The sequence below is a fragment of the Aureibaculum marinum genome (assembly GCF_003813905.1).
Taxonomy (GTDB): Bacteria; Bacteroidota; Bacteroidia; order Flavobacteriales; family Flavobacteriaceae; genus Aureibaculum; species Aureibaculum marinum.
This window is the reverse complement of record NZ_RPFJ01000001.1, coordinates 1-57,671: the sequence shown is the minus strand read 5'-3', so window position 1 is coordinate 57,671 and position 57,671 is coordinate 1. Positions and strand designations below refer to the sequence as shown.

Sequence of the window (57,671 nt, the reverse complement as noted above, 5' to 3'; positions counted from 1 at the left end):
ACATAACATCAAATCTTCAAAACACGACTTTACAATCTTTACAAACTGGTAATACAGAAATATCCAGTTACGATACTGGTGATAAAAGTTATTTGCAAGGAGGCATTGGAATAGCAACTAAAATTGATATTCCTAATATTAAATCTATTTACGATATAAAAGGTACGGGAGTTATACTATCTGCTAATTTACAAATAGCATTAAAAAAAGACATTAATGCTGATATTTTAACTACGAGAGATTCTTTACAGCTTTATATTATTGATGATGATTATAATGTTGTAGATCTGTTGTATGCTTATGATGGTTCTGATGGTGTGGCTTATGGAGAAATTGAAAGTGAAGATGATGAGTTTAATATTACTACATATTCAATACCCATCAATTATTTTTTAACGCAAAAACTTAGTTCAATAAATGGTGACGAACTTTATTTAGCAATATATCCACAAGAATACACTCAATCTGTTGATAGGTATGTTTTTTACAATGAGAATGCTTCAAATGATGTCAAATTAAAAGTTGAAATAATTTATACCGTATATGATGAATAATAAAAATAGAATTTTAACAATTATATATTTGATTTTATTGGGCTATGGTCAGCTTAATGCCCAGTCAGAGTCATTGACCAGTTCGCCTTATTCTCTATATGGTTTAGGTCTCTCTAATAAAATGAGTACAGGAAAAGCCAATGCTTTAGGGCATTCAGGTATTGCAAGATTTTCTACTGTAGACCTTAATAGTTTAAACCCTGCATCGTATGCTACGATACATTCAAATTCTTTTTTTTACGATATAGGTTTAAAAGGTCAGTATGCATCTTATAATGAGAATAATTATAAAAAAAATGAGTTAACTGGTAACTTTTCAAGTTTAGCATTTGGGTTTTCTGTTACTAAAAATTCAGGTATTGGCTTAACTTTATTACCCTACACCAGTATTGGCTATTCTATTACTGGAATTGAATCTGATGTGGAAGGATATGATGCTAAATTTCTAAGTGATTTTAATGGTTCTGGAGGTCTTAATAATTTAAAACTTAATTATGGGTATTCTATTGGTAAAGCATTGAGGTTAGGAGTATTTGGATCTTTTCTTTTCGGAAATATAGAACAAACAGAATCTAGTACTATATTAGGTAGTGAAATGCTAATTGATGAAACTAATAGTTATTCAGGATTTAGAGGTGGAGTAGGACTACAATATGATTTGACTAAAAATGTTTCTTTTGGAGGTATAGTCAGTTTTCCATCAAATTTGAATGGAAAACAATCTAGTGAAGTTACCATATCAGAAACTGTAATAAGTTCTGATGATGGTAAACTTAAAGATTATAAATTACCTTTAGAAATTGGATTTGGTACTTATTTTAAGGTAAAAGAAAGATTTTTGGTTTCTTTAGATTATAGGAAAAATTTCTGGACTACCACAAATCAATCTGATAATATAGGTGATTTTGTAAATCAACAAATTTATAATGTAGGTTTAGAATATATTCCATTAAAAAAGACTTTAAGTTATTTTAGTAAAATAAATTATAGAGCAGGATTTAGTTATGATGATGGAAATTTAAGAATTGGTGATACTAGAATTTCAAACTATGAATTTAATTTAGGTCTAGGATTACCACTCAGTGAAATGAATAATTCTGTATTAAATATTACCTATTCTTACGGAAAGTTAGGACAAGTTTCTAATAATTTAATAAAAGAAAATTACCATTCAATTGGGGTAAATTTAAGTTTAGAAGATATCTGGTTTGTAAAAAGAAAAATCAATTAATACAACATGTTTTTTTAGTTAAACTAAAAAATTATCATCTAAAAATTTTTGAAATTTTTCTTTGTGTTGTTCACTAATTGGAATATATGTTTTTTCGTCAAAAACAATTCTATTACGTTCTACCATTGTTATTTTATCAAGATTTACCAAAAACGAACGGTGAACTCTCATAAAATTAGTATCTGGAAGAAATTTTTCCATTTTTTTCATGCTCATTAAAGCCATTATGGGTTTGTCATTTGATAAATGAATTCGTACATATTCACGCATTCCTTCAATATATTTTATATCGACTAGGTTTATTCGAACAATTTTATATTCAGATTTAATAAATAAAAATTTATCATTACTATGAATTTCAGTTTTATCAATTTCTTTTGGTTTTAATCGATTTTTGGCTTTTTCGGTAGCTTTTAAAAACTGAATATAACCAATAGGTTTTAATAGATAATCGATAGCATCTACCTTAAATCCGTCAAGGGCATATTCACTATATGCAGTAGTAAAAATTACTTTTGGAGGGTTGTTCAAAGATTTTACAAAATCCATCCCGTTTAAATCAGGCATATTAATATCAACAAACATTAAGTCAACTTCATTTTCTTGAATAAAAGAAATTGCTTGGAAAGCACTTTCAAATTGATAAATTAGGGTTAAAAATGGAGTTTTATCAATATAACTAGCTATTTGCTTAAGAGCAAGAGGTTCATCATCAATGGCTATACAACGTATCATAATGGAATATTTAAATTTGCGACATATTTTTCTTTACTTTCTGAAATGTTAAGAATATAGCTGTTTCCATACAATAGATACAATCTTTTTTTAGTATTTTTAATTCCTATACCAGAGGAAGTATCTTTTTCTTTTTTATGATTGCTATTTTCTATTGTAAAATTTAAAGCATTATCAGAAAAGGACATCACTATTTTTATATAAGAGGGATGATTATAACTAATACCATGTTTAAAAGCATTTTCTAATAAAGAAGTAAATAATAGTGGAGGTATTGATTTATCAGGAATACTACTAGGAATATCAACCTCAATTTTTACTTTGTTAGTAAAGCGAAGTCGCATAAGTTCAATATAACTTTGTATAAATTTTACTTCTTTTTTTATGGAAGTAAAATGATCATCAGAGTCGTATAATAAATGACGCATTAAACTTGATAGTTTAATAATAGAGGTTTTCGCTTCTTCAGAGTCAATATCTACTAAAGCATGAATATTATTTAATGTATTCATAAAAAAATGTGGACTGACTTGATTTCTTAAAAAAGCCATTTGATTTTCAACATTTTCTTTCTGTAAATTCGATTTCTCTTGTTCTAATTTAGCCCAACGCATAGAAATTTGTAAACCTGCGTCAAAACCAACCAATAATACAGCAAGTATTATAAAGTTAGCATAATTAGGAATTGGTCTAGGAATATCTTTTAAGGGCTGAATTTGAAAAGGAGATTTTTCTAGATTGTTACCACGAGGAAATGGACTACCTGTGTTTTCTAATCTTTGAGGTGGATTTATTTTTTGTATTGGCCTGTTGCGGGTAAAATAAATTCCTATAGCTAATAGAAGTATTAAAATAATGGTACTTGAAAAATAGCTAATTTTTTTACCTTTAAAGAAAAGTTTTGGTAATAAAATTAATCGATTGATAAAAAACAAACCCAAGAGGGGTAAGTAACTTACCCAAACGTTTAGGATATGCCCCCAGTCTATCTCCGATTCATAACGTCCAAATAACAAAGGGGATGCAAATAGTAATGCCCAAAAAGCAATTATTATTAATGTTTCAAAATAATTAAATTTATTATTTTTAAGTTTCATTAGTTAGGTATTACGTTCTAATTTATGATTTTAGAATCATAATTTTATATTAGTTTCAGTAGTTATATATTTAAATGTAAAACTTTTAATTACATAATAAATATAGATTTATAATTTTGTTTCATAGTTGGTATTATAACTTTATGCTCAATAGAAATAGAGGCTTTTAAATTAGTAAATTTATACTTCTTTTTTTAACGCTTTAATATCTATTATTAATTGAGCCATAGAGGCTCTATCTAAGCCGTTATAAATACCTCTAATGTGTTTATTTTTATCTATTAATAAGAAATTTTCTGAGTGTAAAAAATCATTACTATTTTTTGGTACACCTAAATCATTTTCAACAAAGTATTCATTTCTACCTAGGTTATAGATTGTAGTTTTATTTCCTGTAACTAAATGCCATTTGTTAGCTATTACCCCATGGGTTTCAGCATATTTCTTTAATTCAGCTACAGAATCAATAGTTGGAGTTACTGAATGAGATAAAAATAAAACTTCAGAATCTTGTTTAAATTCTTGTTGAAGTTTAACCATATTGCTAGTCATTTTTGGGCAAATACCAGGACAACTTGTAAAAAAGAAGTCAGTAACATAAATTTTATTTTCAAATGTTTTTTGAGAAATAGTATCTCCTAACTGATTAATTAATTTAAAATCAGGTATTTTATGAAAATTTTTCTCTTCTTTTGTTTCTGGCATTAACCAATGTGGTGTAAAAGACTCTTCACTATAATAAGGTAAATAGTCAACTCTACTAGTTTCAACAGAGTTTACATCTTTTTTATTAACCTCTTTTTTACAACTAACAGTTAAAGCAAGTAATAAAATTAGTACATATCTCATGTTATTATTTTTGTAAGGTTTTTATGTTAGGTATATTTTTTTTCTTTTCACCAAATATGGATATTGTTCTTTCGTCTTCAATAACTACTTCATCTTCTAATTGGTAACATAAATTGGCTTTTTTCATGCCAAAAATTCGTCCATTTTTAGCTTCGTAATTGACATATAATTTTCCGTTTTTGAGCCAAGCTTTTTGCATACCTTCTTCTTTTCCATTTGTGTATGTCATTTGTTTTGCAATTTGTCCAGAGGCATACCATCTTTTTTCTACACCTTGTAATTTGCCATTTTTATAGTTAGCTTCAGAAGCTAAAACTCCATTGGGCCACCATGATTTATAACTACCAATAAGTTTATTTTGCTGGTAATGAGATTTCACTTTTAATTGCCCATTTGGGAACCAAATTTTAGCAATTCCTTGTTTTTTCCCATTATAAAAACCAACTTTCTGTTCTAGTTTGCCATTATCGGTATAGGTTACCATATATCCATTAAAAAGTTTGTTATTATAATACCAATTGCCTTCATTTCCATTAAGTTTTATTTCACTTTTATTTACTTCAATATTTTGAATATTTATTTCTTTTTTAATAGAGGCAATTTCTTTTTCTTTAGATGTATTCTTACAATTAATAAAAAATAGAGAGCACAATAAGAGTAGTAAACTTAACTTTTTCATATTAAAAACCTTGATATGGACCTGCGAATAAAATATAAGAGTCAGTATTTGAATACAATTCATTAATTATATGATAATGATATTGTTCAACACCATCTGTATATTGTGTGGTTGTTGTATGTCCGCCAGAACTATCTAAATCTGTTGGGTAAGTACCAGTTGAATAGCACTTTCTGCCATAAATAAAAACACCATCTAATAAAATACCAATAAGTTTGTCGTCATCATCACTAAAAGCTACAGGTTCTAAATGATAGTGATATACACCAGGTCCAATATGTGCACCAGTCCAATCTAAACTGGCAGCGGCTTGACTTAACGGTCCATTACCTTCTGAGTCATTAAAAATTGAGGCTCCACTTACAGCAATACCAATAGTGTTTAATTGTGTTGATACGGTTTTACCATCTAAATTAGGTACAGCATCAACTGTTATTGTTACGGCATTATTATTACTAGACATAATTGATGGAGTAACTTCTACATTAGGCTCGTCCATATATAGTTTATTTCCTTCTCCCCAGTAGACTGTTTTATGATTTGGTAACCCTGTAGTTTCAATTGTTATAGTTGTACCTCCATCGGATAAATATGCACTTACAGCATCCGAATTAAAGGCTTCAAATTCTGATGGTAATATGGTTAATGCTTCATCAGAAGACTCTCCGTTTACCTCGTCATTATTAGTACATGCCATAAATATTATCAATATTAATGTAGTTATAATTGTTAGGGATATTTTTAAAATGTTTTTCATATTTAGTTATTATTTAAATGCTTTTTATTTTATAAATTAGAGGTGTATATTAGATTAATTTCTAATTGTTTTACCTTTTCTTTTTTTTTAGTTTTTTTGTGTCTGATTTTTTTAAGAAAGCTTTTAATTCTTCTAAGTCAATTTCGTTGTCATCATTCGTGTCAATTTCATCAAAATTATTGGTTAGTAAGAGCTTCTCTTTTGCAGCTATTTCTAAGGTATTTAGCTTTCCATCTGCATTATCATCAACTTCTTTTATGATTTGCTCAGCAGAATTTTCTTTAGGTCTATTTTTTCTGTTTAGCGACGCTTCTAATTCTGCTAAATCAATATATTGATCATCATTAGTGTCTATGGTGTCAAAATCTTGAGAGATTTTACTTCTTTGATCTTTAGAGGCTTCATCAATATCAATTTTATTATCACTATTTGTGTCCAATTTTGATAAAATTTGAGAAGCATCAGGTTTTCCTCCTTGTCCATTTGATCTTCTACCTTGCTCTCCAGGACGTTGAGCAAAAACTCCAAAACATAAGAGAAATAAGAATATGGAAATTGCTAATTTTTGGTTTTTATTTTTCATTTATTGTTGTTTTTAATGGTGGTTTATTTAAACTTTTTAAAGGAAAATAAAAGCTTCGCAATCACCTACAAAGCTTTTATGATATATAACTTAAAATGAATATTCAATTAATTGTTTAAATAATTACTTACAGCATTGGCTCTACTAGTAGCATGTGATTTTAAAGTTGAAATTGCTCGTTGAAAATCATTACTAGTATTTAAAAAGGTGTATCCAGGAACCTCTGCTACAGCTGAAGACTCAATTAAACTAGCATAAGAATCATAAGTGCTTTGCATTGTTGTTGGATTAAAAGGACCATTAATAGTTTCTTCAACATAGTTATCATATTTAGCTTTGTAAACCTCGTCGGCATACAAGTAAGATATTAATGGCCAGTCTTCAGAAAGGTTTGAAAAATCTAGATTCAAAGCTCCTTGCATTTTTCCGCTTTCTAGAGCTTCATTATGATCCCAAGGTATCCAAGTTAATAAATTGTTGTCAGGGTTATTGTATAAATAATAATTATGAGGCATTATTCCATAAGTATCCCAATTTTGAATAACGGTGTTTACAGCTAAGTAATGTAAAAACACATCAGTGTCTAATACGGCATCTAAGCCTGCTCTCCAAGCAGTTGGATCTGTTGTTCTTGTATCTGCATGTAAGGCACTAAATAAGGCTTGAATATCAGACCAATCAGCTTCGTCTTCATTTGTTTTTTTATCAAATCCTTCTTCGTTAAAAGTACCTTCTGCAAAACTAGCTCCATAATCTTCAGGTTTATATAAATTTCCATCATCACTTGAAAATTGAGTATCAATTAACGTGTCGTCTACCTCTTCTACAAGTGTGTATAATCCAAAATACTCTGGACCATCACCATGATCTACATAAAGAGTGTAAAAAGCAGTATGAGAAACAGCAAGACCAGCATTTTTAAAAACATCTGCGGCAACTTTTTCTCTTAAAAAAGATTGATCGTTATAATTATTTTTTAAGCTCAATTTTTTAAATCCATAAAAACGTTGATTTTTTATTTGAGGATAATCATCTTCAAACTCATCAAAATCAAGTTTAAAAGCTAATTTTAAAATTCCTTGTTGCCAACTTGTTTGTAAACTAGAATTTCCTTTAAAACGTAATCCTACTTTGTACCATTGTTTGCCATTATAAAAAACATCTCCAGGAACAAAAATTGGATCTTCATCAATATCACTTAATCCATTACCTCCATGACCATTTACTCCAAAAGAACCATAAAGGTTTGTCATATCAGCTAGCATGGCGTTCCAGTTGTTTTCTGAGATTACAAAATCTAATCTTTTTACTTGTGAATCATCAAATACTTCATCAAAATTTGGTTCTGCATCGTTACTATGCGTTTCGGTAGTCCAATCTGTAGGTTCAAAATCCAGATCATCAAGTTCTACTTCTGTATCTGTTATTATTTCAGATGTTTTATCATCGTCTGAACAGCTCACAAGAAATAAAGAAGTGAAGAATAATAGATAGATAAATGGTTTAATTTTTAAATTTGTTGTATTCATGATTTTTTATTTTACTTCAGTTGATATTTTTAAAAAAAAGATATAATACAACCGCTATAAAGAACAAAAAACTTGCTTATTAATGTCGGTTTGTTCATACAAATTAAGGTGATGTTATTAATGTTTAAAATTATAATCTATGTTTATTGAATTATAATCTACGAAAAGGATGATTTTCTAAATAAAGAGGTTATAATGGATATAGAAAAGCTGTGGAAATCAGTATTTAAAGTAAAAGGATTGATCTAAATAAAGACCAATCCTTATACAACTAACTAACTAAACTCAAATGAAAACTTATTTATAAAATGTAATAATTTATCAACTTAATTCTTGATTAAGATTGATAGATATAACTAATGTTTTTTTTCTCAAATTATTTGCAATATCTAATAACTTTTCAGATTGAACCAACCTATCAATAATGCTATTTTGGTATTCTCTACTTTTTAATAATTTCTGATAATTAGATTTTTCTCCTACGGTCTTTATTTTATTGTATTTTGTGTTTTGCATAACTAGAATATCGGTTAATGATAGGTGTTTTTCTAGCACGGGCTGAATCCTATTAGTTACAATATTTTTTATAATAGATTCTTGTATTTTAAATGATTCTATATCGTTAGGATAAGCAATAAGTAAATTTTTAAGTAAATCACTTTCTAGCAAATCAAATTTTGTATTCACTACAGAACTTATAGCTCCGTCTAAAAAATTAGTGGTTCTAAAGTGGGTATTTATAATGGTGTCTTTAGCACCTTGTGATAATTTATTTGAGGATATACTGATATAATTCAGCGTTCTTTGCATTTTTTCAATATCTTCTGTGTATTTAGCAATGGCAGTATCAATAACTTTGAGATTGGTATCTAATTCTTCATTTAAGGTTGTATAGATTTTTAATTCTACAGCTTTGCTTTTATAAATTTCATTTATATTATTTATTTTCCATGCAATTAAAACACCAATAGATATTAAAATTACTTCTCCAAAAGCATATACTAGATAACTTTTTATTTTTCCTAAATTCAATGAATTTCTTTTAATTTTATGGAATAATCTCACCTTAATTGTTGTTGGTTAACAGTGTAATTATACTAGTCTATATTTCTTACCAATCGTACATAATTATAATAACGTTCACCACCTTCTCCTAAATTACCACCTTCGAATTTAGTGTCAAACCTTACGGAACCTGCACCATGAAAATCTTTACCTTCTCCATTTACTGCTCTACCAAAGGCAACGTACCAAGCATAAAAATAAGGTTCTCCACTTCTAAAATGTGCTGAGGTACTGGTCCAATAATACCCATAATCGGAATCACCAGCTTCATTTGTAATTGGTGTACAATTAAATATTGGATCAATTGCTGGACCAATCTTAGTAGAATCTTTTGCATTAGGTGCATAAGAATAATCTACAATGCCTTGTAACTCTTTTACATTTGGTAATCGCCAATCAGAATAGCCTGCTAATTCTGAATTTTCAGCATAAGCTAAAGCATTTTCCCAATCTAACCCTTTACCATTATCGTTTTTTGCCCACATTAGTCCAGTTGCTTTATCCGTAATTGTTTTATCATTATTATCGATAAAATCATTAATTCCGTAAGTATTGCCACGTACAGCACGTATATGTTTTAGCATTGGATTACCTATGGGTTTATCTTCTTGATGAGGAGATTGTTTTCCTTCGGATAATTTTTGTCCTGGAGGTGCTTGATGGCTTGGTGGTGGCCCTTGGTGTCCTTCTTTACCATCGGGAGCTGCAGCGGCATAAGCTTTTATATGTCCTGTAGCATGATTGACACCAAAAGCAGCATTATAATGTCCTTCTTCAGTATAACCAACATATTTATTACTAGACCAATATTGTTCGCTTTTATCTACATAATCATTATTTACAAGAGAAAAATAATTGGTGTCTAAATAAGGCCATCCAGAACTAAAATCACTAATTGAATACAATTCTTTTGCAGTTGGCATTCGCCAATCATTATATCCTCCTAGTTCTAAATTTTCGCAATACTCGTTTGCATCTTCCCAATTAAATCCTTCTGAGGATGGAATTTCTTGCCACATTAGTCTTGTATTTAAATCAGTAACAGTACCATTATTATTTTTTTTAAAATCCATTTTTTGACCTTTTAAATAATTGGCATCTTGACCATAAAATGGGGCACCTTCATTAATCGTTGAGCGTATGTTGCCGTCGCCATCATATAAAGTGGTTTGTCCCGTAGCAACTTGCACAAAATTAGTTTGCTCTGGTTGTTGGTCTGATATGGAGCTTTGAACTTTCGTAGTATTAATGTTTTTACAACTAACTAAAGTGACTATCGAAATTAGTACAATTATAATTTTAAATATTGCTTTTTTCATTGTTAACTATTTTAGTTGAGACAAAGTAATGATGAATTATTTTTGTTTGAAATTAAAATCAACGTTCTTGTAACCTTTGTCTATGTATTGACAAATTTTGTAAATAATTATTGGGTGAATTTGTTGATTTTAAATTTGTTAAAAGCTGTTGTTAAATAAAAAGATCGGTCTTGATAAAGACCGATCTTTTTAAACTAACTCAACTACTTTAATTAACTATTATTGTCTTTTTTTTCTTTCTGGTTTAGGAGCATTTTCAAATTCTTTTTCAGAGATAAAACCATCTTCATCAGTGTCAATCTTTGAGAAATTTTCTTTTAAAGGTCCTTTTACTTCTGATTCAGACAATTTACCATCTTCATTGGCGTCCATTTCTTCTAATAGTTTTGCAAAAGTTGGTCGTTCTTTTTTTCCTCCTCTTTCAGAAGATTGACCATAACTAATACCTGTAAATACTAAAGAGAATAATGCTACTATAATACTTGTTTTTAATGCTTTCATTTTTTTATGTTTTAAGTTATGACACAAAGAAATAACATCAGGCTATTGTAAAAAATTAAAATCTACGTTTGGGGAGATTTTGTCTACAAAGTAGGGTGTCAATTAAATTAGTGTTTTTTATTTACCACAGTAAAGATAGGCTTGTAGAAAAAATAGTGTATGTTCTATTTCCTTTATTTAAACCAGTATGTTTAGTGATTCATTTTTAGACTGTCTATTGATTTTACGTTTAAAGAGTCTAATTGTATGTTTTCAATTTTCTCTTGTATGCTGGTAATCTCTTCAACTGACATACCTTCTCGAATTGAATCTTTTAGTATTGACATTCGTAATAAATCTTCTTTGGAGTAACTCTCATCAATATCTTCTAAAGAGTTTAGGTCAGGCGATTTTGTACCTAGTTTGATATCTAAATCTTCACTATTTCCTTTTACTACCACTGGAATACCAATAATACCTAATGGAGGTAAACCTATTCGCATTTTAATACTTAGCTCTCCATCTAATGTAGTTTGGCCTTCAGCTCTTAAATTAAATGGTCGTATTTTAAATTTAAAACGATCTATGGTTAACACATTGTTCTTTACGGAAGATTTAATAGTAATTTCAGATATTTTAGGATCATGTAAGGCGTTAAAACCAGATTTTTCAGATATTTTACCCATTAATTTGTATCCATCAAATTGAACGCTATGTACTTTTAAAGTTCCTTTACCTTTTAGGTCAGGGAATACAGGGAGCATATTTTTATTTAAAATTCCTGCTAGTTTATAATCTACAGATACAATACCAGATGCTTTTTCAGCCGCAGGTGCTAATTGTTTAAATAAATCAATACTGTTGTACCCTTTTTTTAAGTTGAGTTCATTGGCTTTTAAATCTATAGAGAATAATGCTTTTTCAAGACTTGTCGGTTGGTAAAACCCTTCCAGTTTAGAGAAGCCATCAACCATTTGTAAGCTCCCATTTTTCAGAAAAAGTCCTTGTTCTTTTAAGCCAAGATTTCCTCTTAATTTTGTAATAATTAAACGATTGTATTTTAGAGTGTCTATTTCTATTTTTGTTGCTATATCTACGTTTTTAGGAGTCTGCATAACTCCAGTTATTACTGAGTTAACAGCCGTACTATCTTTCGATTGTGTTTCTTCTTTTGGGAAAAACTCGACAATATCAATTTTTGTAGATTTAAAATTAATATCACCTCGTAATATACCTTTAGACATTAAAGCGTAATCAATATAGTTTTGGAAATATCCATTCATAGTAACATCAGTAGATTGATGTTTGGTGTGAAGTTTTGAAATTACCATTTTCTCATTTAAAAAAGAAAATTTACCTTCTTTTATTAGAACTGGAAATTGTAATAAATCTGTATTAATTTCAAGGTCCGTAACATTTAATATACCACTATTTGTATTTTTATTTAACGGATTATTAAGTTGTCCTTTTAAATTCAAATCTGCTGTTAGCTGTCCTCTTTTAAATAGAAAAGGTAATTCTATTACTTGATTAAGAGATGTAAAGTCAATGTTTCCGTTAGCATTAATTTGATAATTAGGATTCTCAAAATTTTTAAAAGATCCAGAACTAGTAAAGGAGTTATTGAGAAACGAAAAGTTTAGTGTATTAACGATTACAGATGAGGTTTCGTAGGTTAATCCTTTATTTTCGAATATGGCATCAATTTCAATGTTTTTTATTGGTTCAGCATGCCCAGTTGTTTTTAAAGAACCATTAGTTACTTTAAAAAATCCTTTAGTTTTTGGTAGCTTTTCGGAAAGTGGGTAATACATACCATCTGTATAAATATCGGTTGTTAAAACACCAGTAAATTTTAGGTGTGGTAAATTTAGGGTTTTGTTAAGTATGTTAAGATTTATATTAGACTTAATGTTTGACTTAACATAAAGAGAATCTATTATACCTTTAATATAAGCATGACCTCTAGTAATATCATTATTCAGAGTAAAGTTAAGGCTGTCAATATTGAGATTAATAAAATTCTCTTTCAAATCGCCTTTTAGTTTAACAAATAGATTTTCTACTGCTTCTGGAGCATTTTTATGTTTTATAGAGCCATCGTAAAGGTTTGCATCTAAAGTTATATGGTTTGTAGCAACCTCTTTAGGAACTGTTCCAGAATATCCAGTTAAATTCAATGTAGCCTCTAAATCTCCATCTAGACTCATTTCTTTTGCCCATTCGGTATAGTTTGGAGGAAGAGCAGTAACAACATCTTCTAACGTTCCGTTTTCTGTATTAAAGTGTAAATCGTAAGCAAAACCATCATCAAATACATTTAGTTTTCCATTGAAATTTAGGTTTAGGTTGTTTAAGGAGATGGTATTTTTATCTAGAGCAATGGCAAAATTTTCGGTATCATATACTGTTAAAGCTTTTGCTTTAAGTTTTTTTCCGTTTAGATAGTCAATATTTTCAAAAACAACATCTATACTATCAATATCTAATTTAGAACCTAATTTCAGTTTGCCATTTTTTAATCCACCACGTCCATTATAATTTAAACCACTTGTATTTATTGTTAAACCATTTTCGGCATCTTGGTAACGTAATTTTGCGTTATCAATAGATAAATGTTTAAGATTTAATCTGAGATTAGTTTCACTACTATCTTTTACTGTAGTTGTATCTGAAGCTTTAAATATGTCGTAGTTGGTTTTGCCAAATTTATCTTTAATAAGATTTATATTGCAATGGGTAATGTAGGTTTCGTTAATAACTATTCTATCCGAAAAAATAAGTTTAAAAACATTAATACCAAAACCTAATTCTTGAGCTGAAATTATTGTATCCTTTTTAAAAGCAGCAGAACCAATTAAATTTACATTTTCGAAAGAAAAAGTTAAGGAAGGAAAATGATTAAAGAAAGAAATTTGAGAGCCATTAAATTGTAGTTCCGTTTCTAAACTATTATTAATGCCTTTTTTTATTTCGTTAGAAATAAAATTGCTAAAAATAGAAGGGATTACTAACATACTAATAGTGATGAAAGCGAGTACAGCTATAATCCAGATTACTAGCTTTTTTAAAACACCTTTATTATTCTTTACTTTCTCCATATAATTCCAGTTATTCAGAAATTGTGCTCAAAATTAATATTAAATTTTTGGTGGAATGCGTGATTTTATTATTAATATTGAAAAAAAACTGTTAAAATTTTTATAATAAATTTTTTTGTTCTTTAAAACCAGTTTGTAGCTTTTTAAATTAGAATATAAGGCATTTATATCGGGTAAAGTTGACTAATAGTACTTAAATTTGAGAAGACAAATTTATCATATTTATAAAAAAACTGTGAAAATTGTAATTGCTCCAGATAAATTTAAAGGATCCTTAACAGGATTAGAATTTTGCAATGCGGTTGAAGAAGGAATTCAATCCGTAATTAAAGATGTTGAAATTGTAAAAATGCCATTATCTGATGGAGGTGATGGTACCATAAAAGTTGCGAACCATTATTTGAAAGGAGCATTTATAAAAGTACAGGTAAAAAACCCATTATTTAATAAAATTGAAGCACAATATTTATATTCTAAAAGTACTAAAGTTGCTTTTATAGAAATGGCAGAAGCATCGGGTATTAAGTTACTAAAGCAAGAAGAATTAGATTGTAAAAACACTACTACTTATGGTACAGGGCAGCTTATTTTAGATGCAATAAATAAAGGAGCTAAGTTGATTATAATTGGATTAGGCGGAAGTGCAACTAACGATTGTGGAATAGGAATGGCAACCGCTTTAGGATATCGATTTTTGGATAAAAATAAAAAAGAAGTATATCCTGTAGGTAAAGAACTTTTAAAAATTGTATCTATAGATACCAGTAATGTTTCTACTGCATTAAAAAAGGTGAAATTTAAAATAGCTTGTGATGTGGCCAATCCATTATATGGTAAAAATGGAGCAGCTTATGTTTATGCTCAGCAAAAAGGAGCTTCAGCAGAAGATATTAAATTGTTAGATAAAGGATTAAAGCACTTTTCTATTGTTTTGAATGATCATTTCAATGTTAATCCAACTGATATAATAGGAGCTGGAGCAGCAGGAGGAATGGGAATTGCAACCAAATTATTTTTAGATGGAACATTAGTTTCAGGAATAACTTTAGTAAAAGAAATTGCTCAATTTAAGAAAGAAATTATTGATGCAGATTGGATAATTACTGGAGAAGGAAAGTTAGATAGTCAAACATTTTCAGGAAAAACAATAAGTGGTATTTTAACTGAAGTTCAACACCAAAAAATACGTGTTGCTGCTTTTTGTGGAATTATTGATGTTTCAATAAAAGATTTAAATAAAATGGGTGTTACTTATACGGATTCAGTAATAAATTATGCTGATAATTTAGAAGATGCATTAAAACATAGTTACAGATATGTAAAAGAGATATCAAGTATATTTGCCAAATCACAATTAAAGAAAGTTACAATGTCTTAATCATTCTCCTTTTCTAATTTGCAAAACTATTTTGTTTAAAAACCTTTAAGTTGCTAACCATTAAGGTAATAATAAACCCAAATATGCCTATAAAAGCAAAAGAATATCGTAAATTGGTAAGTTCGGCAATATAACCAATTAAAGGAGGCCCCATTAAAAAGCCTAAAAAACTTACACTAGCCACCGTTGTTAAGGCTATACCAGGAGCAACTTTCTTATTTTTCCCTGCAATACTATATAGGTTAGGTACTACTGTTGAAACTCCAATACCCACTAACATAAAACCAAGTGTAGAGGATATTAAATAAGGAAATAGAACAGCTGTAAATAGTCCAACTGAAATTAAAATACCAGCAAATTGTAACACCTTTTTAGCACCATAACGTCTAACAAATCTATCACCAAAAAATCTACCTGTTGCCATCATAATCATAAATGAAGTATAGCCTAAAATTACTAATGCTCCTTTAATTTTTACTATTTCTTTAAAATAAACACCACTCCAATCAAACATTATACCTTCACTAGCCATACAACAGAACCCTATTACCCCTAACCAAAGTAGGTTTTTATCTGGTTTTGAGAAAAAGCCTTTTCTTACTAATTTTACCTTTCCTCCAGATTTAATTAAGTAGCTATAATTAGTTGTAATAAATAGAAGTCCAATACCAGCAACAATCATAAAATGATTATGAGCTAATAGATTTAAACTCATCATTAATAAACCAAGCAAGGCTCCAGAAAATCCAGCAAGGCTCCACACTCCATGAAAAGAACTCATAATTGTTTTTCTATGTATTTTTTCGGCATAAACTGCCTGTGTGTTTAAAGAGATGTTACAAAAGTTACCTGAAATACCAAATAGGAATAATCCTAAAGCTAATTGCCATTCTTTTGTAGCTAAGCCAAGATTTGTTAAATTAACAATGTAACATAAAATGGCAATAATTAAAATTTCTCGGCTACCATATTTTGTAACTAATCGTCCAGAAAACGGCATTGCAAGTAATTGGCCTATAGGCAATGCTAATAGAATAAAACCCAACTGACCTTCACTTAAATCAAGTGCAGTTTTTATGTCAGGAATGCGACTTGCCCAGGTTGCGAAACACAAACCCATTGTAAAATAAAAAAATGAAACAGCCCAACGTACTCTTTTTAAATAAGATTTTTTTACATGTTGGTAGCCTTTTTCGGCTTTAGGTTTCTTTAGAATTTTGTTTAAAAAACTATAATCTATTAAAGGCATTTTATATTGTAAAAAAAATGATGTGCAAAGGTAGTAGTATTTACTTTTTTAAGGTTATTTTTTGTCATATTATATATGCTCTGTTCTTAGGTGAGAAATGTCACATTATAATAGTAAGTGATTTATGATAAGTGACCAAAAATAGATTAATTAAGTTGGTTCTTGTAATTCAGAACTAAAAAAACCAATTATATTTGTATCAATATGAAAAAAAAATTAACTGATAAGCAAAAAGAACACATCGAAAGTTTGGGTGTAATTTTAGAAGGAATTGGAGTGTCTCCGTCTTCAGCTCGTATTGATGCATTATTGATTGTTACAAATTCTACTGAACTTACCTTTGACGAAATTCGTGAAGATTTAGACCTAAGTAAAAGTGCTACGAGTAATGCTATTAATTATTTATTAAAGGTTAAACGGATAGGATATAAAACAAAACCAGGTGATCGTAAACGTTATTTTTATACACGATTAGGACAATGGAAAAATATACTTACTGACCATTTAGATAAACTCATAACTTATAATAAAGTTATTAAAGAAATATTACAAGAAAGAACTAAAGAAACTAAAGATTTTAATAGGCAATTGGAAGATTTTAGCAATTTTATAGATTTTTATCAAAAGGAGAGCGTAAAGATTATTGAAAATTGGAATAAGATGTAATATTTTTTCCTTTAAAGGTTCGTATGCTTCAGAACTTTTAATAATAACCCAAACTAAAAAATGATTAAACAATTATACGACTTTTTAAAACAAGATTTTAAAGTAAGTTTTATGCAATACAACTTTATAATATTCTTGTTTTTTTTAGTAGGTTCAATTCAATATTTGAATGCACAAGATGATAAACCTATAATAGCATTGGTATTAAGTGGAGGAGGGGCAAAAGGTATTGCACATATACCAACTTTACAAGCTCTAGACTCGTTAGGCATTGTGCCAGATTTAATTATAGGGAATAGTATGGGGAGTATTGTAGGAGGACTTTACGCAATGGGTTATTCAGGAGATAGTATAGCTAATATAGCATTAAATGCAAATTGGGATGAACTTATCGGAGGAAGTGTTTCATTAAAAGATGTAAGTGTTGAAGAAAAAAGTGAGTATAATAAGTATTTAATTGGTTTAGATTGGAAAAAAGGTAAAATAAATACGGGCTCTTATCTGGTAAATGACCAAAACATAAGAGAGTTTATTTCGTCTCTAACATTTCCAAGTTATTCAATTGAAAATTTTGACAACTTGTCCATACCTTTTAGAGCAATAGCTACAGATATTGTAAATGGCAAAGAGGTTATCTTTAATAGCGGTTCTTTATCTTTTGCCATGAGGGCTAGCATGTCTATACCTGGTGCATTTTCTGCTGTACCTTACAAGAATACATTACTAGTAGATGGTGGTTTGTTAAATAATTTTCCAGTAGATATAGCAAAAAAATTGGGTGCAGATATTATTATTGGTAGTGATGTTGGAGTGGGGAAGGTAACAAAGGAAAAACTAAATAATTTAGGAGCTTTGCTTTTTCAAACAGGAATGTTAAATAGTAATTTAAAGACACCTGAAAATAGAAAGCTCTGTGATATTTTAATTGATCATAGTACTAACTTAACATATACTACTGGTGATTTTTCCAAAATTAATGCGATATATAATGAAGGTAAAATAGCTGTTAAACAAAATATGCAAGCCTTAACAGCTTTATCAAAAGAACTTAGTAACTTTATACAAAGAGAGCATAAGTTACCAATTACACAAGATGAATTTATCTTAGATAGCATTGTATATCAAGGTATAAGTAAAGCAAATCTTGCATTAGTTAAGGCTAGAGCTAATATTAAAACTCAAAGAAAATATACACATCAACATATCAAAGAAGGTATCAATAAAGCAATGGGGACAACTATTTTTAACCAAGTTGATGTTACTCCAATAATTGAAAAAAATAAATTAGGTTTAGTTATTAATGCTATTGAAAAATCTAAACATCAAGTTAAAGGTTCTCTTCATTTTGATCGTGATAATGGAGCTGGTCTTATTGTAAATTATACAGGAAGAAATGTTATAGGTAGAGCCTCTCGTTCTCTTATAACTATTGATATTGCCGAAGAGCCCAAAATTCGTATACAATATCTGAAGAATTTTAGTCACGATAGAAATTGGTGGTGGCGTTCAGAATTTTTTGGACAACATTTACGACAAGAAATTTATTTAGGAGGTGAAAATGCTGATAATATGAGGTATCGTTATTTCGAATTTGATAATCAAATAAATAGAAGCTTAAATTCTTTTAAAAGTTATATTGGTCTTGGTGTAAAATATCAAAAAACCCGTTTAAAACCAACAATAGATCCTGAAATTAATGATAATTTATTCAATTTAGATACTTATAGTTTTGGATCTTATGAAATGTATTTACATTATAACTACAATAGTTTAAACGAATCGTTTTATGCTACTCAAGGGGCTGTATTAAAAGGGAGTATTAGTAGATCTTTGCACAATACTATGGATGTAGAATATTATGACTCAATTTTGGATGATGTAAATGGTACAACCAATAATTTTATAAAATTGGGATTAGGCTATGAGAAAAGAATTCCAATAAAACATAAAACTACAGTTATTGTTGGACTAAATGCAGCTTTTATATTTGAAGATGCAACCAATGATAATACTATTCCTTTGTTTGAATTAGGTGTAGGAGCTAAATATTTTCTAGGTGGTAATATTAAAAATCCCAGAAGAGACAGTTATGTTTTACCTGGTTTAAATGAAAGTGAATTAATTGCATCTCAGTTTACAAAACTAAATCTAGGTTTACAGATTAATGCAATGCATAAAATTTACATAACTCCTCACATTAATATCGCTTCCGTTGGCTTTGAAAGTTTTGATGATTATATTAAATATGCGTTTTCAGGAAAAGGAAAATGGCCAGATTCTTATCAGCCAAGCATACTGGCTTCTGCGGGAACTATGCTTTCTTATAATTCAATTTTAGGACCTATAAATTTTGACATATCATGGGTAAATAGTACCAATAAATTTAGAGTTTTTCTTGGCATTGGGCTACATCTTAACATCTAAAGTTGACTATTTATTAAATGAGTAATTTTATGTCTAATCTAATTATTTTCTAAATTATGATAATGGGCTAGCATGCTTTTTTAGTACATGTTAGTTAACATATTTTTAAAACAAATAAGATTTTGGCTTAATATTCTAAACCAATAGTTAACTTTGTATATTAAAAATCAAAATTTAAAGTAATTGATTGATGAAAAAACTAAATGACTTTATTTGGGAGACTCATGGAATACATGCTGGCACTGAACAAGATCAAGTAAAACATGGAATTGATAGATTAGAAAAGGTTGTTGATAAAGCTATTGAAGAAAATCATCCAAGTATAACTTTTATAATACACTCTCCGCGTTTAACAAATTTTAGATATATAGCAGAAAGAGAGACAAATGTTAAATTTATTCGCGGTAATAGGTCTTATTTAAATTATCCTAAACGAATAGCAGATCTGCGTAAAAAGTATGAAGGCAAAATTAATATTAAATATGGCGTTGAGCTTGAATGGATGGGGCCAGATTTAGGATTGCAATGGAGCCGTTCAAAAATATTTCAAGCTGAAGGTGCTGATTATGTTATTGGTTCGGTACATTTCGCTCCTGAAGGTCTTCCTTATGATGGTTCAAAAGAAGAAGCTTTAGAACTTTTAAAAATGAGAGGAAGTTTAGAAGCTTATTGGGATGGCTATTTCAATGAAACCATTCAAATGATTGAATGTTTTGGTGATATGATTCAAATTGTTGGTCATATCGATTTACCAAAACTCAATGTTGATATGCCTGAGGCATTACTAAATTTTGAAACCAGTTCACACCCGTTAGCTAATAAGGTTAGAACCTTATTAGAATTAATTGCCGATCGTAACTTGTCTTTAGATGTTAATATGGCTGGTAAATTTAAAGGAGTAGGGGTGTATCCTATCCAAAGTATTTTAAGAAGAGCCAATGAACTTCAAATTCCAGTATGTGTTGGAACAGATACTCATCATGTACGTTATTATGGATTAAACTTTAAAGAAAGTTTAGAATATATTCAAGAAGCAGGCTACGAAAATTATGTGAGTTATTCAAAATTGATTCCAGAAAATAGAACTATTTATGATGATCATGATTTAAAGGTAAAATATACAGTATTAAATAAAGGTATAGAGTTACTTAATCAGAGATTAGATACTGCACACAGAAGGATTATTCCTGACTTTTCTTTTGGAGGCTCATTTTCTGAATTTTTAGATATCTATAAAAATTCAACAGGAATGGGGGATTATAATGCAATACGTATTCGAAAATTAGGCAAATCGATTACGGTTACTAATGAGATACCTAAATCTACAGATGATTTAGTAAATGGATTGTTTTCTGAACATGTAGATAAACCTGGAGTAATTTCATCTCTTTTTAATACCTTGGCTTCAGAAGGAATAAATGTTGAAACAGCAAGGTTAAAGTCCAATAATGACGGGACAGCTGTTGCATTTTTATCTATAGAAAATGATAATGGAAATATTCAAAACGTTATTGATTTTGTAAATGGTACCAGTGCAAGTGCTGAATTGTTTACCAATTTAACCTATAAAGAAAATGCTAAATTACCCAATTACTATAGAGAGGGAGTTTATTTGTTAGAAATGGATGGTGTTAATTTGAATTTGGCATTAAATGAAAAAGTAATTCTTACTAAACATAATAATGCTCCTGGAGTTCTTTTAATATTACTTTCGGCTTTATCTTCAAAAGACATTAATATTATAGATTTAAGACTTGGAAAATTAAATAATGTTGGATATTCTGCCATTGCTGTAGATGGAGATAGTAATGTGATTCGTAATTTATTAACCAAATTAGGAAATCAATATTATGAAGCTAATTTAATAGAGTTTTATAGTATGTAAATTAAGAATTGAATGTTTTAAGTAGTAAGTTGTTAAGTGCAGACTTATTTTTTTGTGGTAAACTGCAACTTATTTTAGCAAGGGATGCAATTGTCATTCAAAAAAATCCATTTAATATGCTGAATTAAAGGAGGGATTTTGAAATAAAGGTTAAAAAGTTTTTTTATTACTAACCGATTGTTTAGTTTTGCATCGTGTTAAAATACTAATGGCAAGAAAAAAAGAATATAGAGAAGAGGAAGTAATAGAAAAGGCTATGAATTTATTCTGGCGTAATGGTTATGAAACTACATCTATGCAAATGCTAGAAAAAGAAATGGGTATCAATAAATTTTCCATATATTCTAGTTTCGGAAGTAAAAATGGTGTTTTTTTAGAAAGTATAAAATGCTACAAACAAAAATTAAACAAGTTAATAAATAAACTAAAGGCGTCGGAAAAGGGAGTTTTAGGGATTAAGGAATACTTTTATGATTTTATCGAGTTTGCTAGAGAAACTGAATTTGGTAAAGGTTGTTTAGTTACAAATACAGCTAATGAAATTGGACCAGATGCAGACGAAAAGATAAAAGGAGCTTTAACAAACTTTACAAATGAGGTAAAACAAGTTTTTATTAATATTTTAAAAGAAGATACTTCTAAAGACGATAAAATTGTTGAAGAACAAGCGGATTTTTTTCTTATATCTATGTTTGGGTTATCATCGGCCACAAGAGTATTTAGTAAAACACAACTCGAAAATTACATAGAGAATATTTTTTTAAATAAGTAACATTTTTTTTAATCAATAACTAACCGAGCGTTTAGTTATTTAACAATAAGTAAAACAGAAATTATGAACAAATTATTATTTATTACCAATGCATTAATGGCAATTGTTTTATCACGATTTGCCATTTCTAAACTAACAGGATGGGAAATTTCTGTGAAAGCATTTATTGAAATGGCTAAACCTTTAGGGATAGACCCAACCTTTTTTAGAATAGCAACAGGAATACTCATTTCGGTTGTAGTAATTGGTTATTTAGCAACAGCAATTTTTAGTTTAGTTAAAAATAATGCCATAACAAAGTTTAATATCCCTTTTAGCGAATGGGCATTTTATGCTAATCTTTTAGGATTGTTAACTATGGTAGGTGCACTAATAGCTGAGTATACACTTAGAATTGAACCAAAAATGCTATTGGTATACATTGCCTTGGGAATAGTATTATTATCCTCACTGAACATTTTTATTTTAAATAGAAAACAAAAAGTAATTATTAATAAATTATAAATTCAAAAAAAGATGACGACATTAAAAATTCACAATATTGAATCTGCTCCAGAAGAAAGTAAACCATTATTAGAACAATCTCTTAAAACAAATGGTATGATACCTGGGTTACATGGAGTTTTGGCAGGAGCACCAGGCCTATTAGAAGCCTATCAAACACTGCACAAATTATTTACTGATTCTTCTTTTAATAATGAAGAATTAACTGTGGTTTGGCAAACTATTAATGTAGAACATGAATGTCATTATTGTGTGCCGGCCCATACGGCTATAGCCGGAATGATGAAAGTAGATGCTTCTTTAAGTGAGGCATTACGAAATAGAACTGCAATGCCAACTGAGAAATTGCAAGTTTTACATGATTTTACACTTAAAGTTGTACGCAATCGTGGACATGTAACATCAGACGATTTGAATACATTTTACGAAGCAGGTTATGGCGAAAGACAAGTATTAGAAATCATTTTGGGTTTGTCTCAAAAGGTAATTAGTAACTACACAAATCATATTGCTAATACACCAATAGATGCTCCTTTTGAAAAATTTGCATGGAAATCAGTTGAAGCATAATATCATTAATAAGAAAAGTCCAAACCATTTGGTTTGGACTTTTCTTTAACTTAAAATTTTTTAATTCTGCCATCCTCCACCTAAGGCACGATAAAGCTCAATAATAGCTTGCAACTCTTCTTTTTTATCTTCTACCCCCTCTAATTGTGCCGATAATAAACTGTTTTTTGTAGTTAATACATCAGTATAATTGGTGCTAGATGAATATTCTAGTAAAGCTTCTGTAAATTCTACAGATTTTTCAAGAGCAGCTATTTGATGTGCTCTAGAATCTTGTTTTTCTTTAGTCTTGTTGTATGAGTACAAGGCATTCGAAACTTCTGAACCTGCATTTAACCATGCTGCTTTATAATCATAAAAGGACTGTTGTTGCATTGATTTATTAATTTTCAGTGTAGCTTTGTTTGCTCCGTTCGCAAAAATAGGTTGTGTTAATCCTCCTATTAAGTTATAAAATACTGAATTGTCAAAAAAGTCTGATAAACTTAATGAAGAAATGCCTCCATTAGTTGTAATAGTTAAGGAAGGATAAAAGTAAATTTTAGCCAAGTTAACATCTTCAAAAGAACTTCTAAAAACCAATTCTGCTTCTTGAATGTCTAGTTGGTTTCTTAATAGAGAAGCAGGAAAACCTATTTTTAAATTTGAGTAAGCTACTTGTTTATTCAAAGAAGATCTTTTAATAGCACTTGGTAAAAGTGCCCAAAAAATAATTATTGATTATAAAATATTATTTGCAAAAGCATTATTACATCAAATGGATAAATCTGTAGCAGATGTTGCTTATGCTTTAGGTTTTAATGAGGTTGCTAATTTTAATCAATTTTTTAAACATAATGAGGGTGTTACAGCTACCCAATTTCGTAATACTAGCGTTTGATGTTATAACTACTAGTGTTAATTTATTAAAATAAGAATGCCATCTTTTTATTTAGTTTTAAAAAAATATGCTTCAAATTTCATTAGAAATGCATTTTTTTGTAGTAAATATTTCTAAAATGTTTGAAAATATAAAAAAATATAATATTGAATAGAGACCAAAGCAAAAACAAAAAAACAAATATTAGTCTTATAAAACTTTTTATAAAACTAATTAGTTATGTAAAGCCATATAAATTTTTAGTAATTGCTACATTGGCATTAACCATAATAGGTTCTTTTTTGGCCCAAGTAAATGCATTAGTTTTAAGATATGCAGTAGACGAACTCACTAAGCTTACCGAAGCTCATATTGAGTTTAAAGATGGAATTTCTCTTTTACTAACAATTAGTGCAGTATTATTAGTAAAAGAGATGGTTTATGCTCTTATACAATATGGGCAAAAGTTTTATGGAGAAAAAATGAAGATTTACATTTCTCGTGATTTTGCACAGCAAGTTGTAGATAAAATTTTGACTTATAAAATGGCTTTTTATAGCTCTGCAGAGAATGAAAGTGGAAAGCTACAAACTAGAGTTGATTTAGGTATATCAAGTTTAACACAGTTGGTTAAAAATTTTTTTATTGATATTCTTCCGTTATTTTTTAACGCCATTATTGCATTGTTTCTCATTTTTCAGGCCAATGTTTATATAGGCTTGGTTAGTCTAGGTATAATTCCTGTTTTCTTTTATATCAGTAGTTTACAGGCTACAAAACTAAAGGGGTTTAGGCGAAAAATGAGAGGTTTTCGTGAAGCTAGAAATAATGGAATTATAGATTTAATTAATTCTATTACTGTAATTAAATCCTTTACTAGAGAAAATTTAGAAAGTAAAAAACATGAGGCTATTCAGTTAAATATCACTGAAAATCAAATGAAAACTCGACAATTGAGTTTTTTATTTAATAGTGTTAAAGTTTTTATTGAACAATTTGGAGTGGTTATTATTATTATTTTAACTTCCTATTTTGTTTTAAATGGTACCATGACAATTGGTGCAATTATGTTTCATATTTTATTATTTAATAATGTCTCTGCTCCGATTAGAGAATTACATAGAATTTATGATGAAGTGAACGATGCATTAATATATTCAGAAGCTTTTTTTGATATAATGGATGCTAATGAAACAGAATTGACTGGTAAGTATATACCAGAAAATGTAACAGGAACTTTTGAATTAGAAAATGTTGATTTTGTTTATCCTAATGGAACAAAAGCGTTGTTTGATGTTTCTATGGCTATAAAACCAAATACCATTAATGCTTTAGTGGGGTTAAGTGGAGCTGGAAAAAGTACTGTAATAAATTTATTAGATAAGTTTTACGAACCGACTAAAGGGCGTATTCTTTTGGATGGAGTAGATTTAAAGGATTATGATACAACTTGGTTGAGGAATAATATTGGATTGGTATTACAAAAAAATCATATTTTTAATGGAAGTATTAGAGAGAATATTTTATATGGTAAAGAAGATGCTACCGAAGAAGAAGTAATTGGAGCCGCAATAAAAGCACATATTCATGATCAAATAATTCAATTGCCTAAAGGATATAATTCAAAAGCTACGTTACTTTCTGGTGGGCAAAAACAACGGATTGCTATTGCCCGATTGTTTTTGAAAAATCCACCAATTATTTTTCTTGACGAACCAACCGCAAGTTTAGATGCCATTGCTAAAGAACAAATTAAAAAAAGCTTAGATTCTATAAAAGAAGGAAGAACTGTAGTTATTATTTCACATAATATTTCACAAATTATAGATGCAGAAAATGTAATTATTTTAGAAAAAGGAAGGGTGATTGAACAGGGTACCCATGAAGAATTATATAAAAATGAAAATGCATATTTTAAAATTTTTAATGCTATGGCAAATAGCCTTAATTTAGATAAAATAGCAGAAACTTTAAATGAGTAATAGGGTATAGCTTAGTTGTAATCTAAGTTATAGTATTTAGAGTAAAAATAAGTTTTATGGATGTTAGAACCTTTTATGTTCTTTATTTATCACTTTCCGATACAAAAATTAGCAAAAATATTTCCAAGTAAATCTTCAGTAGTAACTTTACCAGTAATCTCCCCTAAGTAGTGTAGGGCTTGACGAATATCAATGGCAATTAAGTCTGAACTTATGTTATTATCTATTCCAGATTGAACATTATTTATTTCAATTAAGGCTTTGTTTAATATTTCAAAGTGACGACTATTACTCACTATAGTTTGATTGTTACTTAAAGCTCCAATATTAGATAATTCGGTCAGTTGATTTTTTAAATTATCAATGCCGTCATTTTCTTTGGCAGAAAGAAATAAAGGATTTTCTATTGTATTTTTAATTAAATTGAATTCTTTTTCAGACAACAAATCAGATTTATTGGCAATAGTAATCATTTTTTTGTCATGGAATTTAGTAGCTACTTTCTCTATTTCATTATTAATTAACTTTAATAGCTTTTTACTGTCGTTCTCATTTTTATTTCTAATTATTGAAGCATCAAAAAGATAAATAATCAACTGAGCTTGGGCTGTTTTTTCAAAAGTCTTTTTTATTCCTATATTTTCAATTTCATCACTAGTTTCTCTAATTCCGGCAGTATCAATAAAACGATAAGCAACACCTTCTATAATTAATTCATCTTCTATAGCATCTCTTGTGGTTCCAGCAATAGAACTCACAATTGCTTTTTCTTCATTTAACAATGCATTTAAAAGGGTTGATTTTCCTACATTAGGTTCTCCTATTATGGCTACAGGAATTCCATTTTTTAATACATTTCCATAAGAGAAAGACTCTATTAATCTTTTTAAAACATTAGAAATTTTTGTAATTAATTTTTGAAAATCACCTCTATTTGCAAATTCTACATCTTCTTCAGAAAAATCTAATTCCAATTCAATTAAAGAAGCAAAATTTAGAAGGTCTTGACGTAAATTTTCAATTTCATTAGAAAAGCCTCCTCTCATTTGTTGCATTGCAATTTGATGAGACGCTTTTGAGTCTGAAGCAATTAAATCGGCAACTGCTTCGGCTTGACTTAAATCTAATTTTCCATTAATAAAAGCACGTAATGTGAACTCTCCTGGATCTGCCATTCGACATCCATTAGTTATAAATAATTGGATAATTTCTTGTTGAATGTAAGAAGAGCCATGACAAGAAATTTCTACTACATCTTCACCAGTATAGGATTGTGGGTTTTTAAAAAGGGTCACTAACACTTCATCAATAATCCGTTTATCATGCACAATATGGCCTAAGTGAACCGTATGGGTTTTCTGATCTATTAATTTTTTTTTATGAATAGATTTAAAAAATTGATTTACAATAGGCAAAGCATTTTTACCAGAAATTCTTATAACCGCAATAGCCCCAGACCCTGAGGGTGTAGCTAATGCTATAATAGTGTCATGTAGTTCCATAAGTGCCTTTCTGAACAAAAGTAATAAATCTATATCTGATAAAAAATATAGAATGTTAGTATTGTTCTAATTTTGTATTACTTGTTACATTAAGGCTTTTTTTTTTTTAAGGTGTTTATATTTTGCTAAATGTTACGTGTATTAAAAGTGTAACATTTTTATTTGTCTGGAGTCATATATATACAATACAACATATACCTCTAGTATGAAAGAGAACAAACAACTATTAGTTATTACACATTTAAGTCAATTGTTAGATCTTGTAACGCTTGTTGGAGGATTTTTAGTTCCATTATTTATTTGGATCACAAATAAAGATAAAGTTTTTGAGATGGATGCACATGGAAAATCTATACTTAATTTTAGGTTAAGCATGATTTTTTATATGATAATTTGTGTTCCTTTAATATTATTTTTTGGATTAGGACTATTAGGATTTTTAATAATTGGACTTTTTTATTTAATTTTTCCTATTATTAATGCGGTAAAAGCAAGTAATAATGAGCCGCCAAACTACCCATTTTCCCTAAAAATTTTATAATCTATAATTCTAATTTTAAATTTTTTATAAAAAAATAGCAACTAATAAATTATAAAATTTGCATTTTTTTTCTTAAAATTAATTTTAAGTTACTGTAAATAAATAAGTTATAAAATTTTAAAAAAACTACCCATTTTCGGGGATTTTTAAAAACACCCAGTTACACTATTGACTTTTATAGAATTAGCACATACATTTGTTTTGTAAAATTTGATAAGAGGGGTATATAATAGAATCGAATTTACTACGTTATAAATATCATAATACTAAAATTAGGGGAGAAAGGAGAGAAGTGAAAATTATGAATGAAGATTCAAAACTACAAGTAGCTTTTCTCCTTCTATTAAACTAAAATTACGTATTTAATAATAAAAGCATTACTCTTAGGAGTTCAACTCAGGGGAGAAAGGAGAGAAGCGAAAAGTTAAGTATGAGCTTAACACTACAAGTAGCTTTTCTCCTTACTATTTTATAAAAACTCTACTTCATAAAATTTTTACTTTTGTAGATAGGTTAATGTATTGTTAAGTAGTTATTTACTTAAGTTTGTTTAACCGTGAACTTTTGCTACTTTTCCACTTTTTTTCATTAATTCAGCTTCGTAAGCTAGTAAATCATTCCATTTTTTATTTACAATGTCTTTGTCTTGATATTTTCTTGCAAACCCTAAGAATAAAGTGTAATGATTTGCTTCTGAAATCATTAAATCTCTATAAAATTTAGCCAATTCTTTATCTTCTAAATTTTCAGAAAAAACTTTAAAACGTTCACAACTTCTAGCTTCAATTAGAGCAGCAACTAGTAACCTTTGAATTAAAGATTCTGTTCTGTCTTTAGTTTTAACAAAAAAAGATTGTAGGTCTTTGGCATAATCGTTTCGTTGAGCTCTGCCTAGTACCATTCCTCTAGCTTTCATTAAATCGTGAACCATTTTAAAATGTTCCATTTCTTCAATGGCTATTTCGCTCATGGCAGATACCAATTCAGTTTCTTCAGAGTAGTTAATAATAATAGAGACGGCATTTGAAGCTGCTTTTTGTTCTAAAAAAGCATGATCGGTTAGTATTTGTTGTAAATCATTTTTTGCAATTTCTGCCCAAGAAGTTTCTGTTTCAAATTTAAGTCCTAACATAATTTCTATATGATTATAAATCGAGTTTAAATTTATTTTTAAGTTTTGCCAAGGCTTTATTTTTTTCTAATAGTTTATTGTATTTTTCTTGAGGGGTATAAGCATACTTTTTCAGATTTTCTTCATTAACTTTGATGTCAAGATCAATACTATAGTTATTTAATTTTTCTCTAAAAGGTCTTAATAATTTAGGTTTTGCTTTTAAAAGTTCATTTTTCATCATTTCACTTGGCATTGTTAGATGAATAATGTTTTTTTCAACCTTAGGTGTATCTGCTTTTAATATAGCTACTAAATTACGTATTCCTTTTTTTTCTAATTGTTGTATGTTTTTCTCCCATAACTCCATAAATTGAGCTTGAGTAAAAGCATCTTTTGGTTTATTTGAATTGTCTTCAATTTCTTCAGTATTATTAGCATTATTCTTTTTTTTATGAATGCTACTTAAAGATAAGGCAGAAGAACGTCTAGTTTTTCTTTTGGCTAAGATTGGCTTTTCTACAACTGATTTATTTTCTAGTTTTATTTTGTTAGGTACAGTGTTTTGTGTTGTATTTGCTGTAGTTGCCGCTATTTGTTTTTTAGTGTCTTTTTTTACTTTAGGTTTAGAAGTACTAATAAAATGTATAGCTGGAATTATGTAGTTTTTACGTTTTTTTTTTTCGTCCGTATTCGGAAAAGTAATTGAAGCCAATTGCATTAAAGTCAATTCTACCAAGAGTCGCTGGTTTTTACTACTTTTATACTTCAAATCACAATCATTTGCTAAATCTATTGCTTTAAGTAAAAAAGAAACGTTACATTTTTTACTTTGTTCGTCATATTGTTTTTTTGTAGCGTCTCCAACTTCTAGTAGAGGAATGGTAACACTATCTTTAGCTACTAATAAATCTCTAAAATGAGATGCTAATCCGGCAATAAAATGATGTCCTTCAAAACCTTTAGATAAAATGTCATTAAATGCGATTAAAACATTTGGAATGTCATTTTTTATAATTAAATCGGTAATTTTAAAATAGGCATCATAGTCTAAAACATTTAAATTTTCTGCTACTGCTTGTCTTGTAATTGTATCACTAGAAAAACTTACTATTCTATCAAAAATAGATAGAGCATCACGCAAAGCACCATCTGCTTTTTGAGCTACAATATGTAAGGCATCATCATCAGCTTTTATGTTCTCTTGTTTGGCAATTTTATGTAAATATTCTTTAATATCAACAACTCCAATTCTTTTAAAATCAAAGATTTGACATCTAGATAAGATAGTAGGAATTATTTTGTGTTTTTCAGTAGTAGCCAAAATAAATATCGCATGTGCAGGAGGCTCTTCTAAGGTTTTTAAAAAAGCATTAAAAGCAGCAGCACTAAGCATGTGTACCTCATCAATTATATATACTTTGTATTTTCCTATTTGGGGAGGTATACGAACTTGGTCTGTTAAATTTCGAATATCGTCAACCGAATTGTTCGAAGCAGCATCTAATTCAAAAATATTAAAAGCAAAATCTTCATTAGGATCAATTTTGTCTAAGTTGGCTTGATTTATTCTTTTTGCCAAAATTCTAGCACATGTGGTTTTACCAACTCCTCGTGGTCCTGTAAATAATAAAGCTTGAGCTAGATGGTTATTTTTTATAGCATTTTCTAAGGTATTTGTAATCGCTTTTTGTCCAACAACATCATCAAAAACTTGAGGTCTATATTTACGTGCCGATACTATAAAATGTTCCATAAAAATGAGAAAATTCAAACAAAAATTAATCCCAATTGGGATTTTACCCTATAAAAAAGAGGTAAAGATTATTTTTTATAATCTATTAGATAAGCACAAAGATATTAATTACTATATATTTTGTTGTATAAATCTTTATATATTTCTTTAATTACGGCACGTTTCATTTTCATAGTTGGGGTTAACTGTCCTCCATCAATGCTCCAGATGTCTGGAGTTAATTCAAAAAGTTTAATTTGTTCCCATTTTCCAAAGTTTTTATTACATCTGTCAACATCTTTTTGAATACGCTCAATAACTTTAGGGTTTGATGAAATTTCTTGATTGCTTGAGCCTATGGTTAGATTTTTTCTTTTAGCCCATTCTTTAATAAACTCAAAATTTGGTTGAATTAAGGCTGCTGGCATTTTTTCACCTTCGCCAATTACCATAATTTGCTCTATAAATTGAGATTCTTTTAATATGTTTTCTAATAAAGTAGGTATAACATATTTACCACCAGAGGTTTTAAACATTTCTTTCTTTCTACCTGTAATTTTCAAGAAACCATCACTATCAATTTCACCTTTATCTCCAGTATGAAAATACTCACCAGTCATTACACTAGCAGTTTTTTCATCATCTTTATAATATCCCATCATTACATTGGGTCCTTTAACTAAAACTTCGCCGTCTTCAGCAATTTTAGCTTCAACATTTCTTATGGGTTTACCTACAGTACCAATTTTAAACATGTTATTTGCATACATATTCACACAAATAACAGGAGATGTTTCAGTAAGACCATAACCTTCCATAACATACATACCTGCTGCACAAAAAATTCTTGCTAATTTAGGATTTAAAGCAGCACTACCAGAGACCATAGTTTTTAAATGACCACCCAGAGCTTCTTGCCATTTACTAAAAATTAATTTTCTAGCTATTTTCAGTTTAAATTCATACCACCATCCATTGGCTTTATAAGGTTCATATTGTTCACCTAGTTCAACAGCCCAATAAAATAATGCCTTTTTTATACCAGATAATTCACCTCCTTTAGCATATATTTTGTCATATAATTTTTCTAACAAACGAGGTACAACACTCATCATATGGGGTTGAACTTCTTTGATGTTTTCACCAATTTTATCTAATCCTTCAGCAAAGTAAACTGTACACCCTGCGTATTGATATAAATAAATTAATAAGCGTTCAAAAATATGACAGATAGGTAAAAAGCTTAAAATTCTGGTTTCTCCATCTGTTAAAGGTAGTCTAGGTTCACTATCTAAGGCATTACTTACTATGTTATTATGAGAAAGCATTACACCTTTTGGTTTTCCTGTGGTACCAGAGGTATAAATAATAGTTGCTAAATCGGTATGTTTTACTTCACTTTTTCGTTGGTCTAATTCAGCCTGATTGTTTAAATCTTTACCCAATTCAAATAGTTCTGAATAATGTTTACATCCTTCTATTTTGTCGTAACTATAAACTTCTTTTAGTTTAGTTTTATGCTTAATTTTATTTACTTTTTTTAAGACTTCACTGTCAGAAACAAAGCAATAAATAGATTCACTATGATTTAATACATACTCGTAGTCTTCAGGTGAAATTGTTGGATAAATAGGAATATTTTGAGCTCCTGTTTGCAATACACCAATATCGGTTATATTCCATTCTGTACGGTTTGTAGAAGATATAATTGCAATTTTATCATCTTTTTTAACGCCCATTTTTAATAAGGCTCTACTCAGTGCATTTGCCTTATCTAAGTATTCTTGAGTAGAGGTTTTTATCCATTTTCCATCATATTTAGTTACTAAAGCAGCATCTAAATTATATTTTTCCAATTGATAATAAGGAAAATCAAATAATCGTTTAATTTCTAAAGGCATTAGTATAAGTTTTTTGGGTACTGCAAAGTATAAAAATATACGTGATTATACAAATAGGAATTTAAGAATGTTTTTTGTGTTAAATTAATATTTTTAAATAGTAAAAATTATGGATTTGCTTTTGCCACTAGTAAAATGGAATGATTATCTTTGCAGACCTAAAAAAACATTTAAATGAAGATTTCTTATAATTGGCTACAACAATTTTTAAAGATTGATTTAGAAGCTGAAAAAGTTGGTGAAATATTGACTGATTTAGGATTAGAAGTAGAAGGAATAGAAAAGGTTGAATCTGTAAAAGGTGGCCTAAAAGGAATAATTGTAGGTGAAGTGTTAACTTGTGAAAAACACCCTAATGCCGACCGATTAAAAGTAACAACTGTAGATTTAGGAAATGGAGAACCTTTACAAATTGTTTGTGGTGCTCCAAATGTTGCGGCAGGTCAAAAAGTACCAGTAGCAACAGTTGGTACTACCTTATATGATAAAGAAGGTAATGCGTTTAAAATAAAAAAAGGAAATATTAGAGGTGAAGCCAGTCATGGTATGATTTGTGCCGAGGACGAATTAGGTTTAGGTGACAGTCATGATGGAATTTTAGTACTTGACAAAAAAACAAAAGCTGGTACACCTGCTTCTGAAATTTTTGAAGTTTCAACAGATTATGTGTTTGAAATAGGCCTAACACCTAATCGTTCAGATGCGATGAGTCATTATGGAGTGGCTCGTGATTTAAGAGCTGGACTTTTTCAACAAAACATACAGACAGAGTTAATTACACCTTCTGTGAGTAGTTTTGATGTGGATGTACGTTCTTTAAAAATTCAAATAGAAGTAGAAGACAAAAATCAGGTGCCTCGTTATGCAGGTGTTACTATTTCTGGTGTTACTGTAGAAGAGTCTCCTAAATGGATTCAAGAGAAGTTAATTGCCATTGGAGTAAATCCAATTAATAATATTGTTGATATTACTAATTATGTATTGCATGAATTAGGACAGCCATTGCATGCTTTTGATGCCGCAAAAATAAAAGGTAATAAAATTATTGTTAAAAACTTACCAGCTGATACAGAGTTTGTAACTTTAGATGGTGAGTCTAGAAAATTACATGAAGATGATATTATGATTTGTGATGGTGAGTCAACACCTCTATGTATTGCAGGTGTTTATGGAGGGTTAGATTCTGGAGTTACTGAAAAAACTACAGCTATTTTCCTAGAAAGTGCATATTTTGATCCAGTTTCTATTCGTAAAACAGCAAAAAGATTTGGATTAAATACCGATGCCTCTTTTAGATTTGAAAGAGGAATTGATCCTAATATTACAGATTATGCATTAAAAAGAGCTGCCATATTAATTGAAGAAATAGCTGGGGGTCATATATCTTCTGACCTTGAAGATATATATCCAAATAAAATTGAAGATCATCAAGTACGTTTTACTTTTGACAAGGCAGACAAATTAATTGGTGATAAATTAACACCTGATACTATAATAGACATTTTATCTTCTTTAGATATTAAAATTAATAACAAAACTGAATCTGGTTTAGGTTTAACTATTCCAGCTTATCGGGTAGATGTTACTAGAGAAACTGATATTATAGAAGAAATTCTGAGAGTTTATGGGTATAATAATGTTAAAACTTCAGCTAAGTTAAACACTTCTATTTCTTATGCTTCTAAACCAGATATAAATAAATTACAGAATTTAATTTCGAACCAATTAGTGAGTCAAGGATTTTATGAAATGATGGCTAATTCTTTGACAAGTCCTAATTATGCTGAACTTTCTGAGCAAATTGACAGTAAACATAATGTACAAATGCTTAATCCATTAAGTACAGATTTGTCAGTAATGAGGCAGACTTTGCTGTTTAGTGGGTTAGAGGCTGTGGCTTATAATATCAATAGAAAAAATAGTGATGTTAAGTTATTTGAATTTGGAAATACATACCAAAAATTTGATGGTAAATATGATGAGCAGAAACATTTTTCTTTACTAATTTCTGGTAATAGATATGATAATAATTGGTTGGTTAACACTAAAAAATCAGATTTCTTTTTTGGAAAAGGAATTATTCATTCTATTTTAGAAAGAGTAGGAATTAATTCTTTTCAATCAACACCTACTGAGAATGATTTTTTTGCAGAAGGAATTTCTCTATGTGTTGGTAAACAAACCATTGTTGATTTTGGAGTTGTAAAACCTAAAATCACTAAAGATTTTGGTATTAAACAAGAAGTTCTTTATGCTGATTTTAATTGGGATGCTATGCTTCAATTTATAAAAAATAAATCAATAAAAGTTAGTGATTTAGCTAAATTTCCAGTAGTTAAAAGAGATTTTTCATTATTATTAGATAAGAGTGTTACGTTTGACGAAATTTATAAATTGGCTTTTAAAATTGATAGAAAAATATTGAAATCAGTTGATTTATTTGATGTTTATGAAGGTGATAAATTGCCGGAAAATAAAAAATCTTATGCAGTTAGTTTTATGTTACAAGATAAAAATCAAACATTAACTGACAAACAAATAGATGGCGTAATGAAAAAGTTACAACAGGCATTTGAAACCAAATTAAAGGCAGAATTAAGAGCTTAGGTAATGTATAAATTCATCAGAAAAATACTTTTTTTATTCGATCCTGAAAAAGTCCATCACTTTACATTTTCTTTTATAAAAAATAGTTTTAAAATTCCTTTTGTAAAATCTATAGTAAAAAATAATTTTACAATTACAGATAAAAAGTTAGAGCGTAATCTATTCGGACTCACTTTTAAAAATCCTGTAGGTTTGGCTGCAGGAATGGATAAAAATGCATTTTTGTTTGATGAGTTTTCTTATTATGGCTTTGGATTTGTAGAAATAGGTACTGTAACTCCAAAACCACAAAGTGGTAATCCTAAAAAAAGATTATTTCGTCTAAAAGAAGATGAAGGAATTATCAATAGAATGGGGTTTAATAACCAAGGTGTTGATGCTGCGGTAAGAAGATTAAAGAAGAAAAAAACAACTATTATTATTGGAGGAAATATTGGTAAAAATAAGGTTACACCCAATGAAAACGCTATTGACGATTATATTATTTGTTTTAATAAGTTGTTTGACGTTGTAGATTATTTTGTGGTAAATGTAAGTTCTCCAAATACTCCAAACTTAAGAGATTTACAAGAAAAAGAACCATTGACAAAACTGTTAAATACCTTACAAGTAGAAAACAATAAAAAAGCCAAAAGAAAACCAATATTACTTAAAATTGCACCAGATTTAACTGATACACAATTATTAGATATAATAGATATTGTAGAAACTACAAATATTGATGGTGTAATTGCTACAAATACTACTATTTCTAGAGAAGGATTACAATCAGATAATAAAACGGAAATGGGTGGATTAAGTGGAAAACCTTTAACCCATCGGTCTACTGAAGTGATTCGATTTTTATCTGAAAAATCAAATAAATCATTTCCAATAATTGGAGTTGGCGGTATCCATTCTGAACAAGATGCCCTTGAAAAAATTGAAGCGGGTGCTGATTTAGTTCAAATTTATACAGGTTTTATCTATGAAGGACCTAAATTGATTAAGCGTATTAATAAGGCATTATTAACTGCTGTTTAATTTGCATTAGTTGTTCAAAAAAATAAACCTCTCTTTAGTTATAGATAAAGAGAGGTTTTTTATTAAAATACTATAAAATGTATTGATAAGCTCAAATTAAGATCTATTTTTTTCAATCCACTTTCTAGCATTAACAAAAGCTTCTAGCCAAGGAGAAACTTCGTCTTTTCTATCTTGCGGATAGTTTGCCCAATTCCATTGAAATGTTGAACGTTCAATATGTGGCATAGTTACCAAATGACGTCCCGTTTTATCGCATAACATAGCGGTATTATAATCAGAACCATTTGGATTATGAGGATATTCTGCATAGCTATATTTTGCAACAATGTCATAATTTTCTTCAGCCATAGGTAAGTTAAATTTTCCTTCTCCATGACTAATCCAAACTCCTAAAGTAGAGCCCGCTAATGAAGATAACATTACTGAGTTATTTTCTTGAATTTTTACAGAAGTAAAAGAACTTTCATGTTTTTGAGAGTTGTTATGTAACATTTTACCATGAATATCGTGGTCAGAATTAATAACTTCTAGTTCCATAAACAATTGACAACCATTACAAATACCAACTGATAATGTGTCTTCTCGTTTAAAGAAATTATTGATTACTTTATTGGCTTTTTCGTTATATTTAATAGCACCAGCCCAACCTTTAGCAGAACCTAATACATCAGAATTGCTAAATCCACCTACTGCACCTAAAAATTGAATGTCTTCTAAAGTTTCTCTACCTGAAATTAAATCAGTCATATGAACATCTTTTACATCAAAGCCTGCTAAGTACATGGCATTAGCCATTTCACGTTCAGAATTACTTCCTTTTTCACGTAAAATTGCAGCTTTTGGTCTAGCTGTAGTTGGTTTTGATTCAACAGATATATCTTTTAATTTACCAGTAAAATGTTTAGGGAAATTAAATTTTAATGGCTGATTTTTATAATTATTAAATCGATCTTCGGCCAAACCATTAGCGGTTTGTTGGTTGTCTAATAAATAAGAAGTTTTATACCAAACATCACGTAATTCAGCAATGTCTAAAACTAATTTTTCATCTAAGTTTTGAATACTTAACGTTTCTGAAGTATTTACTTTACCAATAGAATAAAACTCAATAGAAGCTTCATTTAATATTTTTTCTACAGAGCTATCATTGGCTTGAAAAACAATTCCAGTATTTTCAGAAAATAATAGTTTGGTAGTATCTTTTTCTTCAATGCATGACAAATCTATTTCTGCACCTAAATTGTTCTCAGCAAAACACATTTCTAATAATGTAGTAATTAATCCTCCTGAAGCAACATCATGTCCTGCTACAATTTTATCCTTTTTTATTAGGTTTTGAATGGTATTAAAAATAGTTTTAAACTGTTTAGAATTTTTAATTGTAGGCGTGTTGGTTCCAACTTTATTTAAAATTTGAGCAAAAGAACTACCTCCTAACTGGTGTTTATCTAATGAAAGATTTATATAATAAATATTTCCTTTGTTTGGTTGAAAAACTGGTTCTATAACATTGGTTATATCATTACAATGAGCTGCAGCAGAAATAATAACTGTACCAGGGGAAATTACTTCTTCATTAGGATATTTTTGTTTCATAGACAAAGAATCTTTACCTGTAGGAACATTAATACCCAATTCAATAGCAAAATCTGAAAGAGCTTTAACAGCTTCATATAAACGTGCATCTTCGCCTTCATTTCTACAAGGCCACATCCAATTTGCAGATAGTGAAACACTTTTTAATCCATCTTTTAAAGGAGCCCAAATAATATTAGTTAAGGCTTCTGCCACGGAATTTCTACTACCGGCTATAGGATCAATTAACCCAGAGATTGGAGAGTGTCCAATGCTTGTTGCAATACCTTCTTTACCTTTATAGTCCAGAGCCATAACTGCACAGTTATTAAGTGGTAATTGAAGTGAGCCAGCACATTGTTGTTTGGCAACTTTACCACCAACACATCGGTCTACTTTATTAGTTAACCAATCTTTACAGGCAACCGCTTCTAATTGTAATACTTGTTTTAAATAATAAGAAAACTTTTCAGCAGAGTAAGTTAAATCTTCATAGGTACGTTTAACAGTTACATCTTTCATTATAGTTTTAGGAGAGCTTCCAAACATATCGGCCAATGCTAAATCCATTGGTTTTTTATGAGTTGTTTTCGATTCAAAAGTAAAACGATGATTGCCAGTAACGTCACCAACAGTATAAATAGGAGAACGTTCGCGGTCAGCAATACGTTGTAAGTTTTCTAAATATTTTTTACCAATTACCAATCCCATTCTTTCTTGAGATTCGTTTCCAATAATCTCCTTAGCAGATAGGGTTGGGTCACCTATAGGGAGGTTATCTAAATTAATAATACCTCCAGTTTCTTCTACTAATTCTGATAAACAATTCAGGTGTCCGCCAGCACCATGGTCATGAATGGAAACAATATGGTTTTCGTCACTTTCTACCATTCCTCTGATGGCATTTGCTGCTCTTTTTTGCATTTCTGGATTTGAACGCTGTACGGCATTAAGTTCAATACCACTTTCAAACTCACCAGTATCAGCAGAGGAAACTGCGGCACCACCCATACCAATTCTATAATTATCACCACCTAGTAACACAATTTTATCTCCCGTTTTTGGAGTTTCTTTTATGGCTTGTTGAGCTTTTCCGTAACCAATACCACCAGCTTGCATAATCACTTTGTCATATCCTAGTTTTCTAGAATGCTCTTCATGTTCAAAGGTTAATATAGAACCACAAATTAAAGGTTGACCAAATTTATTACCAAAATCAGAAGCACCATTAGAAGCTTTAATTAAAATATCAATAGGTGTTTGATATAACCATTGACGAGCAGGCATTGCTTTTTCCCAAGGTCGGTTTTCTTCTAATCGAGAATAGGAGGTCATATAAACAGCAGTTCCCGCTAAGGGTAACGAGCCTTTTCCTCCAGCTAATCTATCTCTAATTTCACCACCTGATCCTGTTGCAGCTCCATTGAAAGGCTCTACGGTTGTAGGGAAATTATGAGTTTCTGCTTTTAATGAAATTACAGAATCAAAATCTTTTACCTCATAAAAGTCAGGCTTGTCAGCTGTTTTAGGAGCAAATTGTTCTACTTTAGGACCCTTTATAAAAGCAACATTGTCTTTATAAGCTGAAACAATATCATTAGGATGCGTTTCTGATGTTTTTTTAATCAATTTAAACAATGAGGATGGTTTTTCTTTACCATCAATCACAAAAGAACCATTAAATATTTTATGGCGACAATGTTCACTATTGACTTGTGAGAAACCGAAAACTTCAGAATCGGTTAATTTTCTTCCTGATTCTTTAAGTAATTTTGCTGACAATTTTTCTAGATATTCTATTTCATCCTCACTTAAAGATAATCCTTCTTGTAAATTATAAGCTGCAATATCATCAATTTCTAATATTTCTTCTGGTTGTATATGGATGTCAAAAATTTGCTGATTTAATTCCTTATACTTTTGAAAAAGCATGGGGTCAAAATCAGTAAAACTATCTTCTACAGCTTTAAATTCTTCTATCCTAATAATACCTTCAATACCCATATTTTGAGTAATTTCAACAGCATTTGTACTCCAAGGAGTAATCATTGCGGCACGAGGTCCAATAAAAAAAGCATTAATAGTAGCCTGTTGTAACATGGTATTATTACCAAATAACCAAGTAAGTTTGGCTATGGCTTCTTTAGATAAATTGTTTGTTGCTTGTACGGCAAATACTTTAGTTTGTGGTTTTCCAAAAAAATAGATCATTACATCGGTTTTTGTGAGCCGTAAAAATACGTTTTTTAATGTGTTAGTTTGTTTTCCAATTCTGTAATTTGTTTAAATGTTTTTAACAAGTTTTTGTTAGTATCTCAACAGGTTATTTGTTTATATTTTTTAAGAATGCCTTTACATTTGTTGTAGATATAATAAATATTCAATACAATCCAATTCGCATCTCATGAAAAATATAATCTATACCTTATTTTTAATTATTCCTTACGTTGTTTATTCGCAAAAAAATATTAAAACGTATACGATTACTTATGAGAATATTTCAAATGGTAAAAAGAGTGATAGAAAAACTATAGTTACGTATCAAGACCAAATTTTATTTCTATCTAATGCTAATGATAACATACAACAATTTGTAAATTACAATACGGAAGAGGTGGTAAATACTATAGAATATAAAGGTAATATTTATAAAGAAGTTACTTCTTTTGATAGCTTGCCTAAACCAATTTTTCAAGATAAAACAGAAACTATTTTGGGCTATAAATGTAAGTATGCAAAATATACCTATTTTTCTAATACTATAGAAGTTTGGTTTACTGAAGAAGCAAAAGTAAAAGGTTCTCCGAGTGCAATTTTTTTACCTACTAAAAATGCCTTGGTTTTAAAAATGGTTAGAAATGGGAATAGAACTTCGTTAGCTAGTGCTATTGATAAAATTAAAAAAGCTGAACCTAGAAACTATCTTGCAGATAAGGCACAAGCTGTTACTGGACCAGAATTTGAAGAGATTAAAATTAATTCTCGTTTTATAAAAGTTCCAATTTTTGAGAATGAAACGGTAAATTTTGATGGTAGTATTAAAGCACCTGATACTGCTAATCTTAAAATTGACAAAACATACCGTTTGAGTGTTGGTTCTGTAATTATGAAAAAAATAAAATTAACACCAGAGTTAAAAAATAGTGGTAATGTATTTGTAACGTTGCAATGTCGTTCAGATGGAGATGCCTATGACCGTACTGGTTCTGTTTTTATTATTCCAGAGAATAATCAAAAATCAGTAATGGATGCGTATCTAAAAGGATTAGATCAATTACCTGTATATACCGATAATTTAGGCCAGAAATATCAAGGAATTGTAAAAACCGAGAATTATAATCCTCCAGTAGAATTGATGCGATTTTTTACCTCATTTGGAGCGGGGCATTTTAATGATAAGCGAGTTATTAATAATTATGATTGGGCAGAAGATGTAAGATACAAACAAGAGGTTACCTCTTTAATACCTAACGATGTTGATGAGGTTTGGGTAGGTGTTTTTATTGGAAATTATGCTAAAAATGGACATAAAGTAAGTCTTGAATTAGATTTTTATCCTTCATTTGGTCATGAAGAAGCAAATACAATAAAATATATAAATCCATTATTTTCTACTGTCAATACTTTAGAAATGTCTGGTCAAAATTATGGACGACTTTTTAAAACAGATACGCTTACTGTTGATTTTGAAGTTGATGATCATATAAAAGATTTACAATTGCTTTATACTACTACAGGTCATGGAGGATGGGGAAGAGGAGATGAATTTGTACCTAAACTAAATCGGATTTTAATTGATGGTGAAGAAGTTTTTAAAATAGTTCCATGGAGAACAGATTGTGCAACTTATAGATTTTCCAATCCTGCTTCAGGTAATTTTGGAAATGGATTGTCATCAAGCGATTTAAGTCGATCTAACTGGTGTCCAGGTACACCTACACCACCTTATTTTATACCTTTAAATAATTTAAAACCGGGTAAACATACCATTCAGGTAATTATAGATCAAGGTGAAGACGAAGGAGGTAGCTTTAGCCATTGGGGAGTAACTGGTGTGTTGGTAGGTAAAAAATTATTGAATTAGTTTTTTATATGCCATAGTTTTTAAATCAAAACAAGGTTGTAGTTATCAAATAGTGTTCGACTCTGAGAGCACAATAATAATAGTGTTTTATGATTTATAGAATCCTAATTTTTCTATAGTTTTTTGGTATTTTATTTTCTTATTTTTTATGTTTTTATTCTTTGTACTTATACCTTATTAAGGTATCTTTGCCTTGTATTGGTTTTACACTATTTTTTAGTAACAAATAGTGAAATTAAAAGGGAATTCTGTTAAAATCAGAAGCTGTTCCCGCAACTGTACGCTTAGTCTCTTTTTTTAGAGATGCTTATTGTAAATAACTACTTACCACTGTTTTGATTGTTTCAAAATGGGAAGGTTCACAATAAGACGCAAGCCAGGAAACCTGCCAATTACAATAAAAATTTATAAACAAATTACCTGTTCGGGATAAACAGAATTATGAGATATTTTATCACTTTCTTTTTATTATTATCTGGGTTTTATAGTTATTCTCAATTAGGGCAGGTCAATGTGTTGGATACTATTTTTTTAATTGCAGAAAAACTCGAAGATAAATCTGTAGGACAACCAATTTTAAAAATAAATAAAGCGGTATTAAATAATTACCGCCCACAATTAATTGAAGTTTTACAATTTGAAACTCCTATTTATTTCAAAGAAAATGGATTGGGAATGGTATCTTCAGCATCATTTAGAGGTACTACAGCTCAACAAACAGCTGTAGTTTGGAATGGAATAAATATTAATTCTACATTTTTAGGGCAAACGGATTTTAATTTAATTAACACACAAAACGTTTCAGAAGTATTAGTGCGGCCCGGTGGAGGAAGCTCACAGTTTGGTACAGGAGCTATCGGTGGTGTAGTTTATTTAAATAATACATTAGAGGTTGACCAAGAAAATAGCCATAAACTTTACACTTCCTTTGGTAGTTTTAACACCAGAAATATAAGTACAAACCACAATATTTCAGGAAAGAAAACCAATTTAGAAATAGGGCTAAGTTATTTAGATTCTGATAATGATTATAAATATCTAAACTCTGAGAATCATAACGAGAATGGGCAATTTTATAATATAAATGCATCTCTAAATGGTGTGTACAAACCAAATGCTAAAAATACCTTTAAACTATATTCGAGTTGGTTTTCAAGTAAAAGGCATTTGTCAATTGTAGAAACTACGCAAACACGTAATAAGTTTGATGATGAATATTTACGATTATTAGCTGAATATGACTATAGCTCAGGAAATACTAAATCTGTTATAAAGTTAGCATTATTAAATGAAAAGTATCGATTTTATCCGCAATTAGGGACTAAAGAAGGTTCAAATAACGGAAATGGATTTACATATATAGCCAATTATAATTATCAAAAACAATTTAAAAAAGTTATATTAAATATAGGAGGTGAGTATAGTTTTGCAACGGCAACAGGAACAAATTACGATAATGTAAAAAGAAATACGGGAAGTGCTAATGTTTATTTAAAACATAAATTGGCTAGAAATTTTACTTATCAAGCAACGTTGCGGGCAGAATTGAATGAAAATTTTAAGAGTCCTATATTATTCTCTATTGGTACGAGTTGGCAAGCCTTTCCAGAATATGCCTTAAAAACATCTATATCTAGAAATTATAGAATTCCAACTTTTAATGATTTGTATTGGCCAGGAGCAGAAAACCCCGATTTAAAAGCAGAATCATCTTTGCAATATGAACTTTCTAATGAATTTGTATTTGACAAATTTAAATTTAACCTGACAGCTTTTTATAATAATATTGACGATTTAATTCGTTGGTTGCCCTATTCTGGTGATTTATGGCAACCTATAAATACCAATAGTGTTGCTTCTTATGGTATAGAAACTTATATGCAATTTGCTGTAAAACTTAACAATCATAACTTAAAAATAAATGGGTTGTATAGCTATACAGTTTCAAAAAATAAAGAGACCGATTACCAGTTAATATATGTGCCTTATCATAAAGCTACATTAGGACTAAATTATAAGATTAAGAGATTTTCAACAAGTTTAAACACCATATATACGGGTGAAGTTTTTACGCATACCGATAATAATCCAAATACAGTATTGGATGATTTTTTATTGACCAATTTATCGGCAAGCTATATATTTGGTAAAAAGTACAATTGGATTGTTGGTTCTGGCATTAATAACCTTTTTAATAGTAATTATAAAACCATGGCATACAGACCTATGCCAGGTATAAACTATCATATTAATTTAACTTTAAAACTCTAGTAAAAATGATTAAACAATTTATTAAATTAAGCACACTTTGTTTCGTAATTCTTTTAGGATTTACTTCATGTGATTCAGATGATCAAGATCCTGTAATGCCTAAAGGCGATTATGAAAATGGTTATTTTGTTGTTAACGAAGGTAATTTTGGAACTCCTAACGGATCTGTAACTTTTATAGATGATAATTTGCTACAAGAAAACAATGAAATATTTCAAAGTGTAAATTCTACTACTCTTGGTGATGTAGTGCAATATATAACCTTTGAAGATGATTATGGTTTTATTGTGGTAAACAACAGTAATAAAATTGAAGTTGTAAATAGATATACTTTTGAAAGTGTTGCTACCATTACAGAAAATTTACAACTACCAAGATATGCAGTTGTGGAAAATGGAAAACTGTATGTAACCAATAGTGGCACAAATTCAGTAGAGGTTTTTGATGCTAATACTTTTGCATATATTAACTCAATTGATATCGATAAAACTGTTGAAGAAATTGTTGAAGAAAATGACTTATTATATGTAATGAATGCTAGTTTTGGGTTTGGAAATGAAATTACAGTAATAAATACTCAAAGTGATACTGTAGTAAAAACAATTACTGTTGGAGACGGTTTAAATTCTATAGAAGTTGAAGATGATATTTTGTATGCGTTGCATAGTGCAGGAATTACAAAAGTAAATACAGCAACAAATGAAGTAATCGGTGAAGTTCCTTTTGAAGATGGACTTTTAATGGCAAGCAAACTGGAAGTAGATGATAATTATATTTATTTTTTATCAGGATCTAAAATATTTAAATATAACAAAGATGTTACTTCTCTTGCTAATACAGAACTTGTAGATACTCAAGTTGAAGATGCATCGTGGTATATCGGCTATGGTTTTAATGTAATTGACAATAAATTATTTTATACTGATGTGAAAGGATTTTCTGAAAATTCTGAGGTAAAGGTATACGACCTTAATGGAGATTTGTTAACTACATTTAATGCAGGTATTGGTGCGAATGGAGTTTATGAGAATGATTAATTAAAAGAATAACGATAAACTAATGAATATAAAGTTCACTAAGAAAAAATAAAATAGTTTCTTAGTGAACTTTTTTATGAAGTATAATTAAGTACTATTAGAATTGTTTTAGGTTTAAAAATAGTTTTTTAAAATAGACTTTACAGAAGGGTAGTAAGAATTTCCAAAAAGGTTTAAATGGACAAGCAAATAGTACAATTGATACAATTGAATACAATCTTTATAATTTTCAGATTTAGGTAGTATAGCGTGATATGCCTTATAAAAAGAAGGAGGAAAACCTCCAAACAATTGAGTCATAGCTATGTCAACTTCATTATGTCCATAATATATTGCCGGATCTATCAGATAAGGTTCGCCGCCCGTTGAGATTAGAAAATTGCCAGACCAGAGATCTCCATGTAATAATGTAGGCTGTGCTTTTTTACAAAAAGTATTTATAATGTTAATTAGGTGTTCTTTAGTTGGAACTTCGTCAGGTTTTAATAAGTTTTTCTCTAAAGCCAAATCAAACTGAGTATACAATCGTTGTGTAGTATAAAATGTAGCCCAATGGTTGTGTTTTTTATTTGGCTGTGGTAAACTTCCAATATAATTATCTGTAGCATAACCATATTTATTAGAAATAATACTGTGTAATTTAGCCAATTGGGTTCCTAATTTTTCAAAATCGTTATGAGATGGTTGCTTAGTAGGTATGTACTCCATTAAAAGGTAAGCAAATTGCTCAAATTTGCCACAATCAATTGGTTTAGGAGTTTTTATAGTTTGTGTGTTTGCGAGTTCAGTTAACCCAATTTTCTCTTTCTTAAACATTAAAAAAGCCTCAGTATTTGTATTTGTTTTTAGAAAATAATCTTGTTTTTCTGAATGGATTACATAGGCTTGAGAAATATCACCACCAGAAACAGAACTATAATTTAAAATTGAGGTTTGTAGTTTCTCTGATAGAAAATTAAGAAATACTTTCATACTTCCAAAGTACTAAACATTTTAAGAGTAAATACAATAAAATTTTGAGTAATTATTATTTTTTAACCCCAGTGTAACCTATTATTTTATCTTTAAAATATACTTTTCCATAGTCGAATACTGGTCGAACAGGAAAGTCTAAGTAATAGGTGATTTTAGACCCACTAATTTTCATTTTTTCTAAAGATTGTACTGATGGAGATTCTTTTTTCTTTTTTTTAAGGCCTAACATATTGGTGCGATATGTTTTTGCTTCAAAGTTTGTATAGTTTTCTAAAGGATAATTTTCAAAGTCTTCATAATTACGATTATCAGCCTTAGATTTTAAATAGATTTTTTTATCAGCTCTGTAATAATAAATGGCAACAGGTCTAATTCTCCATTTTTTTTCTTCATCGGTAAGTGCAAATAAATTAAAATCTAATTCTTTAGCTTTATGATGTAATTTCTCAATATTAACCTGTACGCTTAGGGTTTGTAGTACTTTTTGTTCATAACGATAAGGTTGTGACCATAATTTTTTATTATGAATAGATTTACCGATGGTAATTTTATAATCTTCTTTTGACTCATTATCGTTTTGAGCAGAAACTATAGTAATTGGAGTTGCAAAAACAAGCAACATCAAAATGGGGAAAAATAATTTATTTAATTGCATAACAGGTTGTATTATCATGATTTTTAAATAGCTATATCATAAAACGTACCAATATCAGCTTAATTGTATTAAAATTCAGAATTATATTTTGAATAACTAAAGCTGTAATAATAGGGTATAGCAACAAGAATAAGTATTTTTTTTCTTTAAGATATGTGTTAATAATCAAAAAAACAGAAAAATAATTTTATTGTCACTTTAACTTATTGATTTAAGAACTATTAAAAATAAATGATTTAAACAGTTCTTTCTAAAAGAGCCATGTAAAAACCGTCATAACCAGATTTGGCAGGTGAAACTTTTTTCTCTTTAAGTAGATTAAAATTCTCATGTGTTTTTAAAAAGTTTTGTACTTGTTTTTCATTTTCTGAAGGTAAAATAGAACACGTAGCATAGACTAATTTGCCACCTACTTTTAAAAATTTGGAATACGTTTGAAGAATTTCTGCTTGAGTTCTTTTTATGTTTTCTATAAAATCAGGTTGAAGTTTCCATTTTGCATCAGGATTTCTTTTCAGCACACCTAATCCACTACAAGGAGCATCAATTAATACTCTATCTGCTTTATTGTATAGCTTTTTAATAACTTTAGTACTATCAATATGTCTAGGCTCTATATTATGGGCACCAGCTCTTTTGGCTCTACGTTTTAGTTCTTTAAGTTTATTTGCATATATATCTAATGCAATAATTTGTCCTTTATTTTCCATTAATGCTGCTAAATGTAAAGTTTTACCTCCTGCACCAGCACAGGCATCAACAACTCGCATTCCTGGTTTTACATCAAGGTATGCCGCTACTAATTGTGACGAAGCATCTTGTACTTCAAAAAAGCCATTTTTAAAAGCCTCTGTTCTAAATACATTTTTACGTTCTGTTAATTTTAAAGCATCCGGGTAACCGTCAATAGATTCAGTAGCAATCTCTTCTTCTAATAAAAGTTTGTGTAATTTTTGTGAATTGGTTTTTAAGGTATTGGTTCTTAAAACAACATCAGCTTGTTGGTTTAATGCGTAAATTTCTTTATCCCATTGCTTTCCAAGTTCTTTTTCTCCTAAGACATCTAACCAATCAGGAATAGATTCACGAATAGCACGATTGCTTTGAAATTCATCAAACTTACCTTTTAAACGACGAACAGGAGTACCTTCAAATTGCTTCCAATCTGGTAAGGTAATGCCTTTTAAAGTAGCCCAAACTGTAAATATTTTCCATAAATTTTCTTGAGTAAAATGATTTTTTGTACCCGCAATTTCGTTGTATAATCGTTTCCAACGAACACAATCATATACTGTTTCTGCAATAAAAGCTCTATCACGAGCACCCCAACGAGAATCTCTTTTTAAGGTTTTTTCTACAACTTTATCGGCGTACAAGCCGTCATTGTATATATAATTGAGCGAGTCTATAACTGCTAGGACTAAATTTCTGTGTAAACGCATTAACTATTAATTTGAAGTTGCAAATGTAACTAATAATACTGTCAGTTAGCATGTGTATAAAGACTAAAACTTTTCAAACACTCCCAAACCGAATAAAGCAAAATCATATTTTACTGGATCTTTTGAGTCTAGCTTTCGTAAATTTGTATCAAGTTCAGCCAAGGCTTTAGCATCATTTTGCTTTCTCGTTAATAGTTCTAATTTTCTAGCAACATTACCAGAATGTACATCTAAAGGACAAGAAAGTACAGCAGAAGAAATAGATTTCCAGATGCCAAAATCTACACCAGCATTGTCATCTCTCACCATCCAACGTAAAAACATATTAATACGTTTTGCAGCAGAACCTTTTAATGGATCTGAAATGTGTTTTTGTGTTCTTGGCAAGTGATTCAATTCAAAAAATACTTTTTTTAAATGGTGGATGGCATTTTGGGTTGAATTATTTTTAATGTGGTTTAAAAATATGGACTCTAAGCCTCCATAATTTTTGTAAATATGTTGTAATGCTATAATAAAATAGGTAAAATCTGAACCATTAAAAGTTCTATGAACAAAATTTTCTAAAGGTTTTAATTCCTTCTTTTTATGATTTATAATAAAATCGTAGGGACTATTATCTAATAATTCCATCATTTTATTGGCATTATTAATAATCATTTTTCTATTTCCCCATGCTATAGTTGCAGTTAAAAAACCAGCAATTTCAATATCTTCTTTGGTTGAATAACGATGTGGAATTTGAATTGGGTCTGACTCAATAAATTTAGGGTTATTGTAGGTTTCAACTTTTATGTCTAAAAATTCTTTAAGGGCTTCAGGTGTCATATCCATCGACGTGTTTTTTTACAATAAATAGTAAAATTTTCTCCAAAAATTTTGTGTAGTATTTGTTCTTCTAGTTTTATTTGAAAAGTGGTAATATACCAAACAAATAGAATTAACAGTATTAAATTATAGTAGTTTCCAAAGATTATAAACAACCCAATTAAAATTAGTAATAATCCTAAACACATCGGATTTCTAGTATATCTATATATGTTTGTAGTAATTAGTTTAGAAGCTTTTAAAGGATGTAATGGGTCAATTGAAGTGTTTACTGTTTTGAATAATAACACCGAAATTAATCCAACAATTACACCTAAAATAAAAAACAACCAGGCAAAAACATATTGAAATGGAAAAGTAAATTGTTTGCCAAAAGATTGGCTTACTCCGTACATAAGTGCGGCAATTATTAAAAATTGTAATGCTGGAGGAATTTTTAGTTTCAAAATTTTATTGACTATTAATAATGTTTCCAAATATAGAAAAATCATATTCGTTAAAACTATTCAAATTACTATCTTCGTTGTTAAAACAAATTTTTGGCTTTTACTAATTTACATACTTCTATAGAATACCTAAAAGGTGTTGGATCTGCAAGAGCAGATATATTACGTAAAGAACTTGGAATTAGAACGATGTCAGATCTTTTGCATTTTTTTCCAAACAGATACATCGATCGTACTCAGTTTTTTAAGGTGAATGGCCTTTTGCAAAATTCAGCAGAAGTACAAGTAGTGGGTAAAATAACTAATATAAAAACAGTACAGCAGAAAAGAGGAAGTCGCCTTGTAGCTACTTTTTCAGATGACACTGGTAGTATGGAATTGGTCTGGTTTAAGGGTGTTAAATGGATAAAAGAATCGCTAAAAATCAACACGCCTTATGTGGCTTTTGGAAAAGTAAATTGGTTTAATGGTACTTTTAGTATGCCACATCCTGAATTAGAATTAGTAAAGGATTATAAAAAAAGTTTGCAATCTGCTATGCAACCGGTATATCCATCTACGGAGCTATTATCCAAAAAAGGAATAACCAATAGGGTAGTGGCTAAAATAATGCAGAATTTATTTTTAGAAGTAGGAAATAAATTTCAGGAAACGCTATCAGAAGATGTAATAAAAGAATTGAATTTATTATCTAAAAGTGAAGCTTTATTTAATATTCATTTTCCACAAAATCAACGTCTTTTAACTCGAGCCCAACAACGTTTAAAGTTTGAAGAATTATTTTTTATTCAACTTCAGTTGATTCGGAAAAATATGATTCATAAAACCAAAATAAAAGGTTTTGTTTTTGATACCATAGGTACTGTTTTTAATACATTTTATAAAAACCACTTGCCTTTTGAATTAACCAATGCACAAAAAAGAGTTGTAAAAGAATTGCGTAGAGATATGAGTACTGGAGCACAAATGAATCGTTTGTTACAAGGCGATGTGGGTTCAGGAAAAACTATTGTTGCTTTGTTAACGATGTTAATTGCTATTGATAATGGATTTCAAACGGCATTAATAGCTCCGACAGAAATATTAGCAAATCAACATTTTACGGCCGTTTCAGAGTTGTTATCAGGTATGGATATTCAGGTGAAATTACTTACAGGATCAACCAAAACAAAAGAGCGAAGAATTATTCATGAAGTTTTAGAAGACGGTTCTTTAGATATATTGATTGGTACACATGCATTATTTGAAGATAAAGTACAATTTAAAAATTTAGGGTTAGCTATTATAGATGAACAACATCGGTTTGGAGTAGCACAACGGGCAAAAATGTGGATGAAAAGTCCTGTTGGGGCAGCTGAAGGCGTTCCGCCGGTACCACCACACATTCTTGTAATGACGGCAACTCCAATTCCTAGAACGTTAGCTATGAGTGTTTATGGCGATTTAGATGTTTCTGTAATTGACGAGATGCCGCCAGGCAGAAAACAAATTGTTACAGCACATCGCTATGACAGTAATAGGCTGAGTGTGTTTAAATTTATGAAAGAAGAAATTGCCAAAGGGAGACAGGTTTATGTTGTTTATCCATTAATACAAGAATCACAAAAATTAGATTTTAAAGACTTAATGGATGGTTATGAAAGTATTTCTAGAGAGTTTCCAAATCCGCAGTATCAAATAAGTATTGTACATGGGCAAATGAAAGCGGCTGATAAGGATTATGAGATGGATAGATTTTTTAAAGGAGAAACTCAAATTATGGTAGCCACAACGGTTATTGAAGTTGGGGTTAATGTGCCTAATGCTAGTGTAATGGTAATTGAAAGTGCAGAGCGTTTTGGGCTTTCTCAGTTACACCAGCTTAGAGGTAGGGTAGGCCGTGGTGCTGAGCAAAGTTATTGTATTTTAATGACTAGTTTTAAATTAACGAGTGAGGCCAAAACAAGAATGGAAACCATGGTAAAAACCAATGATGGTTTTGAAATTGCCGAAGTAGATTTAAAATTGAGAGGTCCTGGAGATTTAATGGGCACACAACAAAGTGGAGTATTAAATTTAAGAATTGCAGACATAGTAAAAGATTCAATTATTTTAAAAAAAGCGAGAGAAATGGCATTTAAAATTCTAAAAAAAGATCCTAATTTAATTGATGAAAAGCATAGAAATATTAAAAGAGCCTATCAAGAAGTAACAAGAGGAAAAGCCATTTGGGCTAATATAAGTTAATGTTTTTCAAGCACAATAACCTTTATAAAGATTTTAAAACTACGATTAAATAAATTTAAATTACAAATAAAAAAAAGCCCTAAAATTTTTTTAAGACTTTTATAGGGGAAAAAGGAGTTGTTATAATTTTAATTTGTATAGCAAAAGTATGATTTACAAAGCATTATATTTTCATTTTTTAAATTAGTTATGAACCGTAATATTAACAGTTTAAAAAAAAAAGAAATTTGTAAAATATTATGACGTTTATCATCTTTTTTTTTGATTAAGTTGATTACTTTTACTTTTTAATTTAATTTATTATGACGATAATTACAGATAGCGGTTCAACTAAATGTGACTGGATAACCATAGATGATAACGGAATACAACTGTTTGAAAAAGTAAGAACAAAAGGATTAAATCCTGCCATTTTAACACCTGGAGAATTGATGGGGAGAATTCAGGAAAGCGACAAGCTAATGGAACATAAAAAAGAGGTAGATCATATTTATTTTTATGGAGCTGGTTGTGGTACTGAAGAACCCAGTATGGCGTTAAAGCGAGTATTGGAAAAAATATTTCCGAATGCAGAAGTTACTGTAGCTGAAGATACATTAGCGGCCATTTACTCGGCAATTGATAATAATGAGCCTGCCGTAGTTTGTATTTTAGGTACAGGTTCTAATTGTACGTATTATGATGGTGAAAAAATAGATCAACGCGTAAAATCTCTAGGATATATTTTAATGGATGATGCCAGTGGAAATTATTTTGGTAAACAATTAATAAGAGATTATTTCTTTAAACATATGCCAGAAAATCTTAGAGTATCTATGGCAGAGCGATATAATATGGATGAAGATTTTATAAAGTATAATTTATACAAACAACCAAATCCGAATGCATATTTAGCTAATTTTGCAGAGTTTTTATTTTTAAACAAAGACAATTCGTACTGTACGGATTTAATTAAAAAAGGAGTACGAATTTTTGCTGAAAATATGATAATGCAGTTTAAAGAAGAATTAAAAACTGTACCTGTACATTTTGCAGGATCTATTGCGTATTATGGACAAGAACAAATAAAAGAAGTAGCAAAAGAAATGGGATTTAGAGTTGGTAATTTTGTAAGAAGACCTATTGAAGGTTTGGTTCATTACCATGCAAAAAATATAAAATAATATTACGACTTAATAATTTCTTAATCTATTAGATTTTTTATTTTTATAGTTTCGTCGTCTAATAAATAGTAACTAATTATGGAAATTGCTTTAATAGCACATGATGGTAAAAAAGCTGAAATGGTTCAGTTTTTAAATGAACATAGAGAAATTTTAGAAATAAAAAATATTACACTCATTTCTACAGGTACTACTGGAGAAAAAGTTGAGAAAGCAGGATTTGAAGTGCAAAGATTACTTTCTGGTCCACTTGGTGGTGATGCTCAAATAGCGGCCAGAGTGGCAGAAGGCAAATGCAATATGGTATTATTTTTTAGAGATCCGTTAGAAAAACATCCTCATGAACCAGATGTATTAATGTTAATGAGACTGTGTGATGTTCATGATGTACCTTTAGCAACAAATCCTGCTACAGCTAATTTATTAATTAGTGCTATTTAACAGCGATTACTGAAATTTCTACATTTACATCTTTAGGTAAACGAGCTACTTGAACGGTTTCTCTTGCTGGTGCAGTATTATCGTTAAAATACGAACCATAAATTTCATTTATTTTAGAAAAATTATCCATATCTGAAATAAATATAGATGATTTTACTACATTTTCAAAAGTCATATCGGCTTCAGCCAATACAGCTTTAAGGTTTTCCATTACCTGTTTGGTTTCTGTCTGAATATCTTCTAAAATTAAGTTTCCGGTTTCAGGATTAAACGCAATTTGTCCGGAAGTAAAAAGCATATTACCAACCATTACTGCTTGGTTGTAAGGACCTATCGGAGCAGGTGCTTTTGAAGTTGTAATTATTTGTTTCATTATATAATTGTTATATTTTCTATTTTACAAAAAGCATTACTATAAATAGTTATAAAGCACTAGTAAACACATTACATTATTATTTACTATAATATTCTAATCCTTCAATTACAGAAGCTAAACTTGCTTCTCCATCAATAATAAAATCGGCAATATCTTTTAATAAAATATAACGAACAGTTCCTTTTATATTTTTTTTATCATGTTTCATCAATTCTAAAATTGAAGCATAGTGTTTTTTATCAATAGTTACTTTTCCGTAAGTTTTTAAAATATATTGCTTTAGAGTTTCTAATTTATTTTGAGGGAACCCATATTGTTGATTAGAAATATAACCTTCAACCACCATACCAATGGCAATAGCTTCACCATGTAATAATCGTTTTAAATCTGGATGATCTAAATAATAAGATTCTATAGCATGTCCAACGGTATGTCCGTAATTAAGTACTTTACGTAAACCAGTTTCTTTGTAATCTTCTAAAACTACTTTATTTTTAATTTGGATTGATTGATAAATAATAGCATCTAAATCTTCACTATTTTTCCATTTATCATGTTCAATTTTATCCAATAACTCAGCATCAAAGGTTACTCCATATTTAATAATTTCTGCTACGCCTGATTTTAATTCTCGTTCTGGTAGCGTTTTTAAATATGAAGTATCTATCAATACCATTTCAGGATTAGAAAATAAACCAACAAGATTTTTTAAATTGTCTAAATCGACACCAGTTTTACTGCCAACAGAGGCATCAACCATGCTTAGTAAAGTAGTAGGAATATTTATAAATTTTATGCCTCTTTTAAAAGTAGAAGCAACAAAACCACCAAGGTCTGTTACCATACCACCACCAATATTTATAACTAAACTTTTTCGATCAGCTTCTAGCTCAGTTAATTTTTTCCAAACGTTAACACAGGTAGTAATATTTTTATTTATTTCGCCAGATTTTATCAATATGGTTTTAACTGAAATATCTTTAGAAATTTTAGTTTTAAATATAGGTAAACAATATGTATTAGTGTTTTCGTCAGCCAACACAAAAATTGTATCTATTTTATTATTAAAGATATAGCTGTTTAAATTTTGATAAGCATCTGCATTAAAATAGATAGAATAATCAGTAGATTTAATTGGTTTCATACGGTATAAAAAATATTTGCGAATTTATTGAAAATTAAATTACTAAAACGAACTTCTTTCTATATTTGTGAAAAGTAATAATACTAATGAACAATATATTTGAAGATACAAAAACGGCATTTGCTTTAAAAACCGATTCAGAATTAGAGCGTGCCTACTTTTTATTTAAATTAATAAAAAGTGAACCATTGGTAAGAATTGGTACAGCAGTAACTAACTTTGCTTTAAAAGCACATTTGCCAGTAGAACAACTAATTAGAGCCTCTGTTTTTGATCACTTTTGTGGAGGAGTAACAGAAGAAGATTGTTTGTCTGTAATAGACAAAATGTATGATTTTAATGTCCATTCTGTATTGGATTATTCTGTTGAAGGTAAAGAGACAGAAAATCAATTTGATTTGGCTTTAGAAAAAACGCTACAAAATATAAATTTTGCTAAAGAAAAATCTAGTATTCCATTTGCGGTTTTTAAACCTACAGGTTTTGGTAGGTTTAAGTTATATCAAAAATTAACAGCTGGCGAAACGTTTACCGCAGAAGAACAAAAAGATTGGCAACGGGTAGTTGCTCGTTTTGAGACTGCATGTAAAGCAGCTTATGATAAAGATGTATGTTTATTAATTGATGCAGAAGAAAGTTGGATGCAAGATGCTGCTGATAATTTAATAGAGTCTTTAATGGAAAAATACAATACAAAAAAGGCTATTGTTTATAGTACATTACAAATGTATAGATGGGATAGACTTGACTATTTAAAACAAATACATGAGAGAGCGTTAGCAAAAGGATATTATATAGGTATGAAATTAGTACGAGGAGCCTATATGGAAAAAGAGCGAGAAAGAGCAGAAGAAAAAGGATATCCATCACCAATTTGTGCCGATAAACAAGCAACAGACAGTAATTATGATGCTGGTATTGAATATATGCTTACAGGTAAAAATTTGTCATTATATGCAGGTACACATAACGAATTAAGTACTTTAAAAGCAATAGAATTGGCTACCAAAAAAGGACTAAAAAAAAATGATAACACCATTTGGTTTGGTCAGTTATATGGTATGAGCGACCATATTACATACAATCTTGCAAAAGAAGGTTATAATGTTTCAAAATATTTACCCTATGGAGCTGTTAGAGAAGTGATGCCTTATTTGATACGAAGAGCAGAAGAAAACACTTCGGTAGCAGGGCAAACCAGCCGAGAGTTAAGTTTATTAAAAAAAGAACGCAACAGACGTAAAAAGGAAGGCAGGTTATAATATTAGATTTTCTTTTTTTAAGTTTAATTTATCCGTTACTTAACGGTTAAGTAACGGATAATTTTTTAGTACACCTATGCAGAAAATCAATAATTATAAGGGTTTTTATTAAATTTTCAAAAAAATTATTATATTTAGAGCCATAACGGATATAAACGCAATACGTTTATACAATTGTTGCCAAACATATGAAAAAATCGCTTGGATTAGTAATTACACTTTTTATTACAGCTCCATTACTCTGGAATTGCAATCAAGAAAAAACACTGTCCGGAATTGAATTTGAGCAAGCTGTTTTTTATGAAGTATTTCCTGCCGTCATAGATTCCATCTATTATGACTGGCGGCTAATTCCGCCTCCACCACCTCCACCTGATTTTCTTGAAAAAAGAGGTTACGATGTCAAAAGTGACTTCAAAAAAGCATACGACAATTGGGAAAAGTCAGATGAATACAAAAAAAGAAAAATTGACTGGGAAAACAAAAGAGACTCAATTAAACAAGATACTACTTCAATTTTTCTTGCAATATCTGATTCAATAAATCAGTTTGAAAGAGAAGATATGTACGAATTAATAAAACATTTTAAAAAACAAAACTTAAGCATAGATTCAAAAGGTTTTGATTTGGAAAAAGGATTTAAAGTTGACCTAAATAAACTGAACACCAATAATGATAAGCTTAAATTTAAATCCCAAGCGGAATTCCCAAAAGGACGTGAATTTTGGACAACTAATTATGATTTCTATTTAGATGCATCAATTGGATTTAATAGAATTCTATTCGATAAAAATAAGTCCTTCGGAGTGTTTAATGTTGGACTTGTAAGAGGTAGGCTCAATGGAACTGGATGTCGTATTTTCATTAAAAAGGATGTGAACGGAAAGTGGGTAATTGACAAAATAAAAGGAACTTGGATTTCTTAAATAATACGTTTGGCAACAAAGTACTGTGGTAAAAAACAAGTAAAAACTCATTAATTTTTCACTAAAGTACTTTTATAAGAATCATCATATATTAATCCTGATTTAGCAATGGCAAAGGCTTGTTTTAAT

The 57,671-nt window shown here is 29.5% G+C and carries 47 protein-coding genes and 1 riboswitch (1 of these 48 running past the window's edge); of the genes, 22 read left to right on the top strand and 25 right to left on the bottom strand.

Going from position 1 to position 57,671, the window contains the following annotated elements; all coding sequences use genetic code 11:
• Positions 1-554: the 3' end of a DUF4270 family protein gene (locus EGM88_RS00235; RefSeq protein WP_123895869.1), read on the top strand. It extends 775 nt beyond the left edge of the window; only the last 554 of its 1,329 coding nucleotides appear in the window; its start codon lies off the left edge, out of view; it ends in the stop codon at positions 552-554.
• Positions 544-1,785 (top strand): hypothetical protein, encoded by a 1,242-nt coding sequence (locus EGM88_RS00230; RefSeq protein WP_123895868.1) that lies wholly within the window; start codon positions 544-546, stop codon positions 1,783-1,785. The genes EGM88_RS00235 and EGM88_RS00230 overlap by 11 nt, the downstream gene beginning before the upstream one ends.
• An 18-nt stretch (positions 1,786-1,803) precedes the next feature.
• Here EGM88_RS00230 and EGM88_RS00225 read toward each other — a convergent pair whose 3' ends face one another.
• From EGM88_RS00225 to EGM88_RS00175, 11 genes are all read right to left on the bottom strand, one after another.
• Positions 1,804-2,520, bottom strand: coding sequence for a LytR/AlgR family response regulator transcription factor (locus EGM88_RS00225; RefSeq protein WP_123895867.1), 717 nt, complete (start codon positions 2,518-2,520; stop codon positions 1,804-1,806).
• On the bottom strand, positions 2,517-3,617 hold the full coding sequence (locus EGM88_RS00220; protein WP_123895866.1) for a sensor histidine kinase: 1,101 nt from the start codon (positions 3,615-3,617) through the stop codon (positions 2,517-2,519). Before EGM88_RS00220 ends, EGM88_RS00225 begins: the two co-directional genes overlap by 4 nt.
• Before the next feature lie 180 nt (positions 3,618-3,797).
• The gene (locus tag EGM88_RS00215; RefSeq protein WP_123895865.1) at positions 3,798-4,466 is read right to left on the bottom strand and encodes an SCO family protein; all 669 of its coding nucleotides are present in this window, start codon (positions 4,464-4,466) and stop codon (positions 3,798-3,800) included.
• Between the two features lie 4 nt (positions 4,467-4,470).
• Positions 4,471-5,145 carry a toxin-antitoxin system YwqK family antitoxin gene (locus EGM88_RS00210; protein WP_123895864.1) on the bottom strand — a complete coding sequence of 225 codons (675 nt, stop codon included), beginning with the start codon at positions 5,143-5,145 and terminating at the stop codon, positions 4,471-4,473.
• Position 5,146: 1 nt separating this feature from the next.
• On the bottom strand, positions 5,147-5,902 hold the full coding sequence (locus EGM88_RS00205; RefSeq protein ID WP_123895863.1) for a YHYH protein: 756 nt from the start codon (positions 5,900-5,902) through the stop codon (positions 5,147-5,149).
• Positions 5,903-5,972: 70 nt separating this feature from the next.
• Positions 5,973-6,485, bottom strand: coding sequence for an EF-hand domain-containing protein (locus EGM88_RS00200; protein ID WP_123895862.1), 513 nt, complete (start codon positions 6,483-6,485; stop codon positions 5,973-5,975).
• Between the two features lie 107 nt (positions 6,486-6,592).
• Entirely contained in the window at positions 6,593-8,014 is a 1,422-nt protein-coding gene (locus tag EGM88_RS00195; RefSeq protein ID WP_123895861.1) for a CotH kinase family protein, read from the bottom strand.
• Between the two features lie 321 nt (positions 8,015-8,335).
• Positions 8,336-9,046 (bottom strand): hypothetical protein, encoded by a 711-nt coding sequence (locus EGM88_RS00190; protein ID WP_123895860.1) that lies wholly within the window; start codon positions 9,044-9,046, stop codon positions 8,336-8,338.
• 65 nt (positions 9,047-9,111) lie between these two features.
• Positions 9,112-10,398 carry an Lcl C-terminal domain-containing protein gene (locus EGM88_RS00185; RefSeq protein WP_123895859.1) on the bottom strand — a complete coding sequence of 429 codons (1,287 nt, stop codon included), beginning with the start codon at positions 10,396-10,398 and terminating at the stop codon, positions 9,112-9,114.
• A gap of 219 nt (positions 10,399-10,617) precedes the next feature.
• Entirely contained in the window at positions 10,618-10,899 is a 282-nt protein-coding gene (locus EGM88_RS00180; protein WP_123895858.1) for an EF-hand domain-containing protein, read from the bottom strand.
• Between the two features lie 191 nt (positions 10,900-11,090).
• Positions 11,091-13,979 carry an AsmA-like C-terminal region-containing protein gene (locus EGM88_RS00175; RefSeq protein ID WP_123895857.1) on the bottom strand — a complete coding sequence of 963 codons (2,889 nt, stop codon included), beginning with the start codon at positions 13,977-13,979 and terminating at the stop codon, positions 11,091-11,093.
• Positions 13,980-14,214: 235 nt separating this feature from the next.
• Between EGM88_RS00175 and EGM88_RS00170 the strand changes: the two genes are divergently transcribed.
• The gene (locus EGM88_RS00170) at positions 14,215-15,357 is read left to right on the top strand and encodes a glycerate kinase (protein WP_123895856.1); all 1,143 of its coding nucleotides are present in this window, start codon (positions 14,215-14,217) and stop codon (positions 15,355-15,357) included.
• Positions 15,358-15,370: 13 nt separating this feature from the next.
• On the opposite strand, the gene EGM88_RS00165 is transcribed toward EGM88_RS00170, so the two are convergent.
• Entirely contained in the window at positions 15,371-16,606 is a 1,236-nt protein-coding gene (locus EGM88_RS00165; protein WP_123895855.1) for an MFS transporter, read from the bottom strand.
• A 204-nt stretch (positions 16,607-16,810) separates the two neighbouring features.
• Here EGM88_RS00165 and EGM88_RS00160 point away from each other — a divergent pair, with 204 nt between their 5' ends.
• The 6 genes from EGM88_RS00160 (at position 16,811) to EGM88_RS00135 (ending at position 23,427) form a co-directional block, all read left to right on the top strand.
• Positions 16,811-17,272, top strand: a complete 462-nt coding sequence (locus EGM88_RS00160) for a GbsR/MarR family transcriptional regulator (protein WP_123895854.1) — start codon at positions 16,811-16,813, stop codon at positions 17,270-17,272.
• Between the two features lie 60 nt (positions 17,273-17,332).
• Entirely contained in the window at positions 17,333-19,696 is a 2,364-nt protein-coding gene (locus EGM88_RS00155) for a patatin-like phospholipase family protein (protein ID WP_123895853.1), read from the top strand.
• A 190-nt stretch (positions 19,697-19,886) separates the two neighbouring features.
• Positions 19,887-21,581, top strand: coding sequence for a histidinol-phosphatase HisJ family protein (locus tag EGM88_RS00150; protein WP_123895852.1), 1,695 nt, complete (start codon positions 19,887-19,889; stop codon positions 21,579-21,581).
• A gap of 208 nt (positions 21,582-21,789) precedes the next feature.
• A complete protein-coding gene (locus EGM88_RS00145; protein WP_123895851.1) occupies positions 21,790-22,353 on the top strand; it encodes a TetR/AcrR family transcriptional regulator in 564 nt (187 codons plus the stop codon).
• Between the two features lie 63 nt (positions 22,354-22,416).
• Positions 22,417-22,857, top strand: coding sequence for a hypothetical protein (locus EGM88_RS00140; RefSeq protein WP_123895850.1), 441 nt, complete (start codon positions 22,417-22,419; stop codon positions 22,855-22,857).
• 12 nt (positions 22,858-22,869) lie between these two features.
• On the top strand, positions 22,870-23,427 hold the full coding sequence (locus tag EGM88_RS00135) for a carboxymuconolactone decarboxylase family protein (RefSeq protein ID WP_123895849.1): 558 nt from the start codon (positions 22,870-22,872) through the stop codon (positions 23,425-23,427).
• 60 nt (positions 23,428-23,487) lie between these two features.
• Here EGM88_RS00135 and EGM88_RS00130 read toward each other — a convergent pair whose 3' ends face one another.
• Positions 23,488-24,096: a TolC family protein gene (locus EGM88_RS00130; protein ID WP_238988329.1), complete on the bottom strand. Its 609-nt coding sequence runs from the start codon at positions 24,094-24,096 to the stop codon at positions 23,488-23,490.
• A gap of 13 nt (positions 24,097-24,109) precedes the next feature.
• Here EGM88_RS00130 and EGM88_RS00125 point away from each other — a divergent pair, with 13 nt between their 5' ends.
• Together EGM88_RS00125 and EGM88_RS00120 are read left to right on the top strand one after the other, a co-directional pair.
• Positions 24,110-24,307, top strand: coding sequence for a helix-turn-helix domain-containing protein (locus EGM88_RS00125; protein WP_123895847.1), 198 nt, complete (start codon positions 24,110-24,112; stop codon positions 24,305-24,307).
• Between the two features lie 182 nt (positions 24,308-24,489).
• On the top strand, positions 24,490-26,268 hold the full coding sequence (locus EGM88_RS00120; RefSeq protein WP_123895990.1) for an ABC transporter ATP-binding protein: 1,779 nt from the start codon (positions 24,490-24,492) through the stop codon (positions 26,266-26,268).
• An 89-nt stretch (positions 26,269-26,357) separates the two neighbouring features.
• On the opposite strand, the gene mnmE is transcribed toward EGM88_RS00120, so the two are convergent.
• Positions 26,358-27,770, bottom strand: coding sequence for a tRNA uridine-5-carboxymethylaminomethyl(34) synthesis GTPase MnmE (gene mnmE / locus EGM88_RS00115; protein WP_123895846.1), 1,413 nt, complete (start codon positions 27,768-27,770; stop codon positions 26,358-26,360).
• Positions 27,771-27,975: 205 nt separating this feature from the next.
• Between mnmE and EGM88_RS00110 the strand changes: the two genes are divergently transcribed.
• A complete protein-coding gene (locus EGM88_RS00110) occupies positions 27,976-28,311 on the top strand; it encodes a DUF4870 domain-containing protein (RefSeq protein ID WP_123895845.1) in 336 nt (111 codons plus the stop codon).
• Between the two features lie 550 nt (positions 28,312-28,861).
• Here the strand turns inward: EGM88_RS00110 and miaE are convergent.
• The 3 genes from miaE to EGM88_RS00095 form a co-directional block, all read right to left on the bottom strand.
• Positions 28,862-29,443: a tRNA-(ms[2]io[6]A)-hydroxylase gene (miaE, locus tag EGM88_RS00105; RefSeq protein ID WP_123895844.1), complete on the bottom strand. Its 582-nt coding sequence runs from the start codon at positions 29,441-29,443 to the stop codon at positions 28,862-28,864.
• A 13-nt stretch (positions 29,444-29,456) separates the two neighbouring features.
• A complete protein-coding gene (dnaX, locus tag EGM88_RS00100; protein ID WP_123895843.1) occupies positions 29,457-31,178 on the bottom strand; it encodes a DNA polymerase III subunit gamma/tau in 1,722 nt (573 codons plus the stop codon).
• A 104-nt stretch (positions 31,179-31,282) separates the two neighbouring features.
• Entirely contained in the window at positions 31,283-33,058 is a 1,776-nt protein-coding gene (locus EGM88_RS00095) for an AMP-dependent synthetase/ligase (RefSeq protein WP_123895842.1), read from the bottom strand.
• Between the two features lie 174 nt (positions 33,059-33,232).
• Here EGM88_RS00095 and pheT point away from each other — a divergent pair, with 174 nt between their 5' ends.
• Together pheT and EGM88_RS00085 are read left to right on the top strand one after the other, a co-directional pair.
• Positions 33,233-35,665 (top strand): phenylalanine--tRNA ligase subunit beta, encoded by a 2,433-nt coding sequence (gene pheT, locus EGM88_RS00090; RefSeq protein WP_123895841.1) that lies wholly within the window; start codon positions 33,233-33,235, stop codon positions 35,663-35,665.
• 3 nt (positions 35,666-35,668) lie between these two features.
• Positions 35,669-36,688 (top strand): quinone-dependent dihydroorotate dehydrogenase, encoded by a 1,020-nt coding sequence (locus EGM88_RS00085; RefSeq protein WP_123895840.1) that lies wholly within the window; start codon positions 35,669-35,671, stop codon positions 36,686-36,688.
• Positions 36,689-36,784: 96 nt separating this feature from the next.
• On the opposite strand, the gene purL is transcribed toward EGM88_RS00085, so the two are convergent.
• Positions 36,785-40,477: a phosphoribosylformylglycinamidine synthase gene (purL, locus tag EGM88_RS00080; RefSeq protein WP_123895839.1), complete on the bottom strand. Its 3,693-nt coding sequence runs from the start codon at positions 40,475-40,477 to the stop codon at positions 36,785-36,787.
• A 193-nt stretch (positions 40,478-40,670) separates the two neighbouring features.
• Between purL and EGM88_RS00075 the strand changes: the two genes are divergently transcribed.
• The 3 genes from EGM88_RS00075 to EGM88_RS00065 all read left to right on the top strand — a co-directional run bounded on the left by EGM88_RS00075 (position 40,671) and on the right by EGM88_RS00065 (position 45,658).
• A complete protein-coding gene (locus EGM88_RS00075) occupies positions 40,671-42,350 on the top strand; it encodes a PNGase F N-terminal domain-containing protein (protein WP_123895838.1) in 1,680 nt (559 codons plus the stop codon).
• Between the two features lie 182 nt (positions 42,351-42,532).
• A riboswitch (cobalamin riboswitch) is annotated at positions 42,533-42,757 on the top strand.
• 34 nt (positions 42,758-42,791) lie between these two features.
• The gene (locus tag EGM88_RS00070) at positions 42,792-44,621 is read left to right on the top strand and encodes a TonB-dependent receptor plug domain-containing protein (RefSeq protein ID WP_123895837.1); all 1,830 of its coding nucleotides are present in this window, start codon (positions 42,792-42,794) and stop codon (positions 44,619-44,621) included.
• A 5-nt stretch (positions 44,622-44,626) separates the two neighbouring features.
• Positions 44,627-45,658, top strand: a complete 1,032-nt coding sequence (locus EGM88_RS00065; RefSeq protein WP_123895836.1) for a YncE family protein — start codon at positions 44,627-44,629, stop codon at positions 45,656-45,658.
• Positions 45,659-45,772: 114 nt separating this feature from the next.
• On the opposite strand, the gene EGM88_RS00060 is transcribed toward EGM88_RS00065, so the two are convergent.
• The 5 genes from EGM88_RS00060 to EGM88_RS00040 all read right to left on the bottom strand — a co-directional run bounded on the left by EGM88_RS00060 (position 45,773) and on the right by EGM88_RS00040 (position 50,004).
• Positions 45,773-46,630: a fructosamine kinase family protein gene (locus tag EGM88_RS00060; protein WP_123895835.1), complete on the bottom strand. Its 858-nt coding sequence runs from the start codon at positions 46,628-46,630 to the stop codon at positions 45,773-45,775.
• A gap of 55 nt (positions 46,631-46,685) precedes the next feature.
• Positions 46,686-47,306 carry a hypothetical protein gene (locus EGM88_RS00055; RefSeq protein WP_123895834.1) on the bottom strand — a complete coding sequence of 207 codons (621 nt, stop codon included), beginning with the start codon at positions 47,304-47,306 and terminating at the stop codon, positions 46,686-46,688.
• A 218-nt stretch (positions 47,307-47,524) separates the two neighbouring features.
• Complete coding sequence (locus tag EGM88_RS00050; protein ID WP_123895833.1) at positions 47,525-48,730, bottom strand: RsmB/NOP family class I SAM-dependent RNA methyltransferase; 1,206 nt, start codon at positions 48,728-48,730, stop codon at positions 47,525-47,527.
• Positions 48,731-48,793: 63 nt separating this feature from the next.
• On the bottom strand, positions 48,794-49,558 hold the full coding sequence (locus EGM88_RS00045; RefSeq protein WP_123895989.1) for a TIGR02757 family protein: 765 nt from the start codon (positions 49,556-49,558) through the stop codon (positions 48,794-48,796).
• The gene (locus tag EGM88_RS00040; RefSeq protein WP_162497515.1) at positions 49,555-50,004 is read right to left on the bottom strand and encodes a methyltransferase family protein; all 450 of its coding nucleotides are present in this window, start codon (positions 50,002-50,004) and stop codon (positions 49,555-49,557) included. The genes EGM88_RS00045 and EGM88_RS00040 overlap by 4 nt, the downstream gene beginning before the upstream one ends.
• Before the next feature lie 93 nt (positions 50,005-50,097).
• Between EGM88_RS00040 and recG the strand changes: the two genes are divergently transcribed.
• The 3 genes from recG to EGM88_RS00025 all read left to right on the top strand — a co-directional run bounded on the left by recG (position 50,098) and on the right by EGM88_RS00025 (position 53,834).
• Complete coding sequence (recG, locus tag EGM88_RS00035) at positions 50,098-52,230, top strand: ATP-dependent DNA helicase RecG (RefSeq protein ID WP_123895831.1); 2,133 nt, start codon at positions 50,098-50,100, stop codon at positions 52,228-52,230.
• Between the two features lie 302 nt (positions 52,231-52,532).
• Positions 52,533-53,393, top strand: coding sequence for an N-acetylglucosamine kinase (locus EGM88_RS00030; RefSeq protein ID WP_123895830.1), 861 nt, complete (start codon positions 52,533-52,535; stop codon positions 53,391-53,393).
• A gap of 78 nt (positions 53,394-53,471) precedes the next feature.
• The gene (locus tag EGM88_RS00025) at positions 53,472-53,834 is read left to right on the top strand and encodes a methylglyoxal synthase (RefSeq protein WP_123895829.1); all 363 of its coding nucleotides are present in this window, start codon (positions 53,472-53,474) and stop codon (positions 53,832-53,834) included.
• Here the strand turns inward: EGM88_RS00025 and EGM88_RS00020 are convergent.
• Both EGM88_RS00020 and aroB read right to left on the bottom strand, forming a co-directional pair.
• On the bottom strand, positions 53,827-54,207 hold the full coding sequence (locus EGM88_RS00020) for a RidA family protein (RefSeq protein WP_123895828.1): 381 nt from the start codon (positions 54,205-54,207) through the stop codon (positions 53,827-53,829). The two genes, EGM88_RS00025 and EGM88_RS00020, sit on opposite strands and share 8 nt — an antisense overlap.
• Positions 54,208-54,286: 79 nt before the next feature.
• Positions 54,287-55,354, bottom strand: a complete 1,068-nt coding sequence (gene aroB / locus EGM88_RS00015; protein ID WP_123895827.1) for a 3-dehydroquinate synthase — start codon at positions 55,352-55,354, stop codon at positions 54,287-54,289.
• A gap of 86 nt (positions 55,355-55,440) precedes the next feature.
• Between aroB and EGM88_RS00010 the strand changes: the two genes are divergently transcribed.
• Together EGM88_RS00010 and EGM88_RS00005 are read left to right on the top strand one after the other, a co-directional pair.
• Entirely contained in the window at positions 55,441-56,616 is a 1,176-nt protein-coding gene (locus tag EGM88_RS00010; RefSeq protein ID WP_123895826.1) for a proline dehydrogenase family protein, read from the top strand.
• Between the two features lie 188 nt (positions 56,617-56,804).
• A complete protein-coding gene (locus EGM88_RS00005) occupies positions 56,805-57,542 on the top strand; it encodes a hypothetical protein (RefSeq protein ID WP_123895825.1) in 738 nt (245 codons plus the stop codon).
• The last annotated feature ends 129 nt before the right edge of the window (positions 57,543-57,671 follow it).

Bases quoted from the DNA above. Each gene is read 5' to 3' on its own strand.
- EGM88_RS00230 (WP_123895868.1), top strand. From the start codon at position 544: ATGATGAATAATAAAAATAGAATTTTAACAATTATATATTTGATTTTA.
- EGM88_RS00225 (WP_123895867.1), bottom strand. From the start codon at position 2,520: ATGATACGTTGTATAGCCATTGATGATGAACCTCTTGCTCTTAAGCAA.
- EGM88_RS00220 (WP_123895866.1), bottom strand. From the start codon at position 3,617: ATGAAACTTAAAAATAATAAATTTAATTATTTTGAAACATTAATAATA.
- EGM88_RS00215 (WP_123895865.1), bottom strand. From the start codon at position 4,466: ATGAGATATGTACTAATTTTATTACTTGCTTTAACTGTTAGTTGTAAA.
- EGM88_RS00210 (WP_123895864.1), bottom strand. From the start codon at position 5,145: ATGAAAAAGTTAAGTTTACTACTCTTATTGTGCTCTCTATTTTTTATT.
- EGM88_RS00205 (WP_123895863.1), bottom strand. From the start codon at position 5,902: ATGAAAAACATTTTAAAAATATCCCTAACAATTATAACTACATTAATA.
- EGM88_RS00200 (WP_123895862.1), bottom strand. From the start codon at position 6,485: ATGAAAAATAAAAACCAAAAATTAGCAATTTCCATATTCTTATTTCTC.
- EGM88_RS00195 (WP_123895861.1), bottom strand. From the start codon at position 8,014: ATGAATACAACAAATTTAAAAATTAAACCATTTATCTATCTATTATTC.
- EGM88_RS00185 (WP_123895859.1), bottom strand. From the start codon at position 10,398: ATGAAAAAAGCAATATTTAAAATTATAATTGTACTAATTTCGATAGTC.
- EGM88_RS00180 (WP_123895858.1), bottom strand. From the start codon at position 10,899: ATGAAAGCATTAAAAACAAGTATTATAGTAGCATTATTCTCTTTAGTA.
- EGM88_RS00175 (WP_123895857.1), bottom strand. From the start codon at position 13,979: ATGGAGAAAGTAAAGAATAATAAAGGTGTTTTAAAAAAGCTAGTAATC.
- EGM88_RS00165 (WP_123895855.1), bottom strand. From the start codon at position 16,606: ATGCCTTTAATAGATTATAGTTTTTTAAACAAAATTCTAAAGAAACCT.
- EGM88_RS00160 (WP_123895854.1), top strand. From the start codon at position 16,811: ATGAAAAAAAAATTAACTGATAAGCAAAAAGAACACATCGAAAGTTTG.
- EGM88_RS00155 (WP_123895853.1), top strand. From the start codon at position 17,333: ATGATTAAACAATTATACGACTTTTTAAAACAAGATTTTAAAGTAAGT.
- EGM88_RS00150 (WP_123895852.1), top strand. From the start codon at position 19,887: ATGAAAAAACTAAATGACTTTATTTGGGAGACTCATGGAATACATGCT.
- EGM88_RS00145 (WP_123895851.1), top strand. From the start codon at position 21,790: ATGGCAAGAAAAAAAGAATATAGAGAAGAGGAAGTAATAGAAAAGGCT.
- EGM88_RS00140 (WP_123895850.1), top strand. From the start codon at position 22,417: ATGAACAAATTATTATTTATTACCAATGCATTAATGGCAATTGTTTTA.
- EGM88_RS00135 (WP_123895849.1), top strand. From the start codon at position 22,870: ATGACGACATTAAAAATTCACAATATTGAATCTGCTCCAGAAGAAAGT.
- mnmE (WP_123895846.1), bottom strand. From the start codon at position 27,770: ATGGAACTACATGACACTATTATAGCATTAGCTACACCCTCAGGGTCT.
- EGM88_RS00110 (WP_123895845.1), top strand. From the start codon at position 27,976: ATGAAAGAGAACAAACAACTATTAGTTATTACACATTTAAGTCAATTG.
- miaE (WP_123895844.1), bottom strand. From the start codon at position 29,443: ATGTTAGGACTTAAATTTGAAACAGAAACTTCTTGGGCAGAAATTGCA.
- dnaX (WP_123895843.1), bottom strand. From the start codon at position 31,178: ATGGAACATTTTATAGTATCGGCACGTAAATATAGACCTCAAGTTTTT.
- EGM88_RS00095 (WP_123895842.1), bottom strand. From the start codon at position 33,058: ATGCCTTTAGAAATTAAACGATTATTTGATTTTCCTTATTATCAATTG.
- pheT (WP_123895841.1), top strand. From the start codon at position 33,233: ATGAAGATTTCTTATAATTGGCTACAACAATTTTTAAAGATTGATTTA.
- EGM88_RS00085 (WP_123895840.1), top strand. From the start codon at position 35,669: ATGTATAAATTCATCAGAAAAATACTTTTTTTATTCGATCCTGAAAAA.
- purL (WP_123895839.1), bottom strand. From the start codon at position 40,477: ATGATCTATTTTTTTGGAAAACCACAAACTAAAGTATTTGCCGTACAA.
- EGM88_RS00075 (WP_123895838.1), top strand. From the start codon at position 40,671: ATGAAAAATATAATCTATACCTTATTTTTAATTATTCCTTACGTTGTT.
- EGM88_RS00070 (WP_123895837.1), top strand. From the start codon at position 42,792: ATGAGATATTTTATCACTTTCTTTTTATTATTATCTGGGTTTTATAGT.
- EGM88_RS00065 (WP_123895836.1), top strand. From the start codon at position 44,627: ATGATTAAACAATTTATTAAATTAAGCACACTTTGTTTCGTAATTCTT.
- EGM88_RS00060 (WP_123895835.1), bottom strand. From the start codon at position 46,630: ATGAAAGTATTTCTTAATTTTCTATCAGAGAAACTACAAACCTCAATT.
- EGM88_RS00055 (WP_123895834.1), bottom strand. From the start codon at position 47,306: ATGATAATACAACCTGTTATGCAATTAAATAAATTATTTTTCCCCATT.
- EGM88_RS00050 (WP_123895833.1), bottom strand. From the start codon at position 48,730: ATGCGTTTACACAGAAATTTAGTCCTAGCAGTTATAGACTCGCTCAAT.
- EGM88_RS00045 (WP_123895989.1), bottom strand. From the start codon at position 49,558: ATGACACCTGAAGCCCTTAAAGAATTTTTAGACATAAAAGTTGAAACC.
- EGM88_RS00030 (WP_123895830.1), top strand. From the start codon at position 52,533: ATGACGATAATTACAGATAGCGGTTCAACTAAATGTGACTGGATAACC.
- EGM88_RS00025 (WP_123895829.1), top strand. From the start codon at position 53,472: ATGGAAATTGCTTTAATAGCACATGATGGTAAAAAAGCTGAAATGGTT.
- EGM88_RS00020 (WP_123895828.1), bottom strand. From the start codon at position 54,207: ATGAAACAAATAATTACAACTTCAAAAGCACCTGCTCCGATAGGTCCT.
- aroB (WP_123895827.1), bottom strand. From the start codon at position 55,354: ATGAAACCAATTAAATCTACTGATTATTCTATCTATTTTAATGCAGAT.
- EGM88_RS00010 (WP_123895826.1), top strand. From the start codon at position 55,441: ATGAACAATATATTTGAAGATACAAAAACGGCATTTGCTTTAAAAACC.
- EGM88_RS00005 (WP_123895825.1), top strand. From the start codon at position 56,805: ATGAAAAAATCGCTTGGATTAGTAATTACACTTTTTATTACAGCTCCA.